Annotated in this window: 56 protein-coding genes and 1 riboswitch (2 of these 57 cut by a window edge); of the genes, 32 read left to right on the forward strand and 24 right to left on the reverse strand. The window is 38.9% G+C overall.

All coding sequences use genetic code 11. The annotated features are described in order from the left end of the window. Both znuD and AC1M9N_RS09700 read left to right on the forward strand, forming a co-directional pair. Positions 1 to 1,551: the 3' portion of a zinc piracy TonB-dependent receptor ZnuD gene (znuD, locus tag AC1M9N_RS09695; RefSeq protein ID WP_481954668.1), read on the forward strand. 597 nt of this gene lie to the left of the window's left edge; 1,551 of the gene's 2,148 nt are visible here — the last part of the coding sequence; the start codon falls outside the window, past its left edge; it ends in the stop codon at positions 1,549 to 1,551. Positions 1,552 to 1,638: 87 nt separating this feature from the next. Next, on the forward strand, positions 1,639 to 3,102 hold the full coding sequence (locus AC1M9N_RS09700) for a phospholipase D family protein (protein ID WP_481591702.1): 1,464 nt from the start codon (positions 1,639 to 1,641) through the stop codon (positions 3,100 to 3,102). 31 nt (positions 3,103 to 3,133) lie between these two features. On the opposite strand, the gene AC1M9N_RS09705 is transcribed toward AC1M9N_RS09700, so the two are convergent. Continuing rightward, positions 3,134 to 3,580: a hypothetical protein gene (locus AC1M9N_RS09705; RefSeq protein WP_092767573.1), complete on the reverse strand. Its 447-nt coding sequence runs from the start codon at positions 3,578 to 3,580 to the stop codon at positions 3,134 to 3,136. A gap of 199 nt (positions 3,581 to 3,779) precedes the next feature. Here AC1M9N_RS09705 and AC1M9N_RS09710 point away from each other — a divergent pair, with 199 nt between their 5' ends. Beyond that, the gene (locus AC1M9N_RS09710; protein ID WP_481590554.1) at positions 3,780 to 4,247 is read left to right on the forward strand and encodes an RcnB family protein; all 468 of its coding nucleotides are present in this window, start codon (positions 3,780 to 3,782) and stop codon (positions 4,245 to 4,247) included. A gap of 33 nt (positions 4,248 to 4,280) precedes the next feature. On the opposite strand, the gene AC1M9N_RS09715 is transcribed toward AC1M9N_RS09710, so the two are convergent. From AC1M9N_RS09715 to AC1M9N_RS09730, 4 genes are all read right to left on the reverse strand, one after another. Then, positions 4,281 to 4,778 (reverse strand): phosphate-starvation-inducible protein PsiE, encoded by a 498-nt coding sequence (locus AC1M9N_RS09715; RefSeq protein ID WP_481954669.1) that lies wholly within the window; start codon positions 4,776 to 4,778, stop codon positions 4,281 to 4,283. Between the two features lie 160 nt (positions 4,779 to 4,938). Next, entirely contained in the window at positions 4,939 to 6,720 is a 1,782-nt protein-coding gene (locus AC1M9N_RS09720; RefSeq protein ID WP_092767569.1) for an acyl-CoA dehydrogenase C-terminal domain-containing protein, read from the reverse strand. Positions 6,721 to 6,890: 170 nt separating this feature from the next. Further along, on the reverse strand, positions 6,891 to 8,693 hold the full coding sequence (locus tag AC1M9N_RS09725) for an acyl-CoA dehydrogenase C-terminal domain-containing protein (protein WP_180028280.1): 1,803 nt from the start codon (positions 8,691 to 8,693) through the stop codon (positions 6,891 to 6,893). 310 nt (positions 8,694 to 9,003) lie between these two features. Continuing rightward, positions 9,004 to 9,630 carry a hypothetical protein gene (locus tag AC1M9N_RS09730; protein WP_481954670.1) on the reverse strand — a complete coding sequence of 209 codons (627 nt, stop codon included), beginning with the start codon at positions 9,628 to 9,630 and terminating at the stop codon, positions 9,004 to 9,006. Between the two features lie 133 nt (positions 9,631 to 9,763). Here AC1M9N_RS09730 and baeS point away from each other — a divergent pair, with 133 nt between their 5' ends. Both baeS and AC1M9N_RS09740 read left to right on the forward strand, forming a co-directional pair. Continuing rightward, on the forward strand, positions 9,764 to 11,425 hold the full coding sequence (gene baeS / locus AC1M9N_RS09735; protein ID WP_035265564.1) for a sensor histidine kinase efflux regulator BaeS: 1,662 nt from the start codon (positions 9,764 to 9,766) through the stop codon (positions 11,423 to 11,425). Positions 11,426 to 11,443: 18 nt separating this feature from the next. Next, positions 11,444 to 12,130 carry a response regulator gene (locus tag AC1M9N_RS09740; protein WP_092767563.1) on the forward strand — a complete coding sequence of 229 codons (687 nt, stop codon included), beginning with the start codon at positions 11,444 to 11,446 and terminating at the stop codon, positions 12,128 to 12,130. 148 nt (positions 12,131 to 12,278) lie between these two features. On the opposite strand, the gene AC1M9N_RS09745 is transcribed toward AC1M9N_RS09740, so the two are convergent. The 8 genes from AC1M9N_RS09745 to AC1M9N_RS09780 form a co-directional block, all read right to left on the reverse strand. Continuing rightward, positions 12,279 to 12,542: a DUF6988 family protein gene (locus AC1M9N_RS09745; RefSeq protein ID WP_481613345.1), complete on the reverse strand. Its 264-nt coding sequence runs from the start codon at positions 12,540 to 12,542 to the stop codon at positions 12,279 to 12,281. A 16-nt stretch (positions 12,543 to 12,558) separates the two neighbouring features. Then, positions 12,559 to 12,867, reverse strand: a complete 309-nt coding sequence (locus AC1M9N_RS09750) for a DUF6988 family protein (RefSeq protein ID WP_481954671.1) — start codon at positions 12,865 to 12,867, stop codon at positions 12,559 to 12,561. 218 nt (positions 12,868 to 13,085) lie between these two features. Next, positions 13,086 to 13,454 (reverse strand): MmcQ/YjbR family DNA-binding protein, encoded by a 369-nt coding sequence (locus AC1M9N_RS09755; protein WP_481954672.1) that lies wholly within the window; start codon positions 13,452 to 13,454, stop codon positions 13,086 to 13,088. Positions 13,455 to 13,523: 69 nt separating this feature from the next. Continuing rightward, positions 13,524 to 14,969, reverse strand: coding sequence for a protein adenylyltransferase SelO (locus AC1M9N_RS09760; protein WP_481954673.1), 1,446 nt, complete (start codon positions 14,967 to 14,969; stop codon positions 13,524 to 13,526). A gap of 148 nt (positions 14,970 to 15,117) precedes the next feature. Beyond that, complete coding sequence (locus tag AC1M9N_RS09765; protein ID WP_035265557.1) at positions 15,118 to 16,284, reverse strand: acyl-CoA desaturase; 1,167 nt, start codon at positions 16,282 to 16,284, stop codon at positions 15,118 to 15,120. Positions 16,285 to 16,514: 230 nt separating this feature from the next. Next, the gene (locus AC1M9N_RS09770) at positions 16,515 to 17,228 is read right to left on the reverse strand and encodes a glycerophosphodiester phosphodiesterase (protein WP_180028285.1); all 714 of its coding nucleotides are present in this window, start codon (positions 17,226 to 17,228) and stop codon (positions 16,515 to 16,517) included. A 138-nt stretch (positions 17,229 to 17,366) separates the two neighbouring features. Next, complete coding sequence (locus AC1M9N_RS09775; RefSeq protein WP_035265549.1) at positions 17,367 to 17,951, reverse strand: cob(I)yrinic acid a,c-diamide adenosyltransferase; 585 nt, start codon at positions 17,949 to 17,951, stop codon at positions 17,367 to 17,369. Between the two features lie 96 nt (positions 17,952 to 18,047). Further along, positions 18,048 to 19,886: a TonB-dependent receptor plug domain-containing protein gene (locus AC1M9N_RS09780; RefSeq protein WP_481609074.1), complete on the reverse strand. Its 1,839-nt coding sequence runs from the start codon at positions 19,884 to 19,886 to the stop codon at positions 18,048 to 18,050. Between the two features lie 37 nt (positions 19,887 to 19,923). Then, positions 19,924 to 20,139: riboswitch (cobalamin riboswitch) on the reverse strand. A 142-nt stretch (positions 20,140 to 20,281) separates the two neighbouring features. Between AC1M9N_RS09780 and AC1M9N_RS09785 the strand changes: the two genes are divergently transcribed. From AC1M9N_RS09785 to AC1M9N_RS09810, 6 genes are all read left to right on the forward strand, one after another. Next, entirely contained in the window at positions 20,282 to 20,926 is a 645-nt protein-coding gene (locus AC1M9N_RS09785) for a phosphoribosylanthranilate isomerase (RefSeq protein WP_035265546.1), read from the forward strand. Further along, positions 20,907 to 22,151 carry a tryptophan synthase subunit beta gene (gene trpB / locus AC1M9N_RS09790; RefSeq protein ID WP_092767544.1) on the forward strand — a complete coding sequence of 415 codons (1,245 nt, stop codon included), beginning with the start codon at positions 20,907 to 20,909 and terminating at the stop codon, positions 22,149 to 22,151. Before AC1M9N_RS09785 ends, trpB begins: the two co-directional genes overlap by 20 nt. Positions 22,152 to 22,703: 552 nt before the next feature. Next, positions 22,704 to 23,216, forward strand: a complete 513-nt coding sequence (locus AC1M9N_RS09795) for a DUF1543 domain-containing protein (RefSeq protein ID WP_481954674.1) — start codon at positions 22,704 to 22,706, stop codon at positions 23,214 to 23,216. Between the two features lie 230 nt (positions 23,217 to 23,446). Continuing rightward, a complete protein-coding gene (locus AC1M9N_RS09800; RefSeq protein WP_179998965.1) occupies positions 23,447 to 25,090 on the forward strand; it encodes a nitrite/sulfite reductase in 1,644 nt (547 codons plus the stop codon). Beyond that, on the forward strand, positions 25,083 to 25,568 hold the full coding sequence (locus tag AC1M9N_RS09805; protein ID WP_481587188.1) for a DUF934 domain-containing protein: 486 nt from the start codon (positions 25,083 to 25,085) through the stop codon (positions 25,566 to 25,568). Before AC1M9N_RS09800 ends, AC1M9N_RS09805 begins: the two co-directional genes overlap by 8 nt. A gap of 401 nt (positions 25,569 to 25,969) precedes the next feature. After that, entirely contained in the window at positions 25,970 to 26,956 is a 987-nt protein-coding gene (locus AC1M9N_RS09810) for a diaminopimelate dehydrogenase (RefSeq protein WP_481596047.1), read from the forward strand. A gap of 164 nt (positions 26,957 to 27,120) precedes the next feature. On the opposite strand, the gene AC1M9N_RS09815 is transcribed toward AC1M9N_RS09810, so the two are convergent. Together AC1M9N_RS09815 and AC1M9N_RS09820 are read right to left on the reverse strand one after the other, a co-directional pair. Continuing rightward, the gene (locus tag AC1M9N_RS09815) at positions 27,121 to 28,296 is read right to left on the reverse strand and encodes a thiolase family protein (protein ID WP_481596048.1); all 1,176 of its coding nucleotides are present in this window, start codon (positions 28,294 to 28,296) and stop codon (positions 27,121 to 27,123) included. A 101-nt stretch (positions 28,297 to 28,397) separates the two neighbouring features. Next, the gene (locus AC1M9N_RS09820; RefSeq protein WP_481609075.1) at positions 28,398 to 28,928 is read right to left on the reverse strand and encodes a GspH/FimT family pseudopilin; all 531 of its coding nucleotides are present in this window, start codon (positions 28,926 to 28,928) and stop codon (positions 28,398 to 28,400) included. A gap of 372 nt (positions 28,929 to 29,300) precedes the next feature. Between AC1M9N_RS09820 and omp38 the strand changes: the two genes are divergently transcribed. Beyond that, a complete protein-coding gene (gene omp38 / locus AC1M9N_RS09825; RefSeq protein WP_481596050.1) occupies positions 29,301 to 30,350 on the forward strand; it encodes an outer membrane protein Omp38 in 1,050 nt (349 codons plus the stop codon). Positions 30,351 to 30,459: 109 nt separating this feature from the next. Beyond that, positions 30,460 to 30,918 (forward strand): OmpA family protein, encoded by a 459-nt coding sequence (locus tag AC1M9N_RS09830; RefSeq protein ID WP_481610145.1) that lies wholly within the window; start codon positions 30,460 to 30,462, stop codon positions 30,916 to 30,918. A gap of 54 nt (positions 30,919 to 30,972) precedes the next feature. Here the strand turns inward: AC1M9N_RS09830 and AC1M9N_RS09835 are convergent, their stop codons facing one another. The 3 genes from AC1M9N_RS09835 to AC1M9N_RS09845 all read right to left on the reverse strand — a co-directional run bounded on the left by AC1M9N_RS09835 (position 30,973) and on the right by AC1M9N_RS09845 (position 34,889). Further along, positions 30,973 to 32,427 carry an amino acid permease gene (locus AC1M9N_RS09835; protein ID WP_092767523.1) on the reverse strand — a complete coding sequence of 485 codons (1,455 nt, stop codon included), beginning with the start codon at positions 32,425 to 32,427 and terminating at the stop codon, positions 30,973 to 30,975. Between the two features lie 10 nt (positions 32,428 to 32,437). Continuing rightward, positions 32,438 to 33,463 carry a methyltransferase gene (locus AC1M9N_RS09840; RefSeq protein ID WP_481954675.1) on the reverse strand — a complete coding sequence of 342 codons (1,026 nt, stop codon included), beginning with the start codon at positions 33,461 to 33,463 and terminating at the stop codon, positions 32,438 to 32,440. 61 nt (positions 33,464 to 33,524) lie between these two features. After that, positions 33,525 to 34,889 (reverse strand): uracil-xanthine permease family protein, encoded by a 1,365-nt coding sequence (locus AC1M9N_RS09845; RefSeq protein ID WP_035270592.1) that lies wholly within the window; start codon positions 34,887 to 34,889, stop codon positions 33,525 to 33,527. Positions 34,890 to 35,067: 178 nt separating this feature from the next. On the opposite strand from AC1M9N_RS09845, the gene typA reads away from it, so the two are divergent. Then, on the forward strand, positions 35,068 to 36,900 hold the full coding sequence (gene typA, locus AC1M9N_RS09850) for a translational GTPase TypA (protein WP_035270590.1): 1,833 nt from the start codon (positions 35,068 to 35,070) through the stop codon (positions 36,898 to 36,900). A 233-nt stretch (positions 36,901 to 37,133) separates the two neighbouring features. Then, on the forward strand, positions 37,134 to 37,568 hold the full coding sequence (gene mscL / locus AC1M9N_RS09855) for a large conductance mechanosensitive channel protein MscL (RefSeq protein WP_035270698.1): 435 nt from the start codon (positions 37,134 to 37,136) through the stop codon (positions 37,566 to 37,568). Positions 37,569 to 37,740: 172 nt separating this feature from the next. On the opposite strand, the gene AC1M9N_RS09860 is transcribed toward mscL, so the two are convergent. Beyond that, positions 37,741 to 38,025: a peptidylprolyl isomerase gene (locus AC1M9N_RS09860; protein ID WP_180028291.1), complete on the reverse strand. Its 285-nt coding sequence runs from the start codon at positions 38,023 to 38,025 to the stop codon at positions 37,741 to 37,743. After that, a complete protein-coding gene (gene mutM / locus AC1M9N_RS09865; RefSeq protein WP_481591722.1) occupies positions 38,022 to 38,876 on the reverse strand; it encodes a bifunctional DNA-formamidopyrimidine glycosylase/DNA-(apurinic or apyrimidinic site) lyase in 855 nt (284 codons plus the stop codon). The genes AC1M9N_RS09860 and mutM overlap by 4 nt, the downstream gene beginning before the upstream one ends. 247 nt (positions 38,877 to 39,123) lie before the next feature. Here mutM and AC1M9N_RS09870 point away from each other — a divergent pair, with 247 nt between their 5' ends. Further along, positions 39,124 to 40,242, forward strand: coding sequence for an NADH:flavin oxidoreductase/NADH oxidase (locus tag AC1M9N_RS09870; protein ID WP_481954676.1), 1,119 nt, complete (start codon positions 39,124 to 39,126; stop codon positions 40,240 to 40,242). Between the two features lie 97 nt (positions 40,243 to 40,339). Further along, positions 40,340 to 41,263 carry an AEC family transporter gene (locus AC1M9N_RS09875; RefSeq protein ID WP_481591724.1) on the forward strand — a complete coding sequence of 308 codons (924 nt, stop codon included), beginning with the start codon at positions 40,340 to 40,342 and terminating at the stop codon, positions 41,261 to 41,263. A gap of 108 nt (positions 41,264 to 41,371) precedes the next feature. Here the strand turns inward: AC1M9N_RS09875 and AC1M9N_RS09880 are convergent, their stop codons facing one another. Next, the gene (locus AC1M9N_RS09880; protein ID WP_092767509.1) at positions 41,372 to 42,172 is read right to left on the reverse strand and encodes a tetratricopeptide repeat protein; all 801 of its coding nucleotides are present in this window, start codon (positions 42,170 to 42,172) and stop codon (positions 41,372 to 41,374) included. Between the two features lie 290 nt (positions 42,173 to 42,462). Here AC1M9N_RS09880 and AC1M9N_RS09885 point away from each other — a divergent pair, with 290 nt between their 5' ends. The 3 genes from AC1M9N_RS09885 to AC1M9N_RS09895 all read left to right on the forward strand — a co-directional run bounded on the left by AC1M9N_RS09885 (position 42,463) and on the right by AC1M9N_RS09895 (position 44,649). Next, the gene (locus AC1M9N_RS09885) at positions 42,463 to 42,708 is read left to right on the forward strand and encodes a hypothetical protein (RefSeq protein WP_092767507.1); all 246 of its coding nucleotides are present in this window, start codon (positions 42,463 to 42,465) and stop codon (positions 42,706 to 42,708) included. A gap of 168 nt (positions 42,709 to 42,876) precedes the next feature. Then, on the forward strand, positions 42,877 to 43,461 hold the full coding sequence (locus AC1M9N_RS09890) for a TetR/AcrR family transcriptional regulator (RefSeq protein WP_481954677.1): 585 nt from the start codon (positions 42,877 to 42,879) through the stop codon (positions 43,459 to 43,461). A gap of 6 nt (positions 43,462 to 43,467) precedes the next feature. Further along, entirely contained in the window at positions 43,468 to 44,649 is a 1,182-nt protein-coding gene (locus AC1M9N_RS09895) for an MFS transporter (protein WP_481954678.1), read from the forward strand. Between the two features lie 38 nt (positions 44,650 to 44,687). Here AC1M9N_RS09895 and ygfZ read toward each other — a convergent pair whose 3' ends face one another. Continuing rightward, positions 44,688 to 45,410 carry a CAF17-like 4Fe-4S cluster assembly/insertion protein YgfZ gene (gene ygfZ, locus AC1M9N_RS09900; protein WP_481954679.1) on the reverse strand — a complete coding sequence of 241 codons (723 nt, stop codon included), beginning with the start codon at positions 45,408 to 45,410 and terminating at the stop codon, positions 44,688 to 44,690. Between the two features lie 272 nt (positions 45,411 to 45,682). Between ygfZ and acnD the strand changes: the two genes are divergently transcribed. The 12 genes from acnD to AC1M9N_RS09960 all read left to right on the forward strand — a co-directional run bounded on the left by acnD (position 45,683) and on the right by AC1M9N_RS09960 (position 56,355). Beyond that, positions 45,683 to 48,298 (forward strand): Fe/S-dependent 2-methylisocitrate dehydratase AcnD, encoded by a 2,616-nt coding sequence (acnD, locus tag AC1M9N_RS09905; RefSeq protein ID WP_481954680.1) that lies wholly within the window; start codon positions 45,683 to 45,685, stop codon positions 48,296 to 48,298. A gap of 86 nt (positions 48,299 to 48,384) precedes the next feature. After that, complete coding sequence (locus AC1M9N_RS09910) at positions 48,385 to 49,413, forward strand: hypothetical protein (RefSeq protein WP_481954681.1); 1,029 nt, start codon at positions 48,385 to 48,387, stop codon at positions 49,411 to 49,413. Next, the gene (locus AC1M9N_RS09915) at positions 49,406 to 50,722 is read left to right on the forward strand and encodes a hypothetical protein (protein ID WP_481954682.1); all 1,317 of its coding nucleotides are present in this window, start codon (positions 49,406 to 49,408) and stop codon (positions 50,720 to 50,722) included. Before AC1M9N_RS09910 ends, AC1M9N_RS09915 begins: the two co-directional genes overlap by 8 nt. Positions 50,723 to 50,837: 115 nt before the next feature. Then, a complete protein-coding gene (locus tag AC1M9N_RS09920; protein WP_481954683.1) occupies positions 50,838 to 51,044 on the forward strand; it encodes a zinc ribbon-containing protein in 207 nt (68 codons plus the stop codon). Between the two features lie 118 nt (positions 51,045 to 51,162). Continuing rightward, complete coding sequence (locus tag AC1M9N_RS09925) at positions 51,163 to 51,744, forward strand: DUF4126 domain-containing protein (protein WP_481954684.1); 582 nt, start codon at positions 51,163 to 51,165, stop codon at positions 51,742 to 51,744. Between the two features lie 109 nt (positions 51,745 to 51,853). Then, entirely contained in the window at positions 51,854 to 52,585 is a 732-nt protein-coding gene (locus AC1M9N_RS09930) for a hypothetical protein (RefSeq protein ID WP_481954685.1), read from the forward strand. 78 nt (positions 52,586 to 52,663) lie between these two features. Continuing rightward, positions 52,664 to 52,918: a hypothetical protein gene (locus tag AC1M9N_RS09935; protein ID WP_481954699.1), complete on the forward strand. Its 255-nt coding sequence runs from the start codon at positions 52,664 to 52,666 to the stop codon at positions 52,916 to 52,918. A gap of 563 nt (positions 52,919 to 53,481) precedes the next feature. Beyond that, entirely contained in the window at positions 53,482 to 54,147 is a 666-nt protein-coding gene (locus tag AC1M9N_RS09940) for an RluA family pseudouridine synthase (RefSeq protein WP_481954686.1), read from the forward strand. A 166-nt stretch (positions 54,148 to 54,313) separates the two neighbouring features. Continuing rightward, positions 54,314 to 54,694 (forward strand): ribonuclease E inhibitor RraB, encoded by a 381-nt coding sequence (locus tag AC1M9N_RS09945; protein WP_035269856.1) that lies wholly within the window; start codon positions 54,314 to 54,316, stop codon positions 54,692 to 54,694. A 143-nt stretch (positions 54,695 to 54,837) separates the two neighbouring features. Then, the gene (locus AC1M9N_RS09950) at positions 54,838 to 55,176 is read left to right on the forward strand and encodes a zinc ribbon domain-containing protein YjdM (protein ID WP_035269853.1); all 339 of its coding nucleotides are present in this window, start codon (positions 54,838 to 54,840) and stop codon (positions 55,174 to 55,176) included. 237 nt (positions 55,177 to 55,413) lie between these two features. After that, the gene (locus AC1M9N_RS09955) at positions 55,414 to 55,878 is read left to right on the forward strand and encodes a YybH family protein (RefSeq protein WP_481954687.1); all 465 of its coding nucleotides are present in this window, start codon (positions 55,414 to 55,416) and stop codon (positions 55,876 to 55,878) included. Positions 55,879 to 55,950: 72 nt separating this feature from the next. Next, complete coding sequence (locus tag AC1M9N_RS09960) at positions 55,951 to 56,355, forward strand: NUDIX hydrolase (RefSeq protein ID WP_481954688.1); 405 nt, start codon at positions 55,951 to 55,953, stop codon at positions 56,353 to 56,355. 10 nt (positions 56,356 to 56,365) lie between these two features. Here the strand turns inward: AC1M9N_RS09960 and AC1M9N_RS09965 are convergent, their stop codons facing one another. Further along, complete coding sequence (locus tag AC1M9N_RS09965; RefSeq protein ID WP_481954689.1) at positions 56,366 to 57,316, reverse strand: tRNA-dihydrouridine synthase; 951 nt, start codon at positions 57,314 to 57,316, stop codon at positions 56,366 to 56,368. A gap of 114 nt (positions 57,317 to 57,430) precedes the next feature. After that, a protein-coding gene (locus tag AC1M9N_RS09970) for a bactofilin family protein (RefSeq protein WP_481613323.1) crosses the window boundary here: on the reverse strand, positions 57,431 to 57,671 show its final stretch. It continues 2,507 nt past the right edge of the window; only the last 241 of its 2,748 coding nucleotides appear in the window; its start codon lies beyond the right edge, outside the window; the stop codon is at positions 57,431 to 57,433.

The following is a 57,671-nucleotide window of genomic DNA, read 5'->3' on the forward strand; positions in this document are numbered from 1 at the left end:
GAAGGCACGAAGCATAAAGCCAGTGATTATATCCCTTTCAAAGGTTACTTCACTGAACATCATCATGAGGGTGAGACAGAGCCTCATCGTGAAAGTGCTAAACGTGTAGAAAATACCTTCTCAGAAGGTCAAACAGTTAATGTCGGCGGCTCATGGATCCATGATCGAGGTTTTGTGGGGCTGTCATATAGTAATCGACAAGATAAATATGGATTACCTGGTCATAGTCATGAATATCATGGATGTGAATTGCATGGAGATCATTTCCATTGTCCACCACCTAATTCAGCGCACGACCATGAACACGAAAATGCTGCAGGTCCATGGGTTGACTTAAAATCTGAACGCTATGATTTGCGAACTGAATTAAATGATCCATTAAAAGGATTTGAAAAGCTGCGAGCTCATTTAAGTTTTACAGATTACGAGCATGATGAACTAGAAGAAAATGAAGTTATTAGTAACTTTAAAAGTAAGGGTTATGATGGTCGTTTAGAGTTGGTTCATATACCGTTGTTAGGTTGGGAGGGTGTTGTAGGTGTACAAGCATCTCAGCAAAAAATAAAACTTAATGCGCCTGAGGGACATGACCATGATGAAGTTGATCATGGTGACCATGATCATAGTGATCACGATCATGAACATCATGGTCATAGTCATGATGTTCTGATGGCGGATACAAAAACCAATAAGTACAGTTTATTTGCACTAGAACATAAACAGATTGGTCCTGTGCATGTCGAATTGGGCGCTCGTGTAGACCATCAAAAAATTGATGTCGATTCCAATCAAAAGAACTACTCAGGGACTGCTGTTTCAGGATCAGCTGCAGCTAATTGGGAGTTCGCGCCAAATTATAAGTTGTCTCTAGTGGGGTCTCATCAACAACGTTTACCGCTAGCTCAAGAGTTATATGCAGATGGTCTTCATTTTGCAACAAACACATATGAGCTAGGTAATCCAGATATTGATAAGGAAACATCAAATAATCTAGAGTTGGGTCTCCATTATGAAGGTGATCAGCTCGATTATCATGTTCATGTTTATCACAATTGGTTTGAAGACTATATTTATGGTGCAACTGTAGCTCAACAAGGCAATTTACGTGGACTTAAATATACGCAGGATAAGGCACGTTTTTATGGAACTGAGGCTCAGCTAGGCTATCAAATTAATGATACTTACAAGGTGAGTGTGTTTGGTGATTATGTAAGAGGCAAGATAGAGGGGGAAAATGCTCCACGTGTTCCTGCTGGACGACTTGGTACAAAGGTGGAAACCAATTTTGCTGATGGTTGGTCTGGTTTAGCTGAGTATTATCATGTATTCACGCAAGATAAATTTGCTGACTTTGAAAAAGAAACCCAAGGTTATAACATGGTCAATGTTGGTGTGTCTTATGCTGGGCAGTTAAACAATCGCAACGATTATCGGGTTTATTTAAAAGCAAATAACTTGTTGGATGATCAGGTTTATTCGCACAATTCATTTTTATCGAATATTCCACAAATTGGACGTAATTTTACCGTCGGCGTTGAATACGGGTTCTAATTTAATTCAACGTGTTAAAAACAGTTTAATGCTTGAAAAAACGTAAATTAAAACCTAGTCTGAAAGTATCGGACTAGGTTTTTTGTTATGCGTCTATTTAAACGAATTCACCAAAAATTAAATTGGTCAAACCGACGTTATGTTGGTCTGATTCTCGGTATGCTGACCATCGGCTATTTAGCCTCAGCGCTATATCATATTTATAAACCATTACCAGAAGGGCTTAATTATTCCGGTAAATTACGGCATGCAAATGTGAAATTCCTAGCAGACCAAACTTATATAGATACGGAGGGTCAGCGACAGCAGCATCAGATTTTTGATGAAATTCTCAATCTTATTGAGCAAGCGCAAACTACAATTGTGTTAGATATGTTTCTGTTCAATCCTGAAACTGGTCAGTCTCAAAATCAACATCGCGCCTTAACACAAGAACTGACCCAAGCACTCATTCAAAAAAAGCGTCTAACACCGAATATTGAAATTAAATTAATCACTGATCCTATAAATTCAGTTTATGGTGGAATAATCCCAGAGCACTATCGACAACTCAGGCAAGCAGGAATTGATGTCATAGAAACAGATTTATCACCATTACGCGCATCAAATCCACTGTGGTCGGGCATTTGGTATTTTTGTTGTCAGAGTTTAGGAAATAATGCTGAGAAAGGTTGGTTAAATAATCCTTTCGGGGAAGAAAAAATTACTATCCGAAGTTATTTAAATCTTTTTAATTTTAAAGCGAACCATCGTAAAACCATCGTAGTGGATACATCCGAGGGATGGAAAACACTAGTGACTTCGATGAACCCACATGATGGAAGCTCACGCCATTCCAATGTAGCACTTGTGGTCGAAGGGCATACAGCTGTCGATATTTTAAAAACTGAACAATCAGTGGCTTTATTTTCTAAAGCAAATATTCCAATGGTTATTGTGGGAGATGTACCAGAAGATAAACTGTTGCCCCAAGTGCAAGTACTGACAGAAAAGGCAATATATGATGAACTGCTGAAACTGATTGAATCTGCTCAAGGTGCTGATGCAAAAATAGATTTGGCAATGTTCTATTTATCAGAGCGAAAAATTATTGAAGCCTTAATTGAAGCTCACCAACGCGGTGTTGAAGTTCGTGTTTTACTAGACCCGAACAAAGATGCATTTGGACGTACTAAAAATGGTATTCCAAATCGTCCTGTCGCGACAGAGCTCTATAAAGCTGGAATAGACGTACGCTGGTGTAATACACAAGGTGAGCAGTGCCATTCAAAAATGATTATTAAGCGTAGTTCAAATCAGGTTGAACTGATTTTGGGGTCGGCTAATTTTACTGCTCGTAATTTGAAAAATTATAATTTAGAAACCGATTTACGTGTTATTGGCTCTTCAAATCAGCAAGTTTTTAAAGATGCAGTACAGTATTTTGATACTGCTTGGATGAATTTAGAGGGTAAGCAAATGAGTGTTGATTACTCAGAATATGCAGAAGATTCAAAAATGAAATATGCCATTTATCGATTTATGGAATGGAGTGGTCTTTCAACCTTCTAAAAAAAATCCCTCAGAAGAGGGATTTTTTCATTTATGGATTCGGCGGAACTAATTTATCGAGTTCCTTATCATCAATTTGATCGAGTTCTTTAATATCGGTTTTGATTTTCCACTTAGACTCATCCTCAACAGGTTGAGGTAAACGTGCTTCTAACCAATCACAAACCACATCTGGCGTAAAATCAGGATGATTACACTGAATCACCCAAGATAAGAATTGTTTCGCCTCACCATTCATATAGGGTGGAGGAGACACTGGTAAAAACTGAGTGGGTAGGCGTTCATTTTTAGAAATGTAATTTAATACATGACCAAGTTCTTGAACCGTTTGCCAAGCTAAGGCATGGTCGATATTGATTTGAAATTTAAACCACCATGCATGTTCACCATCAGTGCCATAAGAATCGATATAGTTTTCTTGGACACTCGGAACTTTACAAAAAAATTGGTGCAGGCGATCAAAACTCATTTCAGGCACGGTGGATAATCTCGCAAAGTTAAAAATGGTTAGTCTAGCAGATTTACAAACAGACTCATGCAGATAAATAAAAGGTCTAAAGTATTAAATTTAAAATTTTAAATAATGTTCAAGATTTCTACATGATTGATCTATATTTAAGTTTTAGAATGAGTGTTGAAAACAAAAGTAATCTTACATTTGGAATGAGGTAATAGAGATGAACAATACATTATTGGTTAAGACTCTATTCGGTTCAGTGATTCTTTTAATAACGAGTCATACTTTTGCAGATAGTTGGGCTAATTACCAAGGTTCTAAGGTTCGACCTGTAAAACCAACACAGACTCCAATATATACTGGTAATGCAGATCGTCTAAGTAAGCCAGTCCCATTGCAACAACCACGTTTTGCTCAGAATAGACCTCAATTACAGCGACCATATCCTCCTTATCCAGCGTATCCGCAGCAGAATGGGATTACAGTGATCTATCAACAGTCTTTACCGACCACGACGACATATTCTAGCAAGCAGTCAAGTTTCGTAAATGGGCAGGGTGGTACTATTGAAATGAGTCAGTATATGCTGATTTCAGATTGGCGTCGTTATGGTCTTCCTGCACCACAAGTTGGAATGCATTGGATATACCAAAATGGTCGATATATCCAGATGCCAAATGATCGTTAGATGCTTAATCCAATTTGTCTAAGCCATCTTTATCTAAGCCAACTCATCATCTTCAGGGCGTGGTGTTTTTCCAAGTGGTAAAGGTTTATCTTGGTGTTTATCTCGGATCACTGATGGAAAATTCCAAGAAGCAAAACGCACGACCAATATAGCGAATGCTAGGATTAAAATTGATCCTGTAATAATGACTAAATCAATATCAGCTTTATGGTCATGTTGAATATCTGAAATTAACAGACGTGTCAGGGCAGTGATGGCGATATAGATCAGAAATCTGACGGGCATATGATTGGTCTTAAAATAAATACCTACCATCGCGCCTAGCTCTAAATAGATAAATAACAACAGAATGTCATCAATCGTTGCATATTGTTTTACCGTAAGAATATCAATCACGGTATGTCCTGCAGACCAAATTACCATGCAGCCAATAATAAAGAGCGCAATATAGTGGAAGCTCTCAACTGCTAGATTTCCAAAACGATCTAATAAGGATTCGAATTTTGCTACGCTAATATCTTTTTTACTCATGACATCTCCTCCTTTGAAAAAACCTGATGGTTTCATTGGAGTGATGCAAAATTCATGCTCATCTTATGCCTAAGCAGGGAAGACTATTATGAGTTGCTTTGAAAATAAGCAAATTTCAGATAAAAAAAGCCTGAAGAATCAGGCTTTTTTAAGATAAAACTTATGATTGATTTGTGAAGTAATCTTCGCTAAATCCCATCACGATTTCAGAGCTAGCTTTGATGCGAGCTAAACGTGTATTTAATTCAGGTAAAACGCGTTGGATGTAGTAGTTCACCAAAGATAATTTGTTCTCATAGAACTCACCTGATTTTTCACTCGCAGCTTTAGCAATTTTAGCAAACATATAGGTAAAGCTGAGTAAGCCTACCGCATGTAAATAATCCACCGCAGCAGCATTCGCATAATCAGGATTTTCAGCAGCACGTTCAAGAACAACTTGTGTAATCGATTCAAGTTCAGTTGCAGCATCAAGAGTGGCATCTTTGATGTAATTTAAGTCCGCATCTAATGCATTTGCAAAGTCACGAATTTCTTCGATATATTCTGCGATGAATTGACCATTACATTTAATCGTTTTACGACCAATCAAATCTTGTGATTGAACGCCGTTCGTGCCTTCATAAATTTGTGAGATACGAAGATCACGGATACATTGTTCCATACCCCATTCACGAATATAGCCGTGACCACCAAAGACCATTTGGGCATCTAGTGTCGCATTGAAAGCAGTGTCTGTTAAATATGCTTTTGCGATTGGTGTGAGCAAAGCAACACGATTATTTGCTTTTGCAACTGCTTCTGGATCCGTCGAGAACTTTGTAATATCCAGTTGTTGACCTACATATACTGCAAATGCACGTGATGCTTCATTGTTCGCACGCGCATTTAAGAGCATACGACGTACATCACCGTGTACAAGAATACTATCAGCAGGTTTATTCGGAGATTTCACACCTGTTGCACTACGACCTTGTAAACGATCAGTGGCGTATTGAGCAGCATTTTGATAAGCAAATTCTGAAGCGCCTAAACCTTGGATACCCATGGACAAACGTTCATAGTTCATCATCACGAACATTGCAGCAAGACCTTCGTTTTCTTTACCGACTAAATAGCCTTTTGCACCGTCAAAGTTCATCACACATGTTGCAGAGGCTTTGATCCCCATTTTGTGTTCAATAGAACCAGGGCCTACAGGGTTACGATCACCCAAGGTACCATCTTCATTCACTAAGAATTTAGGTACAATGAACAGAGAAATACCGCGTGAACCAGCAGGAGCATCAGGCGTTTTTGCTAATACAAGGTGAATAATATTTTCAGCTAAATCATGGTCACCACCGGTAATAAAAATTTTAGTACCTGTGATGTTGTAAGTACCATCTTCATTACGTTCAGCCTTAGTTTTAATAATGCCTAAATCAGTACCTGCGTGAGGCTCTGTGAGACACATCGTACCTGACCATTCACCTGAATAGATTTTAGGAAGATAGGTTTCTTTTTGTTCTTGAGAAGCATAGCTATTTAATGCCATACCCGCACCCACAGAAAGAAGTGGGTAAAGCATAAATGATGGGTTGGTTGCAAAAAGCATTTCATCTGCAAGCACAGTCAGCATTTTTGGCATGCCTTGACCGCCCCATTCTTCGTCAGCACCTAAGCCAATCCAACCACCTTCTGCATATTGTTGGAACGCTTCTTTAAAGCCCGCTGGTGTGGTAACAGATCCATTATTATAAGTTGCGCCTTCTTCATCACCTGTGCGATTTAGGGGAAGGGTTACGTTTTGAGCGAATTTAGCCATCTCTTCTAAAATAGCTTCAGCTGTCGCAGCATCAATATGAGCTAAATTCTCATTTGATTGCCAAAATTGTTCAGCTTGAAATACATCATTCAAAATGAACTTCATATCTGTAAGAGGCGCATTATAGATTGGCATTTTCGTTCACCTTTTTTTTGTTTAAATATCTTTAGTTCTTAGCAGTCTATCGAAGCATATTAGGACTTGTTAGACGACTAAAGGTTAATATCTCGAATTTATTTATAAAGAAAAAGGACGGCCAAATCTATGACTGTCCTTTTTCTTTTACACATATTTAATATGGATCATTAGAATGCAAAATGTTCAGCATCCAAAGTCATTAATGGTTCTAATCCACCTGCAATTACGTCAACATGTGAGCGAACGCGTGGAAGGATCTTCTTGAAGTAGAAGCGAGCTGTTGTGATTTTCGCATTGTAGAAGTCAACTTCAGTTGAACCTGCTGCAAGTTGTTGTTGAGCAACTTGAGCCATGCGAGCCCATAAGAATGCTAGCGTTACATAACCAGAGAAGTATAGGTAATCTACTGCAGCAGCACCGACTTCATCAGGGTTTTGCATCGCGCGCATACCGATCTGCATAGTTAAATCGCCCCATTCTTTGTTGAGTGCAGCCAAAGGTTCAACAAACTCTTTCAAGTCTGCATTATCTTTGTTTGCTTCAGCGAATTTGTGAATGATTTTGGTGAAATCTTTCAACATCGCACCTTGAGTTTGCAGTACTTTACGACCTAACAAATCAAGTGCCTGAATTTCAGTGGTACCTTCATATAAGCAAGCAATACGTGTATCACGAACAATTTGCTCCATACCATGCTCTGAAATGAAGCCGTGACCACCAAATACTTGTACGCCTTTGTTTGCAGCTTCATAACCCACTTCAGTTAAGAATGCTTTAGCAATTGGCGTTAATAATGACAGAATATTATCTGCAAATTTACGTTCTTCTTCAGTCGCGCCTTTCTCAACGATATCAGCATAGTGAGCAAGGTAGTACACTAGAGCTCGACCACCTTCAGCAAATGCTTTTTGCGTTAAGATTAAGTTGCGAACTGCTGGATGCACAATAATTGGATCTGCTTCTTTTTCAGGTGCTTTAGGACCAGAAAGTGAACGCATTGCTAAACGATCTTTCGCATATGCCAAAGCACCTTGGAAAGATGATTCAGCAGCAGACAAACCTTGTACAGCTGTACCAATACGTGCAGTGTTCATGAAGGTGAACATTGCATTCAGACCACGGTTTTCAGGGCCAATCAAGTAACCTGTTGCACGATCAAAATTGATCACACATGTTGCGTTACCATGGATACCCATTTTATGTTCAATCGAACCACAACGAACAGCGTTGCGCTCGCCAACTTCACCATCAGCAGTTAAGTTAAACTTAGGTACGATGAATAATGAGATCCCTTTTGTTCCCTTAGGAGCACCTGGTAAACGCGCAAGAACGATGTGAACAATGTTGTCCGCCATGTCATGCTCACCAGCGGAAATAAAGATTTTCTCACCTGAAATTGCAAAACTACCATCTGCATTAGGTTCAGCTTTTGTGCGGATAATACCAAGGTCAGAACCCGCATGAGATTCTGTTAAACACATGGTACCTGTCCACTCACCTGAAATCAGTTTTGGTAAGTAAGTATTTTTTTGCTCTTCCGTACCATGGTGCTCAATTGTACGAACTGCACCATGAGATAGACCTGGGTACATACCCCATGCCCAGTTCGAAGAGCCGATCATTTCAGAAATGATAATGCCTAAAGAGTTTGGTAAACCTTGACCACCATATTGTTCTTCAGCAGCTAAAGATGGGAATCCTAATTCTACATATTTTTTATATGCTTCTTTGAAGCCTGTTGGAGTAGTAACTACACCATCATTCCAAGTACAACCTTCGCGGTCACCTACTTGGTTGAGTGGAGATAATTCGTTTTCACAGAAATCTGCAGCAGCTTCTAAATATTGATCAACCAACTCACGGCTTACGTTTTCTTGGAATGCAGGGAGTTTTGAAAAGTGTTCTTCAGCATTTAATAATTCATGCAAAACGAATTGCATATCACGTAAGGGCGCTTTGTATTGTGGCATATCGGGTTCCTCAATACTGGTTAAACCAGATTTATAATCCTAATAAAAAATGTCGTGTCATCTACGACACCTATTTTGTTCTATTACATCGTGCAATAAGTTATTGCTTGGTACAAGTTTTATAGCCATATTCTGTGTGACTGTAAAGTCAAAGAAAAAATATTAATTTTGGCTAAGTGTTTAGAGTATAAAGTTTTTTCGTGAATTATATGTGAACAGAATAGTCAAAAACGTAATAAGTTATGACATAAAAAAAGGCGCAACATGCGCCTTTTTAATATTCAATCACTTAGTAGTGAGTTGAATTGAATTATGCGGATTTTTTTAAGTCTGGTTTAACGAGTGGTTGATTTGGTTTGAAATAAACTTTACATACACCGTTGATAGTCTGTTCACCCACTTTGATTTGAACTTTTTTACCGTCAGTTTGTCCATTGCATGCTTGAAGTTTTGCATTTTGACTAACTTGCTGTTGCATCAAACGTTGATCAAATTTTTGAACAAGCTCAGCACGTTTGGCATCTGTGAGCGGTTCACCTTTTTGTGAACGGTTAGCTTGGGCCGAAGTTGGCTTTTCAGCTTTAAATTGGGCACGTGCTTGCTCATGCATTTTTTTCATATCAGCACGATCCGCTATGAAACGGATATGACAAGTACCATCAATATTTTGTTTATCAGTTTTGATTTGAACAGTTTGACCTACAACTTTGCCGTCGCATGCTTGACGAATTTGCTGCATCATCGCTTTACGGTCAGCACGCGCTTGTTTGAATTGCTCGCGTTGTTCAGGTGTTAAACGTTCTTTATGATGATGTTTGTTATCAAAGTGACCCTTTTTAACTTCTTGAGGTGCTTGAGTTGTTGTTTGACATGCAGTAAGTGCGCCCATACTGATTAAACCAGTGGTCACCAATACAATTTTGTTCATCGCTTTCATTATGTTTATCCCCAAAGTTGTTTGGATTCGGTATAGGTAAAGATTAAATAATAAAGATGAAGAAACAATGGAGAGTTTTTTGAATCAGTGTTAGATACAATACTGAAAAACGAAGAAATAATGTGAGTTAAATTTGAATATACGTCGCGTACCAATCGCACTACGCTTATTTTTTACAGTACTGTTAACAACATTGCTCATTACGACGGTTAGCTTAAGTGTGCTGCATTGGACGATGCAAAAAAACTTCACCAAATATGTAGCTGATGTAGAAATGCAAAAGCTTGATCATCTGATCGATAATTTAGCGGGCGTATTCTCTGTTTATCAGGATTGGGGAAATGCCGTTCAAGCTCAGATTTTACAAATTGAAGGTGAAGCTGCACCCGATGATTATGATCGACTATCACGTTGGTGGTTACGTCGCCAATATGATATTGCATTGCAACAGCGTTATTTCAAAGAGCATACATTAATTAGCGAAATTGAGTCACAAAGAACGCAAACTATTAGCCCTGAAGAGCTGAAAGTCTTAGAAGAAAATTTACCTTCTGCATTTCAGCCATTTGAAGGATTGCGTTTCCCATTAAGTTCAAATCAGAATCAGACAAGAACCACGAACAGTTCTGATAAATCACATGAAAATAAGCTTTCTAGTTTGAGAACTTCTGAATACCAGCAGGGCAAGAAACTATTTATATCTATGTCTGATCACTTGGGTTTAAGTTCTAGACTTTCCTTATATGATGCAAAACAACAGTTTATCTTGGGGGAACCATCAGAGAATATGGTGTCGTATCGACCGATCACAGTTGATGGCAATATTGTGGGGTATCTCGGGCTAAGACCTGTTTTAGATCAAGATGATGCTTTAAGTATTAATTTCTTTAGCAATCAAAAGCGTTATTTATTTTTAATATATATTCTGACATTTATTTCGAGTTTGGTTGCTGCCTTATTATTAGCAACTTATTTTAGAAAGCCAATTCAACGCTTATTAAATGCAACACGAGAATTAACCAAAGGAAATTTTCAGCATCAGGTGAAAGTAAATCGTAACGATGAGCTTGGCGATCTTTCGACTGAAATTAATCAGTTAGCTGTGATTCTAGATCAGCATGAAAATTCTAGAAAGCAGTGGGTTGCAGACACTTCGCATGAGTTAAAAACGCCGCTGGCTGTTTTGCAAGCACAAATTGAAGCAATGCAAGATGGAATACGTAAACCAACGCCTGAACATTTTGCTTCAATGTTGGCACAAGTTTCGAGTCTGAAAAAATTAACACAAGATTTGGCTGCGTTAGCACAGGCTGAAGCACAACAACTCAATTTTGATTTCAATGAAATTGACCCTTGGAGTGTCGTGTTAAATGAGATTGAAAATTTCAAACCTAAATTTGAACAAGCCGATCTCACGATTAGCGCAGAGGGGCATGGAACGAAATTACAATTAGATGTAGATCGTTTTAAACAAATTATGGTCAACTTACTCGGTAATACTATTCGCTATACGGAAGCCGGTGGAAGAATTCATGTGCATACGATCGAAAACGATAAGACTTGGTCGGTGATTGTTGACGATAGCCCATTAGGTCTTACTGATGAGCAATTGGCTCATTTAGGTGAGCGTTTCTATCGAGCGGATGATTCTAGAACACGTAGTACTGGCGGAACTGGATTAGGACTAGCATTATCGTGCAAAATTGCACAAGGCATGAAGGGCTCCTTGAAGTTTGACCACTCACCATTGGGTGGATTGCGCTGCATCCTCACATTTCCAAAGAAATCGTTTTAAATTGAAGAAGGGTGACATATGAAACATGTGATGCTGGTTGAAGATGAAGTAGAACTTGCTCAATTGGTGCGAGATTATCTTGAAGCAGCTGGCTTTGAAGTCAGTATGTTTCACGATGGTCAAGAGGCTTATGATAGCTTTTTACAACGTAAACCAAGTCTAATGGTTTTAGATTTGATGGTACCTCGTATGGATGGTCTCACGATCACCCGTAAAGTCCGTGAGCAGTCTGATTTGCCTATTATCATGGTGACAGCACGAACGGAAGAGATTGATCGTGTACTTGGTTTGAATATGGGGGCGGATGATTATGTGTGTAAACCATTTAGCCCTAAAGAGTTAGTTGCTCGTGTTCAAGCAGTGTTGCGACGTTTAGATCGTAAAGCAGAACCTGAGGAAAATAATTTATTCCGTATGGACAAAGGTCAACAACGAATTTGGTATCAAAACAAATCTTTAAATTTGACACCTACAGAATTTCGACTTCTTGAGTTATTTTTAGAACACGTAGGTCAGGTGTACTCTCGTGCGCAATTATTGGATCATATCAACCCAGACAGTTTTGAAGTGGCAGATCGTGTGATTGATAGCCATATCAAAAACTTGCGCCGTAAAATCTCGGATGCCGCTGAAACAGGTAATCGCCATGAATGGGTTCAAGCTGTTTATGGGGTGGGATATCGTTTCGAATATCCTGAAGATTGATTCTTTGTGATAAAAAAAAGCGAATCTAGAAGTTCGCTTTTTTTTGGTGCGTTGGTTTTGGTTAGGGTCTCTACAATTGGCCATTTCATATGCAACTTTCATGTAACTTTGTTAGGATATGAGCTTATTAGAGGTGGCTATCGTATTTTTATTTAAAGTAAGCTTCGACTCTAGCTTTTACTATAGGATCAACATCATCAACCATATAAAAACAATATCTATATTTTTCGATCAAAACACTAATATATTTTTGTTTATCAGGAACTGTGTGCTTTAACATTATCTGTGCAGCTACGGTTATTAAGTTATTTGATTGGCGCATCAAGGTGATCAGCATCTCATCTTCATATCCCATAACATCTCTAGTAAATGACTGTTTTACAGTATGTACTATGGAGTTAAGTTGCTTCAAATGATATTTTTTGAAATCACAAAGGGTGAATAGCCACCAAAATTATTGGCTGAGCAGGTAAGTTTGCAGCACCAAGCTTATCAAGCATTTCAGAAATCATTGGACATGTGTCGGATTCAAATTGCTCTTCAAATGTGTAACTAAATTGCAATTTTGATATTTGATGATTACTTGCAAGAAATAATAACCAATATGCTCTGACTACAGCTTCAAATTGTGATCTAAGTAAAATCATAGCTTGTGTTGGTAGATGTGAAGATAATAAACCACTTACTCCAAGCCCATGCTCAAATGAGATGTAAATACATTGTTTAACTAAGTCCAAACGCGGCCCACAATCGATAATGTCACTATTAATAATTTATTGTTTTAGCTCTAAGATCATCTGAGTTGATAATCCAAAAAGTTGTTCTATATCCATAATGAATATCGTACTCATAGAGTTATAATGATATAACCCAAATATAGAATAAGTTTTTCGTATTACTACTATTTATTAATATAGCGTAATTATTGTTATAGAAAAGCAATTTTTAACTTTATTTAAATGACTCTGAGTAAAGCGATATGCTTTTGTTCGGCTTTTTTAAGCTTCGATACCACAAGATTATAGGAATTGGAGATCAAATCTTCGATAAGCTCTTCATCCAATTCAGATTCATCATAGATTGAAACCCAGTGTCGTTTATTCATGTGCCATCCAGATCGAATATAAGGATAAATATCTTTTAACATATGTCCATGATCTGGTTCGACTTTTAAATTAATCGCAGCTTTGCCTTGTAAGTGAAATGCGAGCAAAAAGACTTTATCCATAATTTTATAAACATCACATCCCTCACCAAACGGTTGACTGACAGTGACTTCAGGAAGTTTTAAAGCTTGTGATGCTGCCAATTGATGTAAATGCATATTAAAAACGAATGGGTATTGTGGATAATGATTAAATTATCCACAGAATGAGAGAGGTTTGTGAATAACTTATGATGAACAACTGACTTGAATTTCAGGGACATCACTAGCTAAAGGGCCTAAGTCTTCTGGTTGTTCAAGACGTTCTTGTTTGGTGTATGGTGTTTGAAGAAGTTTGAACAAGCGATCAACTTCAGAGAAATCATCACGTTCAGCAAGTTCAATTGCTTTCTGTGCCATATGGTTTCGTAGAACGTAGTGTGGATTGGCTGTTAACATCGCTTGATCGAGATCGTCAGTGTCTTGATTTTCTCGTATTGAGAGATATTGGTGAAGAAACCGCTCAAATGCGATACGATTAAGGCAATCATCTTTGATTTGTTCATACGCTTTATTCTGTAAACGAATAAAACTTTGGGTGTAATCAAGTTGCTCTGTTTGTAAAATATGTAGGAAAGCCATTGCACAATCAAAGCTATCTTTATGAAAACTTGGTAATCCCATTTTTTGACTTAAACCAAGTTTATAGTGCTCCAGGAACGTTGGTTCATAGTGTTCTAAACAGGAAGACAAGTCTTGTTTCCATTGCTCTCGATCATAATTTTCTGGACAGAGAAGAATGAGGCTATTTAACCAAGTCCATAAATTCCAGTGCCCGATACTCGGCTGGTTCTGATACGTATAGCGTCCTTGGTAATCAGAATGATTGTTGATCCAATTAGGACGGAAACGCTCCATAAAACCATAAGGTCCGAAATCTAAAGTTGTACCGGTAATATTCAGGTTATCAGTGTTCATAACCCCATGGGCAAAACCTATCAGTTGCCACCTCGCGATCATGATCGCAGTACGTTGAATGACTTGAGTTGCAAAAGAAAGAACAGGTTGTTCTGTCTCCAAACATTCAGGGTAGTGCCATTCAATGCACTTTTGTGTAAATTCTTGCAGTAGATCTGGCTGAAATTGATTAATCCACTCAAAGTGACCTAAGCGAATATGTGTATCACACGTACGCAACATCATCGCGCCACGTTCAAGTTTTTCTCGTTGTACACCTTGATCTGATGATACAAAACCAATCGCATTACTGGATTGAACACCTAGGGCATTGAGGGCGTGTCCAGCCAAATATTCACGAATAACGGAACGTAACACTGCACGACCATCGCCTCTCCGAGAATAGGGGGTAGGGCCAGCACCTTTAAGATGTAAATCGACCGTGTTGTTATTTTGATCCAGGATTTGAGCAATGAGTAAACCGCGACCGTCACCAAGCTGTCCAGCCCATTGTCCAAATTGGTGACCCGCGTATACCATCGCCAAAGGTTCAAACTCAGCAAAAGTTTTTTGCCCGCTACAGATTTCTACCCAGTTCATCTTATCTTCTTGAGTCCACAGTAACTCATCTGCAAGTGCTACATTAAAATGACCAGGTTTAGTCCCTTTTAGAGGAAGAGGTTGTTGATGATGATACAGTCGAGCGGGTAGTGTGTTATAGCGAGAATTGAACTGCATATAATTTTTCAAAATGTGATGAACAACTTTGACTATAGCAAAATTCAATACATAAAACTGTGACTGCTACATTGGAAATGGTATCGAAAAAATAAAAAAAGCCCCGATCAACGGAGCTTTGGAGTAACTGAAGAGTCTCTTGAATGAGTTATTCAGATACTGGTGATTTCTTTAAATTACGAACCAATAAGTTCAATGTCTCTCTATGATGAGATAAACGTTGTTCAACCAATTGGAATTCAACTTTCAGTTTACTATCCATTAGGTGAATTTTTTCAGCAACAGCTGCTTTTTTGGCATTAATTTCTTGCTCTTTAAGCTTCGCCCAATCATTTAGAGTTTGCGTAAATGCTTCATATTCTTGAGCAATTTTTGTTTTAACTGTCACAATATCATCATTGACGTTATGGCCGTAAACAGCGAGATCTTGTTGCGCATATTTAAACTTCATTGCAAGCTCAGCTTTTTTAATATTAAAACTTGGAATACGTCGTAAGTTTTTTGCGAGCCCTAGTTTTGAACACGTCCAGATCAACCATTTAGTTGGATCGTACTGCCACCATTTTACGCCATTGCGATAGTCGTATTGGAAGATATGATGGTAGTTATGATAACCCTCACCCCAAGTCGCAATAGCAAGAACAAAGTTGTCACGTGCAGTATTTTCATCTGTGTACGGACGTTTGCCCCACATATGGCATAGCGAGTTGATAAAGAAGGTCACATGATGGCTTAAAATTAAGCGCATTAAACCACCCAATAATAACACTCCCCAGACATCACCAACTGCCCATCCAATAGGAAGAAGAATAGCGGCATGAACGACAATCACGAGAGGGATGTAATATTTATCTTGGAACATGACAATTTTGTCAGCCAATAAATCAGGGGCGTTTTTGTAATTTGCTTCAGCTGCTGGATAGTTCCGTAGCATCCAACCGATGTGCGCGTACCAGAAGCCATTGTTAATTGAGTAGGGATCTTTTTCTACATCATCAACATGACGATGATGGGTACGGTGACCTGAGGCCCAATACAAAATGCTGTTTTGTACAGCAAAGGTTCCCATAATCATTAAAATGATTTTGAGTGGTACAGTCGCTTCATAAGCACGATGTGCCCATAAGCGGTGATAACCTGCGGTAATGCCAAGACTGCTCAGACCCAACAGCGCAAACATACTGATCCACGCAGCAAGCGAGAAATCATGATGATAAGCATAAAGTGGAATCGCAATAACGGCGACAATAGGTAAAAACACCAATGCAAATACTGCAATCCAGTTGATTGGGGCTTTGGGTAGGGGAGCATTCATCTCCAACAGCACTCCTAGAACCTTTAATAGGTTAAAACTAAATCCACTCACAAATTTGTGAGGTTAGACTCGTTAATACTAACATGGGCGAACATGTGTTCACTAGCATTATTGTACAGTTGTATTGTTTAAACCGTAACAGAATACATCATTGTATAAATTCGACTTTGGACGAATTCCAAAAAATAAATTAGAAAAAATAATCAAATAAGTTTTTGAATTTGAAAATATTATAGGTGAGACATCATTAACTTGGGATAATCAGTAATTAAGCCTTGAACTCCTAAATCCTTAAGCTGTTTAGCACGATCTATATGATTGACTGTCCAAATACTAATATTTAAATTTGCGGAAAGTGTGGAGGCAATGATCTCATTTGTAGCAAGTTCGTTCATCCAACCAATTTGACAACATTCAAATTTCAAAGCTTGATCAATGGCTGCATGCTTTATATCGGTTTCAACCAGTAATCCACGCTTAAACCTTGATTTTTGCTGTTGAAGGGCTTGATGAATTTTAGGATCGAAACTGGTGATAATGGCGGAATCTTCAAAGCCTATTAATTGTTGATCTAAGGCTTCGACAATCTTTTCTGCGGCCTTCATCGATTCAACAGCTTTGACCTCAACTTCAATATGATTAAAATTATGAATAATTTTGAGGGTTTGATCGAGTAGAGGCGTAGCTTCGACTTTATTCCATTCAGACCACGTTACGGCATGATTATACTGCGCTAAATCTTGCTCATCACATTCGTATAAATGTTTAGCTTGGCCTGTAGTACGAATAAAGTCATCATCATGCATCACGATCAGCGCATTATCTTTGAGTTGACGAACGTCAAATTCTACAGCGCGGATACCAATATCTTGAATATATTGAAATCCACCGAGGGTGTTTTCAGGTGCTTCCCCACGCGCACCACGATGACCAATTATTTTCATAAAACACCCTGAAATTTCAGGGTGATTTTAGTGCTAAATCATGAATGAAATATGACGATTTTTAATCAAAATTTTGATTAAAAAAGCATTTTAAGTGGATGGGGCAATCAACATGCAGACCTTTTTACACTTTTAAGGTCAGGCCTCAATCGTCTCATTGATATTCTTTTGCCAAAGCACTTCTGAGCCACCTTCAGCACGTTGTAAGGTACGAGATGCGACGAATAACCAATCAGATAAGCGGTTCAAAAGTTGCAATGATGTGGCTTGGATATTTTGATCACGTTGATGAACAGACATCACGCTACGTTCAGCTCTACGGCAGACAGCACGTGCTTGATGAGCAAAACTGCAGACTAATGTACCAGCTGGCAAAATAAAGTCTTTTAGCATGGGTAATGCTTCGTTCATACGATCAATATCATTTTCTAAAAATTCAATACATACTGGTTGAACCAAGTTAAATCCAGGAATGCAGACTTCGCCGCCTAAATCAAATAACCAATGTTGAATCAGACTGAGTGATTTATCCCATTGAGCTTTGTCTTCAATGCTACTTAAAGCAATGTGCGAACGTAATACACCAATGGTCGCATTGAGTTCATCGACATCACCTAACGCATCGATACGTAAATCATCTTTAGGTACACGTGAACCATCGCCTAGTCCGGTAGTGCCCGTATCTCCCGTGCGGGTATAAATTTTACTTAAACGGTGACCCATGAGGTTTCCTTTAAATTTTTTTAAGTGCTAGATATGAAAAGAATCATGCCATAGGCATGACATGATTCTCAAAAGTATTTATGAGTCAAAGAATGCTTAGTATCTGAATGTCACACCAGCAGAAGCTAAACGTCCACCATTGACATAATATTGCTCACCAGCACTGTGAACAGTTTTATAGTTCACATCACCAACGTTTTCAATATTGGTAAACAGTTTTACATGCGGGTTAAGGTTCCAGAATGCATTTAAGTCTACTCGAGCATATCCTGGAATATCTTGGCTAAAATCCTTTGCTTTTGATTTGGCAACGAGCGAAGCACTTAAACCATAATTTGCATTTTGTAAACCTGCTGAAACAGTAACTGATTGACGAGGACGACGTAATAACTCAGTATTTTTTTCAGTATCTTCAGTTTTGATATATGTATAGCCTGCATTGATAAAGTACTGATCATTTGTCCACTGTGCTGTCAATTCACCGCCTGTCATTTGTGCTTTATCAACGTTTTGGTTTTGGTAAGTTGGGAACGTATTCACCCAATCGCCATCACAAGTACTGACGCAGATTGAATTAATTAGATTATCAACTTTGGTATAGAAAGCAGAAGCACCCAATGAAATATTAAGTGGGAGTTTTTGATCAATACCAATTTCATAAGAAATGCTTTCTTCTGGCTTAAGTTGTTCATTACCACCATAGGCATATAGATCATTTAATGTAGGTGCTTTAAATGCAGTGCCAACATTGGTGTAAATACTTGTTGTAGGAAGCAATTGGTATCTGAGTGCACCCTGCATGACTGTGTGTGAACCAAACTTTTCATTGTCTTCTAAGCGGATGCCAGCTTGCGTACTCAAGCCATCGGCTTGATATTGATGCTGAATATAGTAACCTGTTGAATTAATATCTTCGTTTAATGCATCGGTTTTAGCTTCAGTATTACGTTGGGTCACACCAACTAGAATATTTTGGGCTGGTACAAAATTCCATTTGCTATAAAGCTCAGCCTCTTGAGTTGTACTGTGTACAAAACTATTAGAAGTTACTTGCTCCAAATCATCTTTAAATTGGGATAAACGTGCATGAACTTCAAGCTGATCAGTTGGGTTAATGCGTCCCTTTGCATTTATGATTTCATTTTCAAAATCTTGACTTGAGAATGTACCCCAGTTGTTGTATTCCCCATTTCCTGAGTTCTGACTGAAATCTAAAGATGCAGCATAACGTTTTTGATCTATACCAAACTTGGCACTATAACCTTTTTGATCAAAGCTATAGTTACGTTTATCATTCATATTAAATACTGGCGTACCGTCAGTTTCTAATATTTGACCTCGAACTTGTGCATAGATGCCATTTTCAGCTAAATCTGCGCCAACAATCGATTTATAGGTGTTATTTTCACCAATTTCACCTGTAATAAAAGCTGTAGTTTTTTCTGGTGTGCGCGTGACAAATTGAACCACCCCTCCAATTGCATCAGTTCCATAAAGTACAGATGCTGGACCTTTTAGAACTTCAATTTGTTTAAGATCAGTGGTGTCTAAAAATGGAATAGAGGCAGCACCAGTTGTCGCTGTATTTAAGCGGACGCCGTCACGTAGCACTAGAGTTTGATTTGAATTCGTGCCTCGTAAAAAAATTGAAGTTTGTTGACCGTAACCGCCAGATTGAACCACGTTAATGCTAGGATCTGTTTTAAGTAGGTCTGGCAGAGCTTTAATTGGTGACTGTTCGAGAATCTGTGGCTGGATAATTGAAATACGTGCAGGTACGTTTTCAAGCTTTTCTTCTGAGCGAGTAGCTGTGATTACAATAGTTTCTAAAGTTGCATTAGAAGTTGTTTGTTCTTGAGCAAAAACTGATGTAGTAAAACCCATCGCAATAGCGATTGCACCAACCAAAGCTGTTGGTTGACATTGAATAGACATAACGTGCTCCATACATTCACTTCCCCGTGAATGATTGAGTGGAAGAACACAACAAGCAGGTATCCGGACTCAAATGTAGTAACTGGATTACTTACATTTCCACCTTCCCACATATGACATGCAGTGGTGTAAATCTCTAAAAATCAGAAATCTATTGAGAAATGCTTTTCATTTTTTACCGTTGCGGGGGCAGTGTTGGATTTTCACCAACTTCCCTAAAGCGATTGCTTTGACTTGTTGCAATTTGAGCGCAGTATAAAGAGCGCTTCTCATTTAAACAATCTTCACACCGAATATTCTGAGTGAACTTTACGCAAGATGAAAAAATTGCTTTACAATGAAGCGCCCAAAAATGATAGATCGGCTATGATGAGGGTGGATTAGAGCTAGAATAGATGCGAACTCGTGCAAAAATATGCGGAATTACCCGATTAGAAGATGTCCAAGCTGTTGTGCAAGCTGGTGCGGATGCTATAGGATTTGTGTTTTTTCCACCAAGTCCAAGACACGTAGATGTTGAGCAAGCATCACTGTTGGTTCAAGCGATTCCTGCTTATGTGCAATCAGTTGGATTATTTGTTAATAGTTCAGCCGAAGAGATCCAAAACATACTTAAAAAAGTCCCTTTAGATATTTTGCAGTTTCATGGCGATGAAAGTCCAGAACAGTGCAAACAAATTGCTCAAGCAGTGGGTCGCCGCTGGTATAAAGCAATTCAAGTAAAACCAGAACTAGATATCGTTGAAGAAATCAATAAATATCAAAAGTTTGGTGCGAGTGCTGTGTTGTTGGATGCATGGCATCCAGATTTAAAGGGCGGAACAGGCCACAGCTTTGATTGGACAACATTTCCAAAATTAAATATTCCATTGATCTTGGCAGGAGGACTAAACCCTGACAATATCGAGCAAGCAATTCTTACAACACAAGCATATGCTGTGGATGTGAGCGGCGGTGTAGAGTCCGCAAAAGGTATAAAAGACCAACAACTCGTAGAACGCTTTATGCAAGGAGTCCATCGTGGATCAGCAAACCGTTAATCAACAAGATCAAGTGATTGACTATACCCAATACCCTGATGCAAAAGGGCATTTCGGTATCCATGGCGGACGTTTTGTGTCAGAAACTCTAATGGCTGCACTAGAAGATCTAGAGCAACTGTATTTCCGAATGAAAAATGACGAACAGTTTTTGGCAGAATTCGACCGTGACCTCGCTTTTTATGTAGGTCGTCCAAGTCCGCTTTATTATGCTGAGCGATGGTCAAAGGAGTTGGGTGGTGCACAAATCTATTTAAAACGAGAAGACTTGAACCATACTGGCTCCCATAAAGTAAATAACACGATTGGTCAGGCTTTACTGGCGAAGTTATCAGGCAAAAAACGTATTATTGCTGAGACTGGTGCAGGTCAACATGGTGTGGCAACAGCGACCATCGCAGCGCGTTTAGGGCTTGAATGTGTTGTATACATGGGTGCAGATGATGTGAAACGCCAAGCGATGAATGTATATCGTATGCGTTTATTGGGCGCGACTGTTGTTCCTGTCGAAAGTGGTTCTAAAACATTAAAAGATGCCATGAATGAAGCCATGCGTGATTGGGTAACAAATGTCGATTCTACCTATTACGTGATTGGTACAGTTGCAGGTCCACATCCATATCCTCAATTGGTACGTGATTTCCAATCGATCATTGGTCGTGAAGCACGCCGTCAAATTCAAGAGCAAGCAGGTCGTCTACCAGATGCATTGGTTGCTTGTGTCGGCGGTGGTTCAAATGCGATGGGCTTGTTCTATCCATTCCTGAATGATCAAGAGGTGAAAATGTACGGTGTTGAAGCTGCTGGTTACGGTATTGAAACTGGCAAACACTCTGCTCCATTAAATGCTGGTCATGTTGGTGTGCTGCATGGTAACCGTACTTATCTGATGTCAGATGCGCAAGGTCAGATTATTGAAACACACTCAATTTCAGCAGGTTTGGATTATCCTGGTGTAGGCCCAGAGCATAGCTTCTTAAAAGATATGAAGCGTGTTGAGTATGTTCCAATTAATGACAATGAAGCATTACAAGGCTTCCGTGACTTAACTAAGATTGAAGGTATTATTCCTGCACTTGAAAGTTCGCATGCGATGGCATATGTGACTAAGTTGGCTCCAACGATGTCTAAAGATCAAATTATTATTGCGACGGTTTCAGGTCGTGGTGATAAAGACTTAATGACAGTTGCACGCATTGATGGCGTGGAAATGGTAGAGATGTAATTCACCCTTTAAGCCTCTCCCTTTGGAATGGTAAGCACTGCTTCGTAAGGGGAGAGGTGCTATTTAGAAAATCGCATTTAAGCCATTGGATGCGATTTTTTTATGCGCTCTAGAAAAGCTAAAATATTTTCCTAAAATTTGATTTTTGGATCGGTGACACGGATGTCGTCTGTATTTCTGTGATACAGGCAAGTATCATCAGAAATACAAAATGATTTTGTTACTTTTACCGAAAAAAAGTAAGGCAGTTTGGAGTGTGAATCTATTTGAGATTCAGATTTGAAGAGCTATTTCATGGACTTACTTTTACGTTACTTTGGAAAAGCCCAAAGTAACCGAAGGCTTTCTGTTGAGCAGATATTACATTCTTGTAATACTGCTCAACGGGGGACATCCATGTCGCCACCACGTATCCATTATCGTTGAATTGGTCAGGTTAATCTTTAAACCCTGTATAAAAATCAGTAACACAGCCAATCCATTCTTTTCAGTAGTGGCAAATCCAAATTCAGGTATGATTAATGGTCTTGTCAAAGCCAAAGGAAATCAACCATGCCAAGCCTATTTCTTGTAATGCTCGGTGGTCGTCATGCACGTGCCAATACTGAAGTGCATGATGTGGTTTTGGCTGTTGGGGATTCACTAGAAGAAGTCTATCCTCAACTCAAAAATGCTTGGTTTGGTGAGCAGAAAGGCTTACATATTGATGCTTGGGCGAAGGTAAATGGAGTGGAATATAATGAGCAGCAATTCCAAATCCATTTTACAGATGCAGCTCCTAATGAAAACGAAATGAAACTCTGGTTGATTAATTTGGGTGGGTACCACGTTAATGAGTTCGGAGAGCTACATCGTTATGTATTAGTACCCGCTTTAAATACTGCATCGGCTAAAGAGCGTGGAAAATCATTCTTTGGAAAAGATTGGCAAAAACAGCATACAGATCGGGTTTTGGACATTGATGATTGTATTGCCATTGATCATGTGCATGGTCGTTATGTGCAATTGATTGAGGGTCAATTTAAAGAAGGGTACTGGGAAAATACATACATCACGATCGGATAATTTTTAATAAAGAACAAATTTACTATCTATATGAATTTATGTGCTAAGAATGGCTAAATAAAATCTTTATGTGGAATAAGTGCTGAAATCCAGAGCTTGTCTATATATCAGTGATTCGAGTGATTACATATCAATAAAACCGCTATTAAATATGTAAAAAACGCATTTTATTGATAGATGAATAAAAGCTATGCTGTGCTTCGTTAAAATTAAACTACTAGCTGTACGCCATGTATTTATATACTGATTTCGATCAGCAACTGATCAATGAACGTGTTGCACAATTCCGTGATCAAACGGAACGTTATTTAGCTGGAAAGCTTACTGAAGATGAATATCGTCCATTACGTTTACAAAATGGATTATATGTTCAGCGTTATGCGCCGATGCTTCGCGTCGCTGTACCTTATGGTTTGATGAACTCTAAACAGCTTCGTAAAATTGCTGAACTCGCTAAAGCGTATGACCGTGGTTATGCACACGTTTCTACTCGTCAAAACTTTCAATTTAACTGGCCAGCATTAGAAAATGTGCCAGACATGTTGCAAGAGTTGGCATCAGTTCAAATGCATGCGATTCAAACATCTGGTAACTGTATTCGTAATACAACAACAGACCAATATGCAGGTGTCGTTGCTGGTGAAATTGAAGATCCAAGACCGACATGTGAGTTGATTCGTCAGTGGTCAACTTTCCATCCAGAATTTGCATTCTTGCCACGTAAGTTCAAGATCGCAGTTTCTGCACTTGCTGAAATCGACCGTGCTGCAACGGCATTTCATGATATCGGAGTGTATATCGTTCGCAATGAAGCGGGAGAAATGGGCTACAAAATCATGGTTGGCGGTGGTTTAGGTCGTACACCGATCATTGGTGCTGTGATCAAAGAGTGGTTACCACGTGAAGACCTTATTGCTTACTTAGAAGCAGTACTTCGTGTGTATAACTTACACGGTCGTCGTGATAACAAATATAAAGCTCGTATCAAAATCTTGGTAAAAGCTTTAACACCTGAAGTTTTTGCTGAAAAAGTTGAAGCTGAATTTGCACATACAATTAAAACTTTAAAAGTTGATGCAGATACTCTGGCGAAAATGGACCAGAACTTTACACCATTTGCGTACCAAGATTATGCAGATGAAGATTTCTCAGAACTGTTTGCTGCACATCCGAAATTCAAACAGTGGTTTAACATCAATACCAATGCACACAAAGTGAAAGGTTACCGCATCGTAACAATTTCATTGAAACGTGCAGGCGTTGCACCAGGTGACGTGACCACTGAAGAAATGAACTTGATTGCTGATCTTGCAGATAAGTACACTTTTGGTGAATTGCGTACCACGCATGAGCAAAACATTGCCCTTGTCGATGTACCGCAAAAAGATTTATTTGAGCTTTGGACGATTCTTGAAAAGAATAACTTGGCTCGCGCGCACATTGGTTTCTTAACTGACATTATCTGCTGTCCAGGTGGTGATTTCTGTTCGTTGGCAAATGCGAAATCTATTCCGATTTCTGAAGCGATTTCACGCCGTTTTGATGATTTAGATACGATTTACAACTTAGGTAAATTAGACTTGAACATCTCAGGTTGTATGAATGCCTGTGGTCATCACCATGTGGGTAATATTGGTATTTTAGGTGTCGACAAGAAAGGCGCAGAATTCTACCAAATTACATTGGGTGGTAATGCAGACCATGATGCCTCAATCGGTGACATCTTAGGACCATCATTTGCTGCTGAAAAAGTACCAGATGTGGTGGAAGAAATTTTGAACACTTATCTTGATTTACGTCAAGAAGGTGAAGAGTTCATTGATACTTACCGTCGTGTAGGAATTCAACCATTTAAGGAGCGTGCATATGCTTAATACCGCACTACAAGTGCTCTCTAAGGATGGCACGATTGCAGACAATACTTATCAACTGATTGGTGAAGATGGCGTATTGCCACAAGGTGATGTGGTTTTAACGGTGGAGCAGTTAGACCAGCTTGCCAATGTTTCAGGTAAAAAAGCACTTTACCTAACCGTAGATGCCTCACCTGAAAACAATGAATTCCCACTTGATCAGCTTGATGCAATTTTTATTGAGTTTGCAGGTTTTAATGATGGTCGTGGGTATTCATTTGCCGCATTGTTACGTCGCCAAGGCTTCCAAGGCGAACTTCGTGCAACAGGTGATGTATTCAAAGACGTGTTGAACTACATGAAGCGTGCTGGTTTCGATACTTTCGTGATTAAAGAAGGTAAAGACATTGCAGAAGCAGCGGCAGGTTTAAACGACTTTACTCAACCTTATCAAGCGTCGACTGCTGTACCAAAACCAAATTATCAAACGGGTGCTTAATTTTATTAAGTGATAAAAAAGCTGAACTTAGGTTCAGCTTTTTTTATTTAATGGAAACAAGATTTAGGTATTCATAGTTCAGCCTAAGCGCTATTCAAAATGACACATAGAAGGTCAAAGTTTAATCATATGTCTATTTAGAGCAGATTTTTTTAATTCATTCAGAAATATATAGCGACAAAGCCTTTAGTGCAGCGGTTTTTTATATGATTCAATTGATCGATTAACACTGATTTAAATGATAAATTTGCTCCAAAAAAGTGCAGTTTATTGTAGTATGTTAGTATTCATTTGATCATTTTTGGTGCGGGTTTTTCTCCATTCAATCAGACTGTTTTGCGGTATATGTTTAGTACTCAGTCTAGTGATCTTGCCATCATTTAAATAGTGAAGCAGTTGTTATGCAAAATTTGATTCGTATTGGTATTGTCGGTTATGGCAACCTCGGTCGTGGCGTTGAAACGTCAATTCAAAAGAACCCAGATTTAGAGCTTGTGGGAATTTTTACACGCCGTGCACCTGAATCAGTGTCTCCTTGCTTTAGTGACACGAAAGTTTTTCATATGGATGACTTAAATGACCTTCAAGACAAAATTGATGTGTTGATCTTATGTGGTGGATCTAAAGATGATCTTCCAAAACAAACACCAGAATTGGCAAGTAAATTCAACACAGTAGATAGTTTTGATACGCATGCACGTATTCCTGAGTTTTTTGAAGCAGTGAATGAGCCTGCACTTGCTAACAAAAAAACGGCAATGATTTCGATTGGATGGGATCCAGGCATGTTCTCAATTAATCGTTTATTTGGTGAGGCATTATTACCAGATGGTGAAACCTATACTTTCTGGGGTAAGGGTTTGAGTCAAGGTCACTCAGATGCGATTCGCCGTGTGGCGGGTGTTAAAGCAGGTATTCAATATACTATTCCATCACAAGATGCGATTGATAAAGTTCGTAGTGGTTCACGTCCTATATTAACCACTAAAGAAAAACATACTCGTGAATGTTATGTTGTGCTTGAAAATGGTGCTGACGCTGAAGCTGTAAAGCAGGCGATTGTGACCATGCCAGACTATTTTGCAGAGTACAACACGACTGTGAACTTCATTGATGAAGAAACGCTTCGTAACGAGCATAATCGTATGCCCCACGGTGGATTTGTCATTCGCAGTGGTAATAGTAGTGCAGAGCAGACTCAAGTAATGGAGTTTTCGTTGAAATTAGATAGCAATCCTGAGTTTACTGCAAGTGTACTTGTGGCTTATGCACGTGCATGCTACCGCATGAATCAAATGGGTCAATATGGCGCGAAAACTGCATTTGACGTTGCACCAGGCTTATTGTCAATGAAATCTCCAGAGCAACTACGTAAAGAAATTCTTTAAGTCTAATAATTCAAAGCTATGCTTTGAATTGAGATTATAAAAAAGCCTCTAGCTAAGTAGAGGCTTTTTTATTTACCCTCCTTTAGTCAAGAAGGGTTTAGGGGAGGATTGATCATTTAAATCTCCCTCAAGCCCCTCTTTGAAAAATAGGGGCTTTAGACGCTTTAGATTAACTCAATCGCCACTGCAGTTGCTTCGCCACCACCGATACAAAGCGCAGCAATACCACGTTGACCACCTGTGCGTTTAAGTGCATGGATTAACGTTAAAATAATCCGTGAACCTGTAGATCCTACTGGATGTCCTAAAGCACATGCTCCGCCGTTGATATTTACTTTTTCAGGGTCGAGTTTGAACTCATCAATAGGACACATTGTGACCATTGCAAAAGCTTCGTTGATTTCCCAAAGGTCGACTTCTGCGACATTCCAACCTGTTTTATCGAGAACCTTTTGGATTGCACCGACTGGTGCAATCGTAAACTCAGAGGGATGTTGTGAATTAGAGGCATATGCCACAATTTTGGCTAAAGGATTTAAACCCTTTGTATGTGCTTGTTCAGATGAACTGATAACCAAGGCTGAAGCACCATCAGAGATCGAGCTGGCATTGGCAGCAGTGATCGTACCATCTTTAGCAAAAGCTGGGCGAAGTGTTGGTATTTTATCGATGTTTGCGTTAAAAGGTTGCTCATCTTTATCTACAACGACATCTCCTTTACGAGTTGACACAGTAACAGGGACGATTTCATCGTTGAAGTAGCCTTCAGTAATCGCAGTTTGAGCACGCTTTAATGAACGTATTGCAAAGTCATCCATTTGCTCACGGGTATAGCCTTTAGTGTTGGCCATATCTTGAGCAAATGAGCCCATCAAACGACCAGTTTCAGCATCTTCTAAACCATCGAAGAACATATGATCTTTGATTTCACCATGACCCATGCGGTAACCACCACGTGCTTTAGGTAAGACGTAAGGAGCGTTGGTCATAGACTCCATACCGCCTGCAACCACAAAATTTGCTGAACCAGCTTTAATCATATCAGCTGCTTGCATCACAGCTTTCATGCCTGACCCACATAATTTATTGATTGTCACTGCACCTGTCGAGTCAGGTAGTCCAGCTTTGCGCATGGCTTGGCGAGCAGGGCCTTGTTTTAAACCTGCAGGCAAAACGCAACCCATAATGACTTCTTCAATGTCTGCTGGCTGCAAACCCGAGCGTGAGATAGCCTCTTTAATGGTCACTGCACCCAGTTCTGGTGCAGTCACACTTGATAAACTTCCCTGAAAGCCGCCCATTGCCGTACGTGCACCATTAAGGATGACGATATCAGTCATTATTCTCTCCAATTTATTTAGCTTTGTTTTACAGCTTGAGTATATGTAATATCAGGCCAATTAATATTGGCTATAGTGTGTAAAATGTGACTGATAAGTTGTCATTCACATGTCTTAGTTTCTTCAAGACGAGTCTGTCCCATCATTGAAAGTCTAACGATTAGATTTGATTTATTTGAATGTGCACAGTATTTAAAATGTCCTATTGATCCACGTGGTAAACCAGAGTCTGGTTGGAAGGTGATCGTATTCTTGCTGGTAACACCACCTTTCCAACTGAAATCACCATATTGGTAATCTGTCGAAGTTGCTTGAATAAGCTTTTCGTGAGGATCGAATTGTTGATTGTGATTCTGATCTAGAAAGATGATAAACCCTTTATGCCATTGACTGTTCTTACACGATTTTAAATCTTGAGAAGCACAGATAATCACAGGGCTTCGGTAACTTACAGCATTGGCTTTAGCTTGGCTGATGGCTTGCCGTACCGTGCTAAGAATTTGCGCCCTTTCTTGATTTTCACGAAATTCATGATAATGAGGGAGTGCTATCATCACAAGAATACTAATAATGACGATCGTGAAAATGAGTTCTAAAAGGGTAAAAGCAAGAGATTTACAATAGGAATACATTTTAAAGCTTCTAGTATTTGTTAATTATTTGAATTTATAGATAATCTTGGTGAAGTTATATTATAAGCTGAAGTGCTAAAAAATGATTACTATCACCTTTGAATGCTGTTAATATACCAAAAATGAAAAGATAAGTTATTCATGCGGATAAATTGAGTAAAAAATTACCGAATTACAACGGAAATTGTAAGTAATTTTGTCAATAATTTACTTGATTAAAGTAATCAAACACTTGGAATTCACTTTAAGTGTTTGTATGATTCAACATGAGTAGCTTAAAAAAAATACTGGGGTATAAAAAAGCCTATCTCAGGAAGCCATAATTATTTTAGGCTGAGCTTGAAAAACAATTGTTATCTCTGGAGGATATCCATGAAATTGAGTCGTATCGCACTTGCTATGCTTGTTGCTGCTCCATTCGCTGCTGCTAATGCTGGTGTAACTGTTACTCCACTATTAGTGGGTTACACATTCCAAGACACTCAACACAACAACGGTGCTGCTGATCACTTATCTGACAGCATTATCGAATTACAAGACGATTTATTCGTTGGTGCTGCGTTAGGTATTGAACTTACTCCATGGTTGGGTTTTGAAGCTGAATATAACCAAGTAAAAGGTGATATCGAAGGCACAATTACTGGTAATGATGTTGGCGAGTACAAGCAAACTCAAATCAATGGTAACTTCTATGTTACTTCTGATTTAATCACTAAGAACTATGACAGCAAAATTAAGCCATACGTTCTTTTGGGTGCTGGTCACTACAAATATGAATACGATGGTGTAAATCTTAAAGATGACGAAGGTACTTTAGGTAATGCAGGTGTAGGTGCTTTCTGGCGCTTAAATGATGCTCTATCTCTTCGTACAGAAGCTCGTGCAACTTATAACATCGACGAAGATTTCTGGAACTACACAGCACTTGCTGGTCTTAACGTAGTTTTAGGCGGTCACTTGAAGCCTGCTGCTGAAGTAGTAGAAGTTGCTCCAGTTCAACCAGCTCCAGCTCCAGTTCAACCAGCTCCACAAGAGTTGACTGAAGATCTTAACATGGAACTTCGCGTATTCTTCGATACGAACAAGTCTAACATCAAAGATCAGTACAAGCCTGAAATTGCTAAAGTAGCTGAAAAATTAAACGAATATCCAAATGCAACTGCTCGTATTGAAGGTCACACTGATAATACTGGTCCACGTGCGTTGAACGAACGTTTATCTTTAGCTCGTGCTAACTCTGTGAAATCTGCTCTTGTAAGCGAATACAACATTGACGCTTCTCGTTTAGCGACTCAAGGTTTTGCTTGGGATCAACCAATTGCTGACAACGCAACTAAAGAAGGTCGTGCGATGAACCGTCGTGTATTCGCTACGATTTCTGGTAGCCGTACAGTAGTTGCTCAACCTCAAGCAGCACAATAATCTTTAATTGATTATTAAGAACAGCTCTTCGGAGCTGTTTTTTTTAACTCTTTTTTAAATAATGTGATATATTTCACAAAATATAATGAACAACACAATGAGAATAAAGATGAAATATAGTTTAATAGCAAGCTTATGCATTGCTTTAACTTTGACGGCTTGCACAACGACAAAGATGCAATCAACTACTGGTGTACAAGACTTGGATCAAAAGATATTAAATGAATTAAAACAAGGTTTACCGCTCTACTTTAATCACAATTCCCGTCAAATTGATGTTCGGTATCAACCTTATTTAACAGTAGCTTCAAAAGTTTTGGCGCAGAATAAAAGTTTTATACTTCAAGTGGATGGACATACAGATAATCGAGGGTCAGTATCAGCGAATCAAAAAGTATCTCTTGAGCGAGCAAATGCTGTGCGTAATGAATTGGTGATGCAATATAATGTTGATCCTAAACAGATTTCGACACAAGGCTATGGCCCAAATCAGCCAATTGCGGATAACACGACAGAAGAGGGTCGAGCATTGAATCGTCGAGTGAATTTAATCTTAAAAATACAATAAGATCATAATCTAACAATAAAAAAACAGCTCAATTTGAGCTGTTTTTTTATTTTATTAGTCTTGATCGACTTGAATTGGTTTTACATCCATATCTTGATATTGAATCAACTTGGTTTTGTACTTGAACTTATAAACTAGCCATATTGCTAAGAATAAGAAGATCCCAATATATGTGGAGACTACTGCGATCCACTCCCCATCAAGTACGGCTTGATAATTTTGACCTAACACAACGATTGCACACAAAATAAAAGCGAACCACGGTGCAAAAGGGAAAAATTTTGCACGATATGCTAAATCTTCTAACTTATATCCTTGAGCCAAATAGCCTTTCCTGAATCGGTAATGAGAGATTGCGATACCGAGCCATACGATAAAGCCACACATACCAGACATATTCAGAAGCCAATTAAATACTTCCTCTTCACCAATAAATGTCGTCAAGAAGCATAGTGCTGCGATTGCTGTCGTAGCATAAAGTGCATTCATTGGTACACCGCGACCATCAAGTTTGGAGAAAACTTTGGGTGCACTTCCATTTTTTGCCATATCAAACAGCATTCGTGTGGAAGAGTACATTCCTGAATTTCCGGCAGAAAGGATAGCCGTAAGAATGACTGCATTCATGACACTTGCAGCGAAAGCAAAGCCTGCTTGTTCATAGAGTAAAGTAAAAGGTGATAATGCAATATTCTCATCTGAAGCAGCTTGCATTAGACGAGGATCATCATACGCAATCAATGTACCGATAATAAAAATACAAACGATATAGAATAAGAGAATACGCCAGAAGATCTGTTTAATCGCAATAGGAATGGTTTTCTTCGGATCTTTCGACTCACCAGCGGCAACACCAACCATTTCAGTACCTTGAAATGAGAATCCTGCGATCATCGCGACACCAATTAATGCTGACAAACCACCTACAAATGGCGCTTCACCCTTTGACCAATTTGCGAAAGTTGCAACATTGGGTGTCATCATGATTTTGGCAATCATGAAAATACCAATGATGATAAATGCAATGATGGCAAGAACTTTAATGAGTGAGAAAAAGAACTCAGACTCACCAAAACCTTTGACTGTTAAGGCGTTAATACCAAAAACGATAGCAAGGAAAATGGCACTCCAATAGAAACCTGGGATATCAGGAAACCAAAATTTCATGATGAATTGAACTGCAACAAGTTCAAATGCGACGGTTATCGCCCAGTTGTACCAATAGTTCCAGCCTAGTGCGAATCCAAACCCACCTTCGACATATTTGGTGCCATAGGTGAAGAAAGCACCTGATGTTGGATTGTGTGTTGCGAGTTCGCCTAAGCTGGTCATGAGGAAGTAAATCATTACGCCAATTAAACAATAGGCAAGTAATGCACCACCAGGGCCCGCATTGGCAATTGTTGCACCCGAAGCTAGGAATAGTCCTGTACCGATAGAACCACCAATGGCGATCATATTAAGATGGCGTGCTCCAAGCTTTCGCTTAAGTTGACCGGTTTCGCTCATCGAAAGTTCCTTATGATTTCTTTTGAGTACTTGCAAACAGTACTTTAAAGCCTTGTTGATCAGTCAAAGTTTCACATTGACCAAAATTTTGCTCAATGAGAATTGGGTAGTTTAAAAAACGATTTGCCACGATCCAAAGTTCACCACCAGATTTTAGATGGCGACGTGATGTCTTACAAAGATTCTCACTCGCATTGTAATCAGTGTATATACCCTGGTGGAAAGGAGGGTTACTGACGATGGCATGTAAAAATAGTGGCGCATCTTCAATGCCAGTCACAGCTTTGATTTCGAGCTGTTCTGGTGACAAATTATTTTTTTCAAATGTTAGGCGGGTGGAGGCGAGCGCAAAAGCATCCACATCAAGCGCAAAAATACGATTTTGGGGATTCAATTTGGCTAAATATGCACTGATAATGCCAGCACCACAACCGAAGTCAGCGATTTTACCTGAACTCACTCGATTGAGGTAGGGGAGAAATACAGCTGTACCAATATCAAGTTTATTTTGACTAAATACACCAGGTAAAGCATAAATCTGTAATTCGCCATTCGGTGTTGGAATTGTATATTGTTGAGCCCAATTTTCTAAAGTTCGAGGCGTAGGAGTCTGATCGATAATTAATTGCCACATTTGACAATGACGAGCGCTATCAAGTTTGACACATTTGCCAAATGGAACGAGTTGTTTTGCTGCTCGTTCAACGCCACCTTTCTTTTCACCGACAAGAAAAATTGATGCACCAAGACCGAGTTTTAATACCACACTGTGTAGTAAGTAATTCAAAAGCTCTTTGGCTTTAGGCACAAAAACAATAACTTGATCATATTCTGCTTCAGGCATATCCGTCCCAAAATGAACAGGAATATTTTGATTTTGGAAAAATAGAAAGTCGTTATAATTCCATGTCCATACTGAAGCCTGAATATTTTTATCGAGCTGAGTGCTTAAGTCATCAGTTGGTGCATTGACTAATAATATTCGACCTTTCAGAAAGTTATGTTGACGAATAACAACTTCACTTTGAGGAACCATATATTTCTCCACAGAATAAAAGAGCCCAGACAATGCTGGGCAGTCTTTGATTCAATCTAAATTATTTCTTTGCTTCAGGTAGAACGAAGTTCAAGATCAAGGCTGCAATGCCGCCAGTTGCTACACCAGAGCTAAATATATTACGAATGAGTTCAGGCATATGTTCAAGAATCTGTGGAACTTGAGCAACACCTAAACCAAGAGCAAGTGAAATTGCAATAATAAGCAATGCACGGCGGTCAAGCTGAATACCAGAAAGGATATTAATCCCTGATGCTGCAACAGCCCCAAACATCACCATGACAGCGCCCCCCAGTACAGCTTGAGGAACAGCTTGGATGATGGCAGCCACTGCTGGTAGTAAACCCAAAATAACTAATAGCGCGGCGATCCATATACCCACATGGCGACTAGCAACACCAGTTAATTGGATTACTCCGTTGTTTTGAGCAAAAACAGAACTCGGGAAAGTATTAAATAAGCCTGCGAGTAAGGAGTTTGCACCGTTGACGAGTACACCACCTTTAATACGCTCCATCCATTTCGGACCATCAACAGGCTGATTAGACAATTTAGAGGTCGCGGTGATATCACCAATCGCTTCTAATGAAGTAACCAGATAAATAAATGCCATTGGTATAAATAAACTCCAAGAGAAGTCTAAGCCAAAGTGCATTGGTGTAGGGATTTGAACCAAAGGTGCATTTTCTAAGCCAGAAAAATCTAAATGGCCCATGAAGCCTGCTAACGCATAACCTACGATCAGTGCAATTAATATCGCACTACTCTTGACCCATGTAACATTTAAGCGGTTTAAGAGAATGATTAATGCCAAAACAGTACAAGACATAATGAGATTGTCTGTATTGGCAAAAGTATTATTCCCCATCGCTTGGTAACCACCACCCATTGAGATTAAACCTTCTTTAATCAAGGTTAAGCCAATGAGAAGTACAACAATACCAGTCACAAGTGGAGTAATGAGTTTTTTCACCCATGGTAATATGCGTGAAACGCCCATTTCAATGAATGAGCCTGCAATCACGACACCAAAAATTGAACCCATAACAGTTTCAACTGGAGTTCCTGCGGCAACCATTGCTGAGCCAATCCCAATAATAGGACCGATAAAGTTAAAACTTGTACCTTGAACAATCAGTAAGCCTGCACCGAAAGGACCAACCTTTTTACTTTGTAAGAATGTCGCAATACCTGAAATCACCAATGACATGGAGAGGATCATGTTTGTATCTTCTTTAGAAACACCTAAAGCCAAACAGATCAATAGACCAGGAGTAACAATCGGAACAATAATGGCAAGTAAATGCTGAATGGCAGCGAGAAAAGCGATGAACGGTTTTGGTTTATCGTCTAAACCATAAACAAGATCGAGTTTCGGTTCTTGAGATTGGTCGGGAGCAGACATGGTCTATACCATCTAGATTAAGCGAAAGTGCCGACATTCTAATCGAGTTACATGCGTTTACAAAACCGAAACATAACCATTCGTCAAAAAAAAATGAAATTGTAAAGAAACAGTCACTATAAAAGTTTAGGATTTTTCTGTATAATTTGCCCTCAAATTTAAAGCGTATCGAATTTACATGTCAGATATTAAAACTCTCCGTAATATTGCCATCATCGCACACGTCGACCATGGTAAAACGACTCTTGTCGACAAACTTTTACAACAATCAGGTGCTTTGGGTGAACGCGCGGGTGAGATCGAGCGTGTCATGGATTCAGGCGCTATTGAAAGTGAACGTGGTATTACCATTCTTGCAAAAAACACTGCAATCAAATGGTTAGATAAACGTACTGATACTGAATACCGTATCAATATCGTGGATACCCCGGGACACGCCGACTTCGGTGGTGAAGTTGAACGTGTAATGTCGATGGTTGACTGTGTACTTCTTTTGGTAGACTCACAAGAAGGTCCAATGCCACAAACTCGTTTCGTAACGCAAAAAGCGTTCGCACGTGGTTTGAAACCAATCGTAATTATCAACAAAGTTGACAAGCCTAATGCGCGTCCTGACTGGGTAATCGATCAAGTATTCGATTTATTTGATAACCTTGGTGGTACTGACGAACAGTTAGACTTCCCTGTGGTTTATGCATCTGGTCTTCGTGGTGTAGCAGGTCCTTCACCAGAAGAATTGGCTGAAGACATGACTCCGTTGTTCCAAACAATCGTAGACATCGTTGAGCCGCCAGCAGTGGATGTTGATGGTCCATTCCAAATGCAAGTGTCTTCACTTGACTATAACAGCTTCGTTGGTGTTATTGGTGTTGGTCGTATCCAACGTGGTTCAGTGAAATTGAACACACCTGTAACGGTAATCGACAAAGATGGTAAAACACGTAACGGTCGTATCTTAAAAATCATGGGTTACCATGGTTTAGAGCGTATCGACGTTGAATCTGCTTCTGCAGGTGACATCGTATGTGTAACAGGTATGGACGAACTTCATATCTCTGACACGATTTGTGATCCTAAACATGTTGAAGCATTGCCACCGCTTTCTGTAGATGAGCCTACAGTATCGATGACATTCCAAGTTAACAACTCACCATTCGCCGGTAAAGAAGGTAAGTTTGTGACCTCACGTAACATCCGTGAACGTCTTGACCGCGAATTGATTCACAACGTAGCACTTCGTGTAGAAGATACTGACAGTCCTGACCGTTTTAAAGTGTCGGGCCGCGGTGAACTTCACCTTTCGGTATTGATCGAAAACATGCGTCGTGAAGGCTTCGAGATGGGTGTATCTCGTCCGCAAGTAATCTTGAAAGAGATTGACGGCGAAATGCAAGAGCCATACGAAAACGTAACATTTGACGTAGAAGAACAGCATCAAGGTGCTGTGATGGAACAAATGGGTAACCGTAAAGGTGAAATGACCAATATGGAAGTCGACGGTAAAGGTCGTATTCGTATTGAAGCAACTGTACCTTCACGTGGCTTGATTGGTTTCCGTTCAGAATTCATGACCATGACTTCAGGTACTGGTATCATGACCTCAAGTTTCTCGCACTATGGACCAATGAAACAAGGTTCTGTTGCAAAACGTCAAAACGGTGTGTTGATTTCTATGGTTCAAGGTACATGCTTGGGCTATGCATTGTTCAGTTTACAAGACCGTGGTCGTCTATTCGCTAAACCTCAGTTAGAAGTTTACGAAGGTATGATCATTGGTATTAACTCTCGTTCTGACGATATGGTTGTAAACCCAACTAAAGCGAAACAATTAACAAACGTTCGTGCATCAGGTACTGATGATGCATTAACACTTGTTCCTGCGATTGAATATACGTTAGAACAAGCACTTGAATTTATTCAAGATGATGAGCTTGTTGAAGTTACACCTAAATCAATTCGTATTCGTAAGCGTTGGTTGACTGAAAACGAACGTAAACGTAATAAATCTTAATTGATTTAAATAAAAAAACCGCTCAAAAGAGCGGTTTTTTTATATCTTGACTACATCATTTAAGATATGAAATAAAAGTTGTTGAATTGTTGTAGTTGATTTGGACAAGATCTTGTTTATTTAAACAGAGATACTTATGATTTTGGTGGAAAACCAACGAGTTTAGACGGAAATATCATTAAGAATAATGTATATTATGTCACATTAATGCATAGAAAAATTTTGGAGAAAAAATGAGCATTATTAAAGAGTTTAAAGAATTTGCCGTAAAAGGCAATGTAATGGATCTGGCAGTCGGCGTGATCATTGGTGGGGCGTTTGGTAAAATCATCGATTCAATGGTTAAAGATGTCATCATGCCAATTATCAGTTGGATCTTAGGCGGTGATGTAGATTATTCAAACTGGTTTGTTGTATTGGGCGATAATCCAAATAACCTTACAACGCTTGCTGCTGCTCAAGAAGCAGGTTTAAATGTTTTGGCTTACGGTAATTTCTTGACGATTCTCATCAACTTCATCCTGCTTGCATGGGTGGTATTCTGGTTAGTGAAATTGATGAATAAAATGCGTCGTAAGCAAGAAGAGGAAGCTCCAGCACCTGAAGCTACCCCAGAAGATATCGAATTACTTCGTGAAATTCGTGACGAATTAAAACGTAAAGGTTAATGCTTTTACAATGAAAACGGCGCTAAATGCGCCGTTTTTTATATCTCATCATTTTTTTAAAATCGCCCGAAATCCCCCTTTGTCAAAGGGAGGCCGGGAGGTATTGATTCTTAGCTCTCCCTTGCGAAGCGATGCTTCTCATCTCCTAAAAGGAGAGGGAAATCCAGGAAGTTTAAAAATCCATACGAAATTTAATTTCGAGTAAATGCCAGCCGAATTGACTCTTAATTGGTCCATGTAATTCACGTTCAGCCAAACTAAAAACTGCCTTATCGATAGGACCAACCAATTGTCCTTTCTTAACCTCACCTAATTCCCCTCCTTTTTTTCCTGAGGGACAAGTTGAGTGTTGCTTAGCAATTTTAGCAAAATCAGCACCGTCTTTAAGCTTTTGTTTAAGTTGGATACACAGGTCTTTATCTTTGACTAAAATATGCCGAACAATTGCTGATTTCATTTGGATTTTACCTTTGATACAGGATTCTTTGAGGCTTGAGGTCGCTTAATCGGTTGACACTCAGGGCAAAAAACAGAAGCACGTTGCCCGAGTTTAATATTTTCTAAAGTTGTTTCACAGTTGATGCACATTTCACCAGCGCGCCCATAAGCCAATAGCGTTTGTTGAAAATAGCCATTTTCGCCCATGGCATTGGTGTAATCACGTAAAGTAGATCCGCCTAAATCAATTGCTTGTTTAAGAATTCGTTTGATTTCAATGACAAATTTTTCAATTTGTAGCCGTGTAAGACTTGAAGCGGGTTGTGCAGGGTGAATGCCCAAATTAAACAGACTTTCAGTTGCATAAATATTTCCAACACCCACAACAATGTGGTTATCCATAATTGCAACTTTGACTGCAACACTCTTATTTTTAAATTTCTGCTCTAGATAGTCCGCATTGAAAGCTTCACTTAAAGGTTCAGGGCCAAGCGTATCTAAAAGTTTGGTTTGAGCATGATCATCTAGCCATAAAATGCAACCAAAACGACGAGGATCGTGGTAGCGTAATTGGATATCATCGAATTGTATGATGAAATGATCATGCTTTCTCAACGCATCACGTGAATCACACAAACGAAAGCTTCCTGACATTCCCAAGTGCCATAACATGGTCACATTTTCAAATTGTGCCAAAATATATTTGGATCGACGTGTTAGCCCTATCAGTCGTTGACCGACCAATTGATTTACATCATTTGGTATAGGCCATCTCAGACTTGAATTATTGACTTGAACAGAAAGTACTTTTTGATTCAGCAAAGGGAGCAAGCTGGTTTTCGTGGTTTCAACTTCAGGTAATTCAGGCATGGAAACTCTGTTAAATGGGCGAGTAGAAAAATATTGGGTTAAATGAGGATATTGCAAGCAGCATCGAGTGAACTACAAGATATTACGCTTGAACAGAATATGATACACAATCCATCTAGTGCCTTCATGGTTAAGTTTTAAAATGTTTTTTAAAGCATTCAATGATGAAATGAACTTAGATGATTTATCACGTAAATGCGTTGTACACTGCTACAAATAAATCAATTTAAAATCAGGGAGATTCAGTGTGGCAAAATTATTTGAGCCAATTCAATTCGGAAATTTATCACTCAAAAATAGAATTATTATTGCTCCCATGTGTCAGTATTCTGCGAATGAAGCAGGGGAGCATAGTTTTTGGCATGAGCAACAATGGGCGAGTTATGCATTGTCGGGTGCTGGATTATATATTATTGAAGCAACTGCGGTACAAGCTGTAGGTCGTATCAGCTTTGCAGATTTAGGGTTGTGGAATGATTTACAACGTGCGCAATTAAAAGCATTGATTGATAAGGTAAAATCGATTGCTCCAACGCCAATCGCCATTCAGTTAGCGCACGCGGGACGTAAAGCTTCAACTGATAAACCATGGATGGGACGTGGTCAATTCTCATCGAATCATGAACATGGCTGGCAAACGGTATCTGCAAGTGATTTACCATTTAATCCAGATGATCAGGCACCTCATGAATTAAGTATCGAGGAAATCAAAAAAATTATCGATGACTTTGCAACTGCAGCAGTCAGATCCGTAGATGCAGGTTTTGATCTCATCGAAGTCCACGCGGCTCATGGTTATCTATTACATCAATTTATGTCCCCTTTATCTAATCGAAGAACAGATGAATATGGTGGGAGTTTTGAGAACCGCATCCGTTTGACTTTAGAGGTTTTTCAGGCGATCAAAAATGCTGTTCCAGACAACTATCCAATCGGTGTTCGTTTGTCTGCAACAGACTGGATGGAGCAAGAAAAGGGGTGGAATATTGATGACTCAATTGGGTTGTCAAAGGCATTAGAAAAACTTGGTGCAGTTTATATCCATGCATCATCTGGTGGATTACATGTCGATCAAAATATTCAGATTGGTCCTAATTACCAAGTTCCATTTGCGGAAGCAATCAAGAAACACGTAGACATTCCAGTGATTGCTGTTGGGCTGATCACTGAACCTCAACAGGCGGAAGATGTCTTACAACAAGGCAAAGCTGATGCAATCGGGCTCGCAAGGGCAATACTATTTAATCCAAGATGGCCATGGCATGCTGCTGCTCAATTAAAAGCAGAGGTTGAAATTAGTCCGCAATATTTACGATGCCAACCGCATGATGTGAAATCATTATTTAAGCCATATGCTGATAGATAAAATAGGCATAAAGGTATACTTAAAAAGTCATCCTGGGTAATGACGGCTGTTGTATGATAATTTGACTAACTCATACAATAGCTAGGGATGCTAAGTCATGGTTTTATCGGTCATTATTCCGATTTTTTTACTGCTTTTTTCGGGATATGCCTCGGTTAAACTGAATTTACTTAGCAAGGAACAAGTCTCTATTGTTGGTACATTCGTCATTCGAGTCGCTTTACCTGCTCTATTTTTACAAGCGCTTTCATCAAAAGATCTTGATGCGATATGGCAACCTGAACTTTTCTACAGTTATATTGTGGTGACTGCCTTTGTATTTGCAATCGCTTTATGGATTTTGGTAAAGCATTTTAAAAACAATTTAAGTGATGCTGCCATTCTCTCAATTGGAGCGTCAATGTCTAATACTGGACTACTTGGTACGGCCATTTTAAGTCTATTGATTGGTCATATCGCGCTTGCCTTTACTTCTTTAATCGTAATTATCGAAAGTGTTTTTCTTGTTCCAGCAGCTTTATTTATTGCGGGATTGCAAGCTCAAAATCAGCAAGCACTACTCAATACATTAAAAAATAACTTTATAATCCTATGTAAAAATCCATTGTTTATTGGTGTGGTAATCGGAATTGTGTGCGCGGTTTTTCAGGTTAAACTGCCGCATTATATAGATCAAGTTTTCTTAATGATTGGTCAGACGGCATCTCCTTTGGCGTTATTTGTGATTGGCGGAAGCATCGCAGGTTTAACCCTAAAATATGTCAATCAGCAGAGTCTTTATATTGTTCTATCGTCCAACTTTATTTTTCCAATACTCATGTATTTGACTCTACGATTTATTGCTCAAGCACCAATGGATATCGTGTATGTAGGGACATTGATTGCAGCTTTACCTACACCTGCATTATTTGGAATGTTGGGACAAGCATATGGGCTCAATGATCGTGCAATTACACCTTTATTGATGAGTACAGTCATTGGATTTATTGTGACTGCTGGATTAATTATTTTATGGTGGTAATTGAGTAAAACCTAAAATGTAATCATAAATATCCTTTTCATATAAGAAAACCCTATCTCGTGATAGGGTTTTTGTATTTGAGCAGCGGTTTAAAATTTAAATTAATGCTTATGATTTAGCTTTCGTATTTGCTGCAGGTTTTTTTGCATTCTCAGCAATCAGTTTGTTCACGATCGCTAGATTTTCTTTGGCTTGAGGAATATTTTCATCTGCTAAAGCACTAAATATTTTTTTTGCCTCAGGTAGGTTTTGCGGAACGATATTTCCGTTTACGAACATGTTACCAATGGCCATAAGCGCAGGGATGTATCCTTTTTTACCTAAATCTTGAATGCTCGCTAAACCTTTTTTCACAGGCGCTTCAGTTTTGGTCTTAAAGCCTAATGAAATATCGTATAAAGCACGAGCATGAATGGCTGGATAACTTCCTTTCTTAATTAAAGGATCAAGTTTTTGCAACGCGAGCTTATCAGATTGTTCTTTGCCTTCAGAAAACAGTAGAACAGCAGATTCAACAATCGCATCTTCAAAACCTTGAGCTGCAGCTTTATCTAAGTATTCACGAGATTTTTTTTCATTTTTGGTCAGACCCAAGCCGCCAGTGGCATAGTTTTGCGCCAATACATAATTGGCTAAAGGATAGCCTGCAGTGCCAGCTTGTTCATAAAGTTGTACTGCTTTTTTGTTGTCTTGTTTGGTTCCTTGACCAGCTTGAGTGAGATATGCCAAGTTATAAGTCGCTTGAGGATTCCCTGCTTTTGATAAGCGTTCAAGTTCTTGGTAGGCCGCATTGTAATTCTTTGCTTGAATCAGTTCCTGTACTTTGCTGAATGCAGGATCGACTGGTGCGGCAGCGAAGCTAAATGAGGTGGCAACAGCGAGTAAAGCACCACATAATATTTTTTTCATAATTGTTTTATACCTATCTTAAAAGCAACCCTATTTATTTGATGTAAATAGAGTTTTACACCATTTCATCATAGTCCGAATTATGTGAATGTAAATATAGAATATGTATACATCCTTCAAATTTAGCTTCGCTTTGTGAATAAAGTGTGTGTATTGCAGTATAAGCATATAAACGACACTGGATTTATGTTGTTCAGCCTTGAATATATGGATTTAACCAAAATTTTAATCCACTAGTAGTTCTTCGATGGTTTTGCTTAAATACGCATTGTGCAATGAGGTGTTCAACGATGTTTATAAAAGGCATTAAACGTAATTACGATAAAGTTTTTCAAGATGATTCAATCCCAGATGAACAAAAGATAGATGCGCTCTTATTGAAACTTGGCGAGCAGTATTTGGTGAGTCAGGAGAATCGAGTGTATGTATTCCAAAAAGGTGATTTAACCGTAAAGTTTGATGCTAAACACGCGAGAGCATTTCATTTTAAAGATTATGTGGTGAAGGATATGAATAAATTATTTCATGGCTTTTAGAAAAAAACCTCCTAGCGATATAGGAGGTTTTTTATGAGTCATCTCTCAATCGATTGACAGTTAAAATCTATTCCATCTAACGCCTTGGTCTTATTTTCATATCTTTATCAATAAAAAAACTCTATTATAAAACGATACGAAACGTATCGTTTTATTAGTGAGGATTTCATGACAGTCGATGACAAAAGTGCACGACGCCGATCATGTATTTTAGCTTCAGTCAAACAGGCTTTGAATGAAGTGGAATATCACCAACTGACAGTAGAAGACATTGCTTCACGTGCTGGGGTGGGAAAGTCGACTATTTATCGATGGTGGTCACATAAATCTGAATTGGTTCTAGACACGTTTAAGGAGCTCACACTCTCAATTTTTGAGTTTGAGCCAGAATTCGATCTTGAACAAAATCTTAATCAACAATTGCTTCGTTTGGCTAAGGCTTTAGATCATCCAGTGGGACGTGCGATGTTGGTGGTTATGGCGAATCATCGTGAATTGGCTGCAACATTCTTCAAGCAATATTTGTTACCTAAACGAGTTCAACTGCATCAACTGATCCAACAGGCGATTGAGGTGGGGGAGCTGATAGAACATGATCACTATGATTTGGTACTTGATCGACTGTATGGTCCTATTCATTACCAAATTATTTTCTTTAATCATTTGCCTGATGAGCACTATATCCGTCAATTGGTCAAACTGAGTTTAGATCCATTACGCCCTCAAGCCCAAACATTAATGCGACAAGAGTAGATTTTCATGAGTGTAACCACCGAGCGACTTTGGAATCGTTCATTTATCTTGTGTGTATTAAATAATTTATTTGTTTTTATTTACTACTTTGCCATGTTGGCTGTCCTTCCGATTTACATTGTGAAGGACTTAGCGGGATCAGTTGAAGAAGCAGGATTAGCGTTAACGCTTTTTCTCGCCTCATCAATAGCAGTACGACCATTTTCAGGTATGATCATTCAAAAAATGGGTAAGCGACTCACTATGCGTGGATCGAGCACGTTTTTTGCGGTCTTTGCATTTGCTTATTTATTCATTGATAACATGTGGTCATTGTTGCTTATACGATTTTTACATGGGATATGGTTTAGTGTGTTGACCACTGTGGCTGTTCCAGTCGCGAATGACTTCATTCCTGAGCATCGTAAAGGTGAAGGCATGGGCTATTATGTGATGTCCACTAACCTAGGTGTGGTATTTGGACCGTTAATTGCGCTTACCATGATTCAATTTTATAGCTTCCAAATTTTATTCGGTGCTCTCGCGGTGCTCATCAGTTTAGGTCTAATTTTTAGCTGGTTATTAAATATTCCAGCGAATCAGATACCTCAGCAACATAAAATGAATAAAAAAGGTTTTAAGCTAGACGATTTTCTTGAGCCTAAAGTTTTTGCTGTAAGTGGTGTTGCTTTACTTACAGCTTTTGCTTACTCGAGTATTACCAGTTTTATTACGGTTTATAGTGAGAGCAAACAACTGCTGGCGTACACCAGTGTATTTTTTATATTGTTTGCGGCGTCGATGTTAATTGTAAGACCTTGGGTCGGTAAAATTTATGACCGTCAAGGTCCGAGTGCTGTTATTGTTCCTTCTTTTATATTTTTTGCGATTGGGCTTATGGTCGTAACATTGGTCAATGATCAATGGATGTTGTGGTTATCTGCAATTTTTATTGGAATTGGATATGGTTCAGTATTTCCTTGTTTGCAAACGCTCACCATTCAAACCGTAGATAAACATCGGATGGGGCATGCAATATCAACATTCTTTATTTGTTTTGATATTGGTCTGGCAGTTGGTTCAGTTGTGATGGGATTAGTTATCGCACAATGGAGCTTTGAATTTATGTACTGGTGTTGTGCGGTATTGGTCATATTAAACCTGATTATTTACCGGAAATATGTTCCAAATCCTCAGCCTAATGGTTAATAAAAAACCTCCTAAATGGAGGTTTTTTTTAGATTATTTTACTGTGGTCTAGCCACATCACCATTTAAATACTCAGGCAAATCTAAAACAGTCACGTCTAACTCTGCTAATGCTTCAGGGCGTGCCACCACCAAAGCGATATAACCATTTTCAAATGCAGCACTATTGACCACTTGTACGCTTTTATCGAGTTGTTCCGCTTCTGCAGGCACAGCACCTGTACCTTGAATCAGATGTAACCACGCTTTCGGTTTGGCTTTAAACCATAAGCGTGCAATGACTTCCTGACCCAAGTAACAACCTTTGTCATAGTGAACGCCTTCACGTTGATGTAAACGAAGTTCTTGGGGTTGGAACACGTGTTCAATGGCTTGATCAATGTAAGCGTGACCCTGTTGAATAGCCTGAACTTGCCAAGCGGCAATATCTGTTACTTCTGCTGAGAACGTTGTGGTGTCACCTTGAAGCGTAGGATAGACCTGACTAGCTTCTTCAAGTTTCATTTTGGAAAAAGCACCGAATTTTTTAATGTGTTTGGAAAATTCTTCAGCTTGATCTTGAGTGGTGACAATGACAAAGCTTTCAGGATTCAGCTTTGTTAACCATAAACCAAAGTGAATTCGACCTTTTAAATCACAAATTGCTGTGTAGCGCGTGATATTTTCCTCAAGGCGTTCAACATGCAACGTCACTTGACCTTGTAAAAATTTTTGAGCATCCACGCCATTAAGCGTAAATGAGGAGAAAGATAAATTGTTCATTTTCTATGCTCGAATCTGAATCTAATACTAAAGAATTATCCCAATTTTCCACTATTTTTCAAAAAAAAGCACATAACTGCTTATTTATCTGCGTTATTTGAAACAAAATATTTCAAAAACCCTATTTTTTATACCTAAGTCGATGAAATATATAAGATTTGGGAAATTGACTTTCAGCAGTGTACTATGCCATCACAAATGATGAAGTCTCATCAACAACAAAATGTTTAGAAAGTTTAGAAAAAAGATGCTCAAGGCAAGGCAGGAACGCGATGAATAACAACTACCGTAAACCACTGCAAGGTACCCAGCTCGAATATTATGATGTGCGTCAAGCCGTTGAAGATATTCAGCCAGGCGCATACGCAAAACTCCCATATACTTCTAAAGTGCTTGCAGAGCAATTGGTACGCCGTTGCGACCCTGCAATTTTAGAGCAGTCTCTTAAAGAATTAATTTTTAACAAACAAGACCATGACTTTCCTTGGTATCCAGCACGTGTCGTGTGTCATGACATTTTAGGCCAAACGGCTCTTGTCGATCTCGCAGGCTTGCGTGATGCGATTGCCGATCAAGGTGGAGACCCATCTAAAGTCAATCCCGTGGTACCAACTCAGCTGATTGTCGATCACTCACTCGCAGTCGAGTACGGTGGTTTTGATCCTGATGCATTTGAGAAAAACCGTGCGGTGGAAGATCGTCGTAATGAAGACCGTTTCCATTTTATTGAGTGGACCAAAACTGCCTTTGAAAATGTTGATGTGATTCCTGCGGGTAATGGCATCATGCATCAAATCAACTTGGAGAAAATGTCTCCAGTGATTCAAAACCGTGGTGGCGTGGCTTTCCCTGATACGTGTGTGGGTACAGATTCACATACACCACATACGGATGCTTTAGGTGTCATTTCAATTGGTGTCGGTGGCTTAGAAGCTGAAAACGTGATGCTTGGTCGTGCATCTTGGATGCGTTTACCTGACATTATTGGTGTAGAGCTTGTTGGTCAGCGTAAGCCGGGCATTACGGCAACTGATATCGTATTGGCTTTAACAGAGTTCTTGCGTAAAGAGCGTGTAGTCGGTGCTTATTTAGAGTTCTTTGGTGAAGGTGCAGACACCATGTCGATTGGTGACCGTGCAACGATCTCGAATATGACCCCTGAATATGGTGCAACGGCTGCGATGTTCTATATCGACCAAAACACCATTGATTATTTAACGCTGACAGGTCGTGAGCCTGAACAAGTGAAACTTGTTGAAAGCTATGCCAAAGAAATTGGTCTTTGGGCAAGTGATATGACCAAAGCTGAGTACCCACGTGTACTTCGTTTTGATTTATCAACCGTAACTCGTAATATTGCAGGGCCATCAAACCCACATGCGCGTGTATCAACAAGCGATTTAAAAGCCAAAGGTATTGCAGGTAATTTAGACGCTGCTCGTGCGCAAGAAGCAGAAGGCTTAATGCCTGATGGTGCAATCATCATCGCTGCTATTACATCATGTACCAATACCTCTAACCCACGTAATACGGTTGCAGCTGGCTTGCTTGCTCGTAAAGCGAATGAACTAGGCTTAGTGCGTAAGCCGTGGGTGAAATCATCTTTTGCACCGGGTTCTAAAGCCGCAGCATTGTATTTAGAAGAAGCAGGTGTACTCGGTGATTTAGAAAAACTTGGTTTTGGTATCGTGGCGTATGCATGTACGACTTGTAACGGGATGTCAGGTGCGCTAGATCCAAAAATCCAGCAAGAAATTATCGACCGTGACCTCTACGCAACGGCTGTTTTATCAGGTAACCGTAACTTCGATGGTCGTATCCACCCGTATGCAAAACAAGCATTCTTGGCATCGCCTCCGCTCGTAGTTGCATATGCGATTGCAGGTACAATTCGTTTTGACATTGAAACGGATGCTTTAGGTCATGATAAAGATGGCAACCCAATTTATCTCAAAGACATTTGGCCATCAGATGAAGAAATTGATGCATTGGTGAAAGTTGCGGTTAAACCTGAGCAATTTAAGAAAGTGTATATTCCAATGTTTGATTTGGGTGAGAAAGTTCAAGCTGCAAGCCCACTGTATGATTGGCGTCCGCAAAGTACTTATATCCGCCGTCCGCCATATTGGGAAGGCGCACTTGCAGCACCACGTACTTTAGCCAATATGCGTCCGCTTGCGATTTTAGGCGATAACATTACAACGGATCATTTATCACCATCGAATGCGATTATGATGGATTCGGCAGCAGGTGAATATCTACATAAAATGGGCGTGCCTGAGGAAGACTTTAACTCATACGCAACGCACCGTGGTGACCATTTAACGGCACAACGTGCGACCTTTGCCAATCCGAAATTGTATAACGAAATGGTGGTACGTTCGGACGGTACGATTAAGCAAGGTTCAAAAGCGCGTGTAGAGCCTGAAGGCGAAGTAATGCGTATGTGGGAAGCCATTGAAACCTACATGAACCGTAAACAGCCTTTGATCATTGTTGCAGGTAAAGACTACGGTCAAGGTTCTAGCCGTGACTGGGCTGCGAAAGGTGTACGCCTTGCAGGTGTAGAAGCCATTGTAGCTGAAGGTTTTGAACGTATTCACCGTACCAACTTGGTCGGTATGGGTGTGTTACCGCTTGAGTTTAAGGCAGGAACTGACCGTAAAACTTTAGGTTTGGATGGTACAGAGCTGTATAGCGTGATTGGGAATATTGCACCTCGTTCGACTTTGACTTTAGTTATTGAGCGCTCAACGGCGGATGGTAAAAATCAAACGATTGAAGTGCCTGTAACGTGTCGTTTGGACACTGAGGAAGAGGTTTCTGTATATGAAGCGGGTGGTGTGTTGCAACGCTTTGCACAGGACTTTTTAGAAGGGAACGTTTGATAATTAGTAGGTAAAAGCATAAGAAAATATGCTTTTACCTGAATTTAGGGACTCTTTTATTTAAAACTATTATTTAGGGAATACTAATGCCTGAAAATATTACTTTTAGGACGCAACTTATAGGTGGTGTTGCTGAGTTTTGTCAGTCATCGGGATTACATATTTTTAATAACACACTTCATCTAGTTGAACTAATCGTTAAACTTGCTAGATATCAAGAAGAAGGTGTTAAGTTAAGTCCTAAAGTCTATCTAACAAATGAGATAAATACTTTAAAAAATTTATTACCAGGAGGAGATAGTTTAAAAATAGGTGAAGCAGATCTAAATGTTGATGGTATTAAAGCTGTTCTAAAGAAGTGTGCTCCATTAGCTACTGATGGGTGGTTAATTTACATAAATAATGATGCTGAAAAATTGCAATATGGATTATTTAGAGGTGCTGAAAGTCCAATATCAGTATTAGTAGATGATGTTTTATTAAGTTCGGACGCCAACGAAAGTTTGAGAGTTGTTAAGGTACATCAGGTTGCAGATGAATGTGTTGAGGTGAGATCTAATAAGGGGGATTCGCATTATATTTTTCTAGATCATCGTAAAGAAGATTCTAAACCACCTTTATATTTTATAGATAACCTAGTCTCTGTGATCTCTTCAAATGTCAATGAGGATCAAAAAGAAGCAACAATAAGTTTTCTCAAAAAAATATTATTTAATTCATTGAGAGAATCTCATGGATGTATCATTGCTGTTACAGGAATGAATAAAACACCAGCCTTTTTAAAAGAAGATGGAATAGTGCTAGAAGAGCCTATTGATTTTCCACTTCTGATTTCAAGACTTAAGAAGCAGCAAATTGAATCTTCACATATTGAAAGTAAAGCTACGTTACTTAAAGGGATGTTGAACTCTGATGGAATTATATTATTTGATGATAAAGCTAAGTTATTAGGATATAACTTTTTTGTTAAGCCAAAAAAAAATGATAATGTTATTGGTGGAGCTAGAAAAAGAGCATTTGGATTTTTGAGTAGTAAAGTTGATAAAGGTTTAAAGGCTGTATTTATGCAATCACAAGATGGGTGGTCAGATTTTTTTGGAGTTAGTAATGACTGATTTAAATTTATGGCAACAAGAGATTCGTGAAATTATTCCATCGAATGTATCAACAGCTTTAGAAATTTCAAATTATGCTGTCCAGCTAAGTAATAAAGATAAGAGACAAATTGTATCTGCTTTCGATGCTGGACATTTTGAGATGGGTATTAATTATTTATGGGGTAAAACACTAACTGCATTAAAAAAAGAGCTTTCAACAGTAGGTGTTACGTTAATAGGGGAAATGTTAAATCGTTCGGATCTTGATGAAGATGATGATATTGATGATATTTTAACTCCTAGGGAGTCTATTCGTTTAGCCGAAGAACTTGGGATCATTACTAAAACAGAAGCCTTAAGATTACAGCATACACATGAGCTTATTACTCATTTTTCACAACTAGATTCAGATGAATCTGATCTTGAAGAAATTGATGTTAATGAAGCATTAGGCTCATTAAAAGCATGCATTAAAGCTGTATTAGGTAAACCTAGAGTTGAAGTCGCTAAGAAATTTGTGGAATTTAGAGCGGCTTTAGAAGAAGAGAGTCTTCACTTTACTGATCAACGAATTGAAATGTTGAAAAGTTCTCCTTATTTTTTTCTTAAGTTAACGATAAATGTATTGATGAATGCAGCTAAAAAGAATGTAGGTGCTAATTTAGAACATGCTTTGGCCAATATAAATACAATAATTCCATTGATTTGGATGCAATTAAGAGATGCAGAAAAATGGCAGGTGGGGTATACCTATGCAGAAACCTATGCGGAAGGTAAAACATCATCAGTAGCTGGCCTCAAAAGTGTATTGTCAAAAGTTAAAGGATTTGACTTTGTTCCAGAGAATTTACGAAGCGATACTTTTGTTAAGGCTGCTTCAGCAGTTTTAAGAGCTCATGATGGTCTAAATAATTTCTACAACGAGTTAGCGCCTGTACGCGAGTTAGGTAAATTGGGAACAACTATTCCTTCACCAGCATTACCCGCATGTCTCACTGCATTACTATGTGTTGTTCTAGGCAATGAATATGGTACTTCTTGGAATGCTAGAAGTGAAGCATTTAAAATTTTAGATAAAATAACTAATGATCGTTGGCAATATTATTTAGAAAATGTTTTACCTAGTGATGCAAGAATTATGGGTAAATTATTTTCAAGTAAACCTTTAGCTAACTGGTTTGACCTAGTTGAAAAATATGAACTAAACAATTTGACGTTCAAAAATGGTCTTGTAACCAGTCTTATAAATTCGTCTAAGGTAAGAAAGGACTCAAAAGTATTATCAATTACACGGAAACTATTAGATGAATACTATGGTAAAAATTAAACTTTTAATTTGTATTTTATAACTTAGAACCTTGTCAAAGATAATAAAAATATTCTCTTATGTAAATTTAGATTTCTGGTGTCATATTGCCCAATCGACAACATCATCTGTCGAAATGGACAATAAAACATCATCATTAGTGGAGTATATTGGGTTCACCATTTCTAAAAATATACGGAGAACAAAAATGGTTACAGCTGGCTCTAAACCGGGAACAGGTTTCTATTTTTGCGTTCAATGTGGGCATCGTGCTTACTTAGAAATTGGTACTGATCGTTTACCACCGTGTACCAAATGCTTAAGCAATCAATTTAAAAAATAATTCGCTCAAGCAAACACACTAAAACAGACACCACTGTTTTAAACAAAAGCCCTATTACACCATAGGGCTTTTTTGTTACCTTAAGAAAATTAAAAACATATTAATAAAAAGGTTTGCTATGGAAACAATACTCGGTTTATGTCTTGGTATAGGATTGAGTGCTGCATGTGGCTTCCGCGTATTTGTTCCCTTATTGGTGATGAGTATTGCCGCTATTATGGGCATTTTTGAACCCATCAAAGGCTTTGAATGGTTGGCGATGCCATCGGTCTGTTTTGCACTCGGCTTTGCCACACTGTGTGAAATAGGTGCTTATTACATCCCATGGGTAGACAACTTACTCGACACCATTGCAACACCTGCCGCGATGGTGGCTGGAACATTGACGACCATGGCGGTAAGCTCTGGCGAAATGTCGCAATTTGCAAGTTGGGCTGCCGCAATCATCGTCGGTGGTGGAACAGCAGGAGCAGTGCAACTTGGGACAGTGGCAGCACGGGGCGTATCGACCGCAACCACGGGTGGCGTGGCAAATCCTGTGGTTTCTACAGGTGAGTGGGTCAGCGCATTGGTGATTTCCGTATTGTCATTCTTTATACCTGTATTGGTAGTGATCGTTTTACTAATTGGTGTGGTTTGGGCAGTACGCTGGATTCGTCAGAAAAGACGCATGGTAAAGAATGCCGAAACTCCCCTTTAAAATCTTAATGAAACATCATAAAAATATGTTGAATCACGATTACCATTCCAATTCATCTAAAAATTATATTGGCTAAAAACATTATAAAAATTATAAAGGAGCTCAGCAGATGCCTGTGCTAAAAATATTAAAGCGTCATGGTATATCAGTCGCAATACTTATGGCATGTTCTATTGCTTCAGTACCATTATTGGCGAACACTCCACAGCAGAAACCACTAAGTCTGGAAGAAATCAGACTTCAACAGCAAGCCAAAAAATTTAAGGACTTTATTCCAGACCAATATTTTCTGTTCGATGCCGTAGAAGGTGATTTGAATCAGGATGGCCAAAAGGATGCCGTACTGATTGTAAAAAAAATTGATCCCAAAGGGTGGGTGAACCATCCTGTTCAGGGCAAGCTGGATCGTAACCGACGTGGCATTCTGGTGCTATTACAGAACCAATTCATATACCAAAAACTGATGCAGAATCTGACTGCATTTTCATCGGAAAATGAAGAGGGTGGTGTTTATTTTCCGCCAGAACTCAGTGTTGATATCCGCAAGAATATTCTGGGGATCCATTATGGACACGGTCGTTATGGCTATTGGAGTTACAAGTTTCGTTTAGAGCAGCAGGATATGCGTTTGATTGGTTATGATCTTTCTAGTAATCATGGCCCGTATACTGATTATAGAGTAAGTATTAATTTTCTCAGTCATCAAAAAAAGCATTCACAAAATATCAATTTGGCAGATCGGGATCTTCAGGAAAAATTTAAGCATACCTGGTCCAAAGTGAATTATTCACCAATCTATCTGTGCAAAATCAAGGACTTTGATGAGCTCAATTTTGAATAGTTTTTTTAATGAGGTTGGTGCGAACTTTGCATGATCATTTGAAGTAAAAATGATTGCAAGAGGAAGAATTACATGGAAATGAGCAGCATAGCTGAAAATGATAAAACGTCTTTAGGTGTTAAAGTTCATTTGATGGCAGGCTGGCCAATTTTACTGTTACTCATTGGTGGCGCAGTAGGAGCGGTACTGGGCATCGTTGCGTATGTGATTAACCTCAAAATTTACAAATCTGAATTATCTCAACTACAGAAAGTACTCGCTAATCTTATGTGTGGCATGTTTGCCATGATGTTGTGGTGGAGCATTGCATCTTGGATTCAAGCAACTCTCTAAAATGGAAGGTCAGCTTGAATTTTAATTGCAATATTTAGCTCAAAAACGCTAAAAAAAGTGTATCAATGAGCCTATTTGGGAAAAAATATTATATTTATAAGGTGACATGAAATATTTTTTTATTTGATGCTGAAATTCGTTAATCTTAGGAAATTAATCCCGACGCAGTCTCGCTATTATATATCTCAAGGGTGTGACGGGATCGAAAAGAGTAGATTGCTACCAGTTGCGTACAACGTGCGTGTAGTACTTACCCAAAAGGTCTTGATTCGGCTTAGGACGCTATAAATCAGAAGTTTATAGGCAATAGGGTTATAACTTACAAAGTTATAATAGTTGAAGTAAACAACATGTTTTCCCTGACACCCTCAAAATTCTCTTAAAAAAAAAATTATAATTCTCAATTCTCAATTCTCAATTCTCAATTCTCAATTCTCAATTCTCAATTCTCAATTCTCAATTCTCAATTCTCAATTCTCAATTCTCAAATCGCTCATCTTATAAATTGACACTGAGTTGATCAGTTGCTATTTTTCCGCATCCCAAAGAAATGCTCTGTTCACATGCCTTTAGACGATAATTTTGTATATATGCCACCTCAAGGTCCACTTAACATCGTCTATGAAGATGATGATTTGGTGGTCATTGATAAACCAGCAGGATTATTGTCTGTGCCAGGACGCTTGCCTGAACATCATGACAGTGCCTATTTAAGAGTGATAGCTCAATATCCAAATGCAAAAATTACCCATCGTTTAGATATGGCAACCTCTGGAATTTTGATGTTTGCAAAACATCGTGATGCTGAAGTGGCTGTGAGCAAAATGTTCCAAGCGCGCACCGTGAAAAAAAATTATGTGGCACTGGTGCAAGGTAAAATTCCACAACAGGGACAAGTAGACTTGCCTTTAATTACGGACTGGGAAAACAGACCGAGACAAATCGTTCATTTTGAACTTGGAAAATCAGCCTTAACACTGTTTGAATTGGTCGCTTATGATGCGCATTTAGATGTGAGTCGTGTCTTGTTGACGCCAATTACGGGGCGTTCACATCAATTACGCGTACATATGCAAGCCATAGGTCATCCGATCACAGGTGATAAACTCTATCATCCAAACCCTAAACTCAGTGATTTAGGGCGTATGGCTTTGCATGCGAGTTATTTAGAGTTTCAACAACCGTTGAGTGGTATTGAAATTAAAATTGTGAGTGAAGTTCCATTTTGAATGAAACGCTTCAAGCAAAATACGTATTGTGAGTGCCTAACTAAAATTTAACAATTACGATCATATAAAGTTAAGAACAATTTCTAATGAATTCTTCTCCAAAATGAAATAAATATAGGCTACTCTAGGATATTGTATACGCAATAACCACAATAAGGATGAACGTATGAGCCGTGATTTAGAACAATTTCCAAATGATGATAATGGCGATGTACTGTGGCAAATGTTCCAGGATGGAGATGATTTAAGCGAGCCGCATGAGATTGAGTACTCAATTGCTTTTAGCTCTAAAGACAAAGCTGAAAAATGTGCCTTGTTCTTGCTTCAGGAAGAACAAAAGATCAGTTTATTTATTGATGAAGAGTCTGAATCCGCAGAATGGATTATCACGATTTATGTGTATATGGAGCCAGAGTACTCAGATATTGTGGATTTAGAAGAGTGGTTTACCAAAATAGCCAATGACTATGACGGTGAGTATGATGGATGGGGATGTATGGCATATGTATATGATGATGAAGATATAGAAGATGAGTTTCAAAGCTAAAAAAGGCTAGAGCCAATAAAAGAACCTAAGTGATTGAACTTAGGTTTTTTTTATTTAAACCTTATAAAATTTAAGGTTTTTTTCTATTCGCTAGATGAAAGTGGTATATTGAGCAAAATTTTTTTAATTTTTTGGATTTTTTTATGTCTTTGCCAAATTGCCCAAAATGTTCCTCTGAATATACTTATGAAGATGGGGACCTCTTGATCTGCCCAGAATGTTCACATGAATGGAAAGAAGGAGAGACACTCGAAGAAGTGGTTCAGATCAAAGATGCAAATGGCAATCTTCTTGCAGATGGTGATACCGTAACGGTTATCAAAGATTTAAAAATTAAAGGTTCATCATCCGTAATCAAAGTCGGTACTAAAGCAAAAAGTATTCGTTTATTGCCAGATGCAACGGATGGTCATGATATTGATTGTAAAGTAGATGGTTTTGGCGCAATGAAACTTAAGTCCGAATATGTAAAGAAAGCATAAGCTTTTATAATGGCTTCAGTGAAACTGGGGCCAATTTTTTTATGTGATAATAACTCGTCGTTGGTTTTAATCTGATCATAATGATAAGTTTTAATAAATAATGGTTGTTTTTTATCAATTTAAATTGAATTTTAGATACAAATTAGAATAAAAAATTCTTTGCTTGGCACAAAATAACATTACAGTTTTCCTATAAAAGTGTTAACTTCGTCACACTAATAACAATAAGGTCAGATCATGTCTATTCAGATTGAGGGTAATGTTGTTGCTGCTCATGAAGTATTAGCGCAATTAAAAGAGTGGGATTCAGCATTGGTGAGTAATAATGTTGATGCGTTAATCGAAAAATGTGCACAAAATGTAAGTATGTTTGATGTCAGCACTCAACTTGAGGGAGCTGAAGCTTATCGAAAAGAATGGCAAAAATTTAGTCCCTATTTCTTCGATGGAATGCAAATCACTCGCCGTGATGTAAAAGTGCATGCGAGTGATCATTTGGTTGTATTACATTGTCACTCTAAAGTGGAACATAAAGCCTTAAAAGGTCAGCTGCAAATGCCTTGGTGTCGTACAACACTATGTCTACAAAAAACCAATGAACAGTGGGTAATGGTACACCAACATATTTCTATGCCTGTAGACTTAGCAACGGGAAAGGCTATCATCTTGAAGGATAAATCTAAATTAAGGCTAGTGGTTTAGCGAATCTTGAGCATTTAGATGGGCTTAAACAATGTTATCTTTCATGAATGAGTTAAATTCTGGAGACGTGTCATGGGATTTTATGATTTTTATCGTTTGAGTTCTCATGCGGTGATCACCAACCCAGAGGGACAAGTCTTATTACTGAAAGCAAACTATGCCAATTACAGTTGGGGGTTGCCAGGTGGTGGTTTAGATCAAGGTGAAACCATACATCAAGCTTTGCTCAGAGAGTGTAAAGAAGAAATAGGTTGTGATGTAAGCATCCAATATTTATCTGGGGTCTACTATCACGCACAGGTAAACTCACATACCTTTATCTTTAGATGCGTGATTGAAAATAATGCCCAAATTCAACTCTCTGAGGAACATACGGAATATGCATGGTTTAGTCCAGAGCAACTGTCTGAGGTTCAACGCACTCGCGTTCAAGACTGTCTGAATTTTCAAGGTGAAGTTCGGAGTTATTCATTCTAGAATTTAGAAATTAGACAGTTGGCATAATGTTTTGAAAATGATTGAGCTTAGCAATGATTTCATCTACTTGTTTCAGACGTTTCACTTCATCCCATAACAGTTTTGCTTCAGGATAATGTTTAGACATCATACCTAGCCATTGTTTATAACGTCCGACCATATTCATTTCTTTTTTATATGAACCATTTAAGAAGCGAATTTGGAGTGTAATTAAATCGCTCCATTGTAGTATCGCTTCGTCTTTATTTTGTCGGATGCATTGTGTGACATCGGGTGTTGTCACTGCTGCACGACCAATCATTAGATCTTCACAACCTGACTCTAGTAAACACTGGCGCGCATCTTGGTTATTCCAGATTTCACCATTGGCTATCACATTAATGCTAAGCGCATGACGAATGGGTTGAAGTTGATCCCAAAAAGCGGGTGGGGTATAGCCATCTGCTTTTGTTCGTGCATGAACGGTCACCCAAGCGGCACCAGCATCTTCTATAGCATGTGCATTTTCCAGGGTGAAATTACGATCCATATAACCTAAACGCATTTTTGCTGAAACTGGTATTTCAGCAGGCACTGCATCACGTACAGCTTTAACCAGTTGATACACTGTTTCAGGTTCATCCAATAATACAGAACCACCTCGATGCCTGTTTACTGTTTTAGCTGGACATCCAAAATTCATATCAATTGCAGGTGCACCTAACTCCACCGCTCGAACGGCATTGGCAGCCAACATGGTTGGATTATTCCCTAAAAATTGAACATGAACGGGTGTTCCTGCTGCTGTTTTGCCATCGTTGAATAATTCGGGACAGTAAGAATGATAGATGTGATCTGGAAGGACAGAATCAGTGACACGGATAAACTCAGTTACACACCAGTCGAAGCTGCCGACATGTGTGAGAACATCACGCATGATGGGATCAGTTAAACCTTCCATTGGTGCTAAAACGAGTTTCACATGGTCACCTGAATATGGGAAAAACGGTGTTATACGGTGTTTTGTATAGCTTGTCTAGTCAGAAATTTCACACAAAAAAAAGCCCAAACTTATGTTTGGGCTATTCGCTTCCAATTATTGATATTTAGCCCATTGTAGGTCTGCATTTTTAATGGCGATGAAATCATTTGCATTCACATCGTCAACTTTATTTAAATTTTTATATTCATTTTTGGGAATATAAATATTTGTACCAGCACCCATTGTATTGTGTTGTTGAACACTAGTATACGGTGGGACACCTTGAGAGCTGATATTACCAAAGATTCCATTTTTTTCACCGATACCACATGCTGCACTACCTTCAACATTACTT

The sequence above is a fragment of the Acinetobacter sp. ANC_7655 genome, assembly GCF_056784015.1.

Bases quoted from the DNA above. Each gene is read 5' to 3' on its own strand.
- AC1M9N_RS09770 (WP_180028285.1), bottom strand. From the start codon at position 17,228: ATGAAAATAATTGGTCATCGTGGTGCGCGTGGGGAAGCACCTGAAAAC.
- AC1M9N_RS09920 (WP_481954683.1), top strand. From the start codon at position 50,838: ATGGACAATAAAACATCATCATTAGTGGAGTATATTGGGTTCACCATT.
- AC1M9N_RS09930 (WP_481954685.1), top strand. From the start codon at position 51,854: ATGCCTGTGCTAAAAATATTAAAGCGTCATGGTATATCAGTCGCAATA.
- AC1M9N_RS09895 (WP_481954678.1), top strand. From the start codon at position 43,468: ATGAGTGTAACCACCGAGCGACTTTGGAATCGTTCATTTATCTTGTGT.
- AC1M9N_RS09710 (WP_481590554.1), top strand. From the start codon at position 3,780: ATGAACAATACATTATTGGTTAAGACTCTATTCGGTTCAGTGATTCTT.
- AC1M9N_RS09805 (WP_481587188.1), top strand. From the start codon at position 25,083: ATGCTTAATACCGCACTACAAGTGCTCTCTAAGGATGGCACGATTGCA.
- AC1M9N_RS09820 (WP_481609075.1), bottom strand. From the start codon at position 28,928: ATGTATTCCTATTGTAAATCTCTTGCTTTTACCCTTTTAGAACTCATT.
- AC1M9N_RS09940 (WP_481954686.1), top strand. From the start codon at position 53,482: ATGCCTTTAGACGATAATTTTGTATATATGCCACCTCAAGGTCCACTT.
- AC1M9N_RS09885 (WP_092767507.1), top strand. From the start codon at position 42,463: ATGTTTATAAAAGGCATTAAACGTAATTACGATAAAGTTTTTCAAGAT.
- AC1M9N_RS09915 (WP_481954682.1), top strand. From the start codon at position 49,406: ATGACTGATTTAAATTTATGGCAACAAGAGATTCGTGAAATTATTCCA.
- AC1M9N_RS09725 (WP_180028280.1), bottom strand. From the start codon at position 8,693: ATGCCACAATACAAAGCGCCCTTACGTGATATGCAATTCGTTTTGCAT.
- AC1M9N_RS09880 (WP_092767509.1), bottom strand. From the start codon at position 42,172: ATGAAAAAAATATTATGTGGTGCTTTACTCGCTGTTGCCACCTCATTT.
- AC1M9N_RS09755 (WP_481954672.1), bottom strand. From the start codon at position 13,454: ATGCATTTACATCAATTGGCAGCATCACAAGCTTTAAAACTTCCTGAA.
- AC1M9N_RS09715 (WP_481954669.1), bottom strand. From the start codon at position 4,778: ATGAGTAAAAAAGATATTAGCGTAGCAAAATTCGAATCCTTATTAGAT.
- acnD (WP_481954680.1), top strand. From the start codon at position 45,683: ATGAATAACAACTACCGTAAACCACTGCAAGGTACCCAGCTCGAATAT.
- ygfZ (WP_481954679.1), bottom strand. From the start codon at position 45,410: ATGAACAATTTATCTTTCTCCTCATTTACGCTTAATGGCGTGGATGCT.
- AC1M9N_RS09780 (WP_481609074.1), bottom strand. From the start codon at position 19,886: ATGTCTATTCAATGTCAACCAACAGCTTTGGTTGGTGCAATCGCTATT.
- AC1M9N_RS09760 (WP_481954673.1), bottom strand. From the start codon at position 14,969: ATGCAGTTCAATTCTCGCTATAACACACTACCCGCTCGACTGTATCAT.
- AC1M9N_RS09840 (WP_481954675.1), bottom strand. From the start codon at position 33,463: ATGGTTCCTCAAAGTGAAGTTGTTATTCGTCAACATAACTTTCTGAAA.
- AC1M9N_RS09910 (WP_481954681.1), top strand. From the start codon at position 48,385: ATGCCTGAAAATATTACTTTTAGGACGCAACTTATAGGTGGTGTTGCT.
- AC1M9N_RS09800 (WP_179998965.1), top strand. From the start codon at position 23,447: ATGTATTTATATACTGATTTCGATCAGCAACTGATCAATGAACGTGTT.
- AC1M9N_RS09890 (WP_481954677.1), top strand. From the start codon at position 42,877: ATGACAGTCGATGACAAAAGTGCACGACGCCGATCATGTATTTTAGCT.
- AC1M9N_RS09960 (WP_481954688.1), top strand. From the start codon at position 55,951: ATGGGATTTTATGATTTTTATCGTTTGAGTTCTCATGCGGTGATCACC.
- AC1M9N_RS09860 (WP_180028291.1), bottom strand. From the start codon at position 38,025: ATGAAATCAGCAATTGTTCGGCATATTTTAGTCAAAGATAAAGACCTG.
- AC1M9N_RS09845 (WP_035270592.1), bottom strand. From the start codon at position 34,889: ATGTCTGCTCCCGACCAATCTCAAGAACCGAAACTCGATCTTGTTTAT.
- AC1M9N_RS09935 (WP_481954699.1), top strand. From the start codon at position 52,664: ATGAGCAGCATAGCTGAAAATGATAAAACGTCTTTAGGTGTTAAAGTT.
- AC1M9N_RS09815 (WP_481596048.1), bottom strand. From the start codon at position 28,296: ATGACTGATATCGTCATCCTTAATGGTGCACGTACGGCAATGGGCGGC.
- AC1M9N_RS09700 (WP_481591702.1), top strand. From the start codon at position 1,639: ATGCGTCTATTTAAACGAATTCACCAAAAATTAAATTGGTCAAACCGA.
- mutM (WP_481591722.1), bottom strand. From the start codon at position 38,876: ATGCCTGAATTACCTGAAGTTGAAACCACGAAAACCAGCTTGCTCCCT.
- AC1M9N_RS09950 (WP_035269853.1), top strand. From the start codon at position 54,838: ATGTCTTTGCCAAATTGCCCAAAATGTTCCTCTGAATATACTTATGAA.
- AC1M9N_RS09795 (WP_481954674.1), top strand. From the start codon at position 22,704: ATGCCAAGCCTATTTCTTGTAATGCTCGGTGGTCGTCATGCACGTGCC.
- AC1M9N_RS09785 (WP_035265546.1), top strand. From the start codon at position 20,282: ATGCGAACTCGTGCAAAAATATGCGGAATTACCCGATTAGAAGATGTC.
- AC1M9N_RS09835 (WP_092767523.1), bottom strand. From the start codon at position 32,427: ATGAGCGAAACCGGTCAACTTAAGCGAAAGCTTGGAGCACGCCATCTT.
- omp38 (WP_481596050.1), top strand. From the start codon at position 29,301: ATGAAATTGAGTCGTATCGCACTTGCTATGCTTGTTGCTGCTCCATTC.
- AC1M9N_RS09720 (WP_092767569.1), bottom strand. From the start codon at position 6,720: ATGCCAATCTATAATGCGCCTCTTACAGATATGAAGTTCATTTTGAAT.
- AC1M9N_RS09875 (WP_481591724.1), top strand. From the start codon at position 40,340: ATGGTTTTATCGGTCATTATTCCGATTTTTTTACTGCTTTTTTCGGGA.
- AC1M9N_RS09730 (WP_481954670.1), bottom strand. From the start codon at position 9,630: ATGAAAGCGATGAACAAAATTGTATTGGTGACCACTGGTTTAATCAGT.
- AC1M9N_RS09775 (WP_035265549.1), bottom strand. From the start codon at position 17,951: ATGGGTCACCGTTTAAGTAAAATTTATACCCGCACGGGAGATACGGGC.
- AC1M9N_RS09925 (WP_481954684.1), top strand. From the start codon at position 51,163: ATGGAAACAATACTCGGTTTATGTCTTGGTATAGGATTGAGTGCTGCA.
- AC1M9N_RS09740 (WP_092767563.1), top strand. From the start codon at position 11,444: ATGAAACATGTGATGCTGGTTGAAGATGAAGTAGAACTTGCTCAATTG.
- AC1M9N_RS09830 (WP_481610145.1), top strand. From the start codon at position 30,460: ATGAAATATAGTTTAATAGCAAGCTTATGCATTGCTTTAACTTTGACG.
- AC1M9N_RS09945 (WP_035269856.1), top strand. From the start codon at position 54,314: ATGAGCCGTGATTTAGAACAATTTCCAAATGATGATAATGGCGATGTA.
- AC1M9N_RS09955 (WP_481954687.1), top strand. From the start codon at position 55,414: ATGTCTATTCAGATTGAGGGTAATGTTGTTGCTGCTCATGAAGTATTA.
- AC1M9N_RS09765 (WP_035265557.1), bottom strand. From the start codon at position 16,284: ATGAATGCTCCCCTACCCAAAGCCCCAATCAACTGGATTGCAGTATTT.
- mscL (WP_035270698.1), top strand. From the start codon at position 37,134: ATGAGCATTATTAAAGAGTTTAAAGAATTTGCCGTAAAAGGCAATGTA.
- AC1M9N_RS09810 (WP_481596047.1), top strand. From the start codon at position 25,970: ATGCAAAATTTGATTCGTATTGGTATTGTCGGTTATGGCAACCTCGGT.
- typA (WP_035270590.1), top strand. From the start codon at position 35,068: ATGTCAGATATTAAAACTCTCCGTAATATTGCCATCATCGCACACGTC.